Annotated in this window: 53 protein-coding genes, 1 tRNA gene and 2 pseudogenes (2 of these 56 cut by a window edge); 35 read left to right on the forward strand and 21 right to left on the reverse strand. The window is 65.6% G+C overall.

Annotation, left to right across the window (positions count from 1 at the left end; translation table 11 throughout):
* Positions 1–472, forward strand: the 3' end of a protein-coding gene (gene cysG / locus ACOOHP_RS05110; RefSeq protein WP_420465379.1) for a siroheme synthase CysG. Its footprint begins 911 nt before the window's first position; 472 of the gene's 1,383 nt are visible here — the last part of the coding sequence; the start codon falls outside the window, past its left edge; it ends in the stop codon at positions 470–472.
* Positions 473–669: 197 nt separating this feature from the next.
* On the opposite strand, the gene ACOOHP_RS05115 is transcribed toward cysG, so the two are convergent.
* Entirely contained in the window at positions 670–1,026 is a 357-nt protein-coding gene (locus ACOOHP_RS05115) for a hypothetical protein (protein WP_420465380.1), read from the reverse strand.
* A 68-nt stretch (positions 1,027–1,094) separates the two neighbouring features.
* Here ACOOHP_RS05115 and ald point away from each other — a divergent pair, with 68 nt between their 5' ends.
* A complete protein-coding gene (gene ald, locus ACOOHP_RS05120) occupies positions 1,095–2,237 on the forward strand; it encodes an alanine dehydrogenase (protein ID WP_420465381.1) in 1,143 nt (380 codons plus the stop codon).
* Positions 2,238–2,304: 67 nt separating this feature from the next.
* Here the strand turns inward: ald and ACOOHP_RS05125 are convergent, their stop codons facing one another.
* Both ACOOHP_RS05125 and purB read right to left on the reverse strand, forming a co-directional pair.
* Positions 2,305–2,817, reverse strand: a complete 513-nt coding sequence (locus ACOOHP_RS05125; RefSeq protein WP_420465382.1) for a hypothetical protein — start codon at positions 2,815–2,817, stop codon at positions 2,305–2,307.
* A gap of 7 nt (positions 2,818–2,824) precedes the next feature.
* A complete protein-coding gene (purB, locus tag ACOOHP_RS05130) occupies positions 2,825–4,192 on the reverse strand; it encodes an adenylosuccinate lyase (RefSeq protein ID WP_420465383.1) in 1,368 nt (455 codons plus the stop codon).
* A 113-nt stretch (positions 4,193–4,305) separates the two neighbouring features.
* On the opposite strand from purB, the gene ACOOHP_RS05135 reads away from it, so the two are divergent.
* The 5 genes from ACOOHP_RS05135 to ACOOHP_RS05155 all read left to right on the forward strand — a co-directional run bounded on the left by ACOOHP_RS05135 (position 4,306) and on the right by ACOOHP_RS05155 (position 9,320).
* Positions 4,306–5,730 (forward strand): class II fumarate hydratase, encoded by a 1,425-nt coding sequence (locus ACOOHP_RS05135; protein WP_420465384.1) that lies wholly within the window; start codon positions 4,306–4,308, stop codon positions 5,728–5,730.
* Between the two features lie 93 nt (positions 5,731–5,823).
* Positions 5,824–6,639, forward strand: coding sequence for an EthD family reductase (locus tag ACOOHP_RS05140; protein WP_420465385.1), 816 nt, complete (start codon positions 5,824–5,826; stop codon positions 6,637–6,639).
* Between the two features lie 50 nt (positions 6,640–6,689).
* Positions 6,690–8,243, forward strand: a complete 1,554-nt coding sequence (locus ACOOHP_RS05145) for a 4-hydroxyphenylacetate 3-hydroxylase family protein (protein ID WP_420465386.1) — start codon at positions 6,690–6,692, stop codon at positions 8,241–8,243.
* Positions 8,240–9,061, forward strand: a complete 822-nt coding sequence (locus ACOOHP_RS05150; protein ID WP_420465387.1) for an MBL fold metallo-hydrolase — start codon at positions 8,240–8,242, stop codon at positions 9,059–9,061. The genes ACOOHP_RS05145 and ACOOHP_RS05150 overlap by 4 nt, the downstream gene beginning before the upstream one ends.
* A 10-nt stretch (positions 9,062–9,071) precedes the next feature.
* The gene (locus ACOOHP_RS05155) at positions 9,072–9,320 is read left to right on the forward strand and encodes a hypothetical protein (protein ID WP_420465388.1); all 249 of its coding nucleotides are present in this window, start codon (positions 9,072–9,074) and stop codon (positions 9,318–9,320) included.
* 17 nt (positions 9,321–9,337) lie between these two features.
* Here ACOOHP_RS05155 and ACOOHP_RS05160 read toward each other — a convergent pair whose 3' ends face one another.
* From ACOOHP_RS05160 to ACOOHP_RS05180, 5 genes are all read right to left on the reverse strand, one after another.
* Positions 9,338–10,195, reverse strand: a complete 858-nt coding sequence (locus ACOOHP_RS05160; RefSeq protein ID WP_420465389.1) for a DUF4382 domain-containing protein — start codon at positions 10,193–10,195, stop codon at positions 9,338–9,340.
* Positions 10,192–11,523, reverse strand: a complete 1,332-nt coding sequence (locus ACOOHP_RS05165; protein ID WP_420465390.1) for a hypothetical protein — start codon at positions 11,521–11,523, stop codon at positions 10,192–10,194. Before ACOOHP_RS05165 ends, ACOOHP_RS05160 begins: the two co-directional genes overlap by 4 nt.
* A gap of 4 nt (positions 11,524–11,527) precedes the next feature.
* On the reverse strand, positions 11,528–12,604 hold the full coding sequence (locus tag ACOOHP_RS05170; RefSeq protein ID WP_420465391.1) for an NHL repeat-containing protein: 1,077 nt from the start codon (positions 12,602–12,604) through the stop codon (positions 11,528–11,530).
* 278 nt (positions 12,605–12,882) lie between these two features.
* Entirely contained in the window at positions 12,883–14,169 is a 1,287-nt protein-coding gene (locus ACOOHP_RS05175; RefSeq protein WP_420465392.1) for a sensor histidine kinase, read from the reverse strand.
* Positions 14,166–14,906 carry a response regulator gene (locus tag ACOOHP_RS05180; protein WP_420465393.1) on the reverse strand — a complete coding sequence of 247 codons (741 nt, stop codon included), beginning with the start codon at positions 14,904–14,906 and terminating at the stop codon, positions 14,166–14,168. Before ACOOHP_RS05180 ends, ACOOHP_RS05175 begins: the two co-directional genes overlap by 4 nt.
* 164 nt (positions 14,907–15,070) lie before the next feature.
* Between ACOOHP_RS05180 and ACOOHP_RS05185 the strand changes: the two genes are divergently transcribed.
* From ACOOHP_RS05185 to rraA, 5 genes are all read left to right on the forward strand, one after another.
* A complete protein-coding gene (locus ACOOHP_RS05185; protein ID WP_420465394.1) occupies positions 15,071–16,603 on the forward strand; it encodes a fumarate hydratase in 1,533 nt (510 codons plus the stop codon).
* 55 nt (positions 16,604–16,658) lie between these two features.
* Positions 16,659–16,868, forward strand: coding sequence for a hypothetical protein (locus tag ACOOHP_RS05190; protein ID WP_420465395.1), 210 nt, complete (start codon positions 16,659–16,661; stop codon positions 16,866–16,868).
* A 120-nt stretch (positions 16,869–16,988) separates the two neighbouring features.
* Complete coding sequence (locus ACOOHP_RS05195) at positions 16,989–17,309, forward strand: hypothetical protein (protein ID WP_420465396.1); 321 nt, start codon at positions 16,989–16,991, stop codon at positions 17,307–17,309.
* 81 nt (positions 17,310–17,390) lie between these two features.
* On the forward strand, positions 17,391–17,909 hold the full coding sequence (locus tag ACOOHP_RS05200) for a disulfide bond formation protein B (RefSeq protein WP_420465397.1): 519 nt from the start codon (positions 17,391–17,393) through the stop codon (positions 17,907–17,909).
* Between the two features lie 29 nt (positions 17,910–17,938).
* Positions 17,939–18,421, forward strand: coding sequence for a ribonuclease E activity regulator RraA (rraA, locus tag ACOOHP_RS05205; RefSeq protein ID WP_420465398.1), 483 nt, complete (start codon positions 17,939–17,941; stop codon positions 18,419–18,421).
* Positions 18,422–18,433: 12 nt separating this feature from the next.
* Here the strand turns inward: rraA and ACOOHP_RS05210 are convergent, their stop codons facing one another.
* The gene (locus ACOOHP_RS05210) at positions 18,434–19,306 is read right to left on the reverse strand and encodes a bile acid:sodium symporter family protein (RefSeq protein ID WP_420465399.1); all 873 of its coding nucleotides are present in this window, start codon (positions 19,304–19,306) and stop codon (positions 18,434–18,436) included.
* Positions 19,307–19,526: 220 nt separating this feature from the next.
* On the opposite strand from ACOOHP_RS05210, the gene aceB reads away from it, so the two are divergent.
* A complete protein-coding gene (gene aceB, locus ACOOHP_RS05215; protein WP_420465400.1) occupies positions 19,527–21,104 on the forward strand; it encodes a malate synthase A in 1,578 nt (525 codons plus the stop codon).
* 106 nt (positions 21,105–21,210) lie between these two features.
* Positions 21,211–22,524, forward strand: coding sequence for an isocitrate lyase (gene aceA, locus ACOOHP_RS05220; RefSeq protein ID WP_420465401.1), 1,314 nt, complete (start codon positions 21,211–21,213; stop codon positions 22,522–22,524).
* A 323-nt stretch (positions 22,525–22,847) separates the two neighbouring features.
* Here the strand turns inward: aceA and ACOOHP_RS05225 are convergent.
* A tRNA-Leu gene (locus ACOOHP_RS05225) sits at positions 22,848–22,932 on the reverse strand.
* A 64-nt stretch (positions 22,933–22,996) separates the two neighbouring features.
* Here ACOOHP_RS05225 and rnr point away from each other — a divergent pair.
* The 13 genes from rnr (at position 22,997) to ACOOHP_RS05290 (ending at position 38,475) form a co-directional block, all read left to right on the forward strand.
* Complete coding sequence (rnr, locus tag ACOOHP_RS05230) at positions 22,997–25,297, forward strand: ribonuclease R (protein ID WP_420465402.1); 2,301 nt, start codon at positions 22,997–22,999, stop codon at positions 25,295–25,297.
* Positions 25,294–26,028 (forward strand): OmpA family protein, encoded by a 735-nt coding sequence (locus tag ACOOHP_RS05235; RefSeq protein ID WP_420465403.1) that lies wholly within the window; start codon positions 25,294–25,296, stop codon positions 26,026–26,028. The genes rnr and ACOOHP_RS05235 overlap by 4 nt, the downstream gene beginning before the upstream one ends.
* Before the next feature lie 101 nt (positions 26,029–26,129).
* Positions 26,130–26,384 carry a hypothetical protein gene (locus tag ACOOHP_RS05240; RefSeq protein ID WP_420465404.1) on the forward strand — a complete coding sequence of 85 codons (255 nt, stop codon included), beginning with the start codon at positions 26,130–26,132 and terminating at the stop codon, positions 26,382–26,384.
* A complete protein-coding gene (rlmB, locus tag ACOOHP_RS05245; protein ID WP_420465405.1) occupies positions 26,384–27,130 on the forward strand; it encodes a 23S rRNA (guanosine(2251)-2'-O)-methyltransferase RlmB in 747 nt (248 codons plus the stop codon). Before ACOOHP_RS05240 ends, rlmB begins: the two co-directional genes overlap by 1 nt.
* Positions 27,127–28,092, forward strand: coding sequence for a hypothetical protein (locus ACOOHP_RS05250; protein WP_420465406.1), 966 nt, complete (start codon positions 27,127–27,129; stop codon positions 28,090–28,092). Before rlmB ends, ACOOHP_RS05250 begins: the two co-directional genes overlap by 4 nt.
* A gap of 381 nt (positions 28,093–28,473) precedes the next feature.
* Positions 28,474–28,905: a 30S ribosomal protein S6 gene (rpsF, locus tag ACOOHP_RS05255; protein ID WP_420465407.1), complete on the forward strand. Its 432-nt coding sequence runs from the start codon at positions 28,474–28,476 to the stop codon at positions 28,903–28,905.
* Positions 28,906–29,133 carry a 30S ribosomal protein S18 gene (rpsR, locus tag ACOOHP_RS05260; protein ID WP_420465408.1) on the forward strand — a complete coding sequence of 76 codons (228 nt, stop codon included), beginning with the start codon at positions 28,906–28,908 and terminating at the stop codon, positions 29,131–29,133.
* A 12-nt stretch (positions 29,134–29,145) separates the two neighbouring features.
* Positions 29,146–29,607, forward strand: coding sequence for a 50S ribosomal protein L9 (gene rplI / locus ACOOHP_RS05265; RefSeq protein WP_420465409.1), 462 nt, complete (start codon positions 29,146–29,148; stop codon positions 29,605–29,607).
* Between the two features lie 103 nt (positions 29,608–29,710).
* Positions 29,711–30,625 (forward strand): histone deacetylase family protein, encoded by a 915-nt coding sequence (locus ACOOHP_RS05270; RefSeq protein WP_420465410.1) that lies wholly within the window; start codon positions 29,711–29,713, stop codon positions 30,623–30,625.
* Between the two features lie 6 nt (positions 30,626–30,631).
* Complete coding sequence (locus tag ACOOHP_RS05275) at positions 30,632–32,956, forward strand: GNAT family N-acetyltransferase (protein ID WP_420465411.1); 2,325 nt, start codon at positions 30,632–30,634, stop codon at positions 32,954–32,956.
* A 250-nt stretch (positions 32,957–33,206) separates the two neighbouring features.
* Complete coding sequence (locus tag ACOOHP_RS05280; protein ID WP_420465412.1) at positions 33,207–35,651, forward strand: efflux RND transporter permease subunit; 2,445 nt, start codon at positions 33,207–33,209, stop codon at positions 35,649–35,651.
* Between the two features lie 25 nt (positions 35,652–35,676).
* Positions 35,677–37,380: a hypothetical protein gene (locus ACOOHP_RS05285; protein ID WP_420465413.1), complete on the forward strand. Its 1,704-nt coding sequence runs from the start codon at positions 35,677–35,679 to the stop codon at positions 37,378–37,380.
* A gap of 69 nt (positions 37,381–37,449) precedes the next feature.
* Complete coding sequence (locus ACOOHP_RS05290) at positions 37,450–38,475, forward strand: SRPBCC family protein (RefSeq protein WP_420465414.1); 1,026 nt, start codon at positions 37,450–37,452, stop codon at positions 38,473–38,475.
* A 59-nt stretch (positions 38,476–38,534) separates the two neighbouring features.
* On the opposite strand, the pseudogene dinB (ACOOHP_RS05295) reads toward ACOOHP_RS05290, so the two are convergent.
* Positions 38,535–39,593, reverse strand: a pseudogene (gene dinB, locus ACOOHP_RS05295) (DNA polymerase IV); the annotation flags it as partial.
* A 139-nt stretch (positions 39,594–39,732) separates the two neighbouring features.
* Between dinB (ACOOHP_RS05295) and dinB (ACOOHP_RS05300) the strand changes: the two are divergent.
* The gene (gene dinB / locus ACOOHP_RS05300; protein WP_420465415.1) at positions 39,733–40,788 is read left to right on the forward strand and encodes a DNA polymerase IV; all 1,056 of its coding nucleotides are present in this window, start codon (positions 39,733–39,735) and stop codon (positions 40,786–40,788) included.
* A gap of 503 nt (positions 40,789–41,291) precedes the next feature.
* Here dinB (ACOOHP_RS05300) and cadR read toward each other — a convergent pair.
* Entirely contained in the window at positions 41,292–41,753 is a 462-nt protein-coding gene (gene cadR, locus ACOOHP_RS05305) for a Cd(II)/Pb(II)-responsive transcriptional regulator (RefSeq protein ID WP_420465416.1), read from the reverse strand.
* 74 nt (positions 41,754–41,827) lie between these two features.
* On the opposite strand from cadR, the gene ACOOHP_RS05310 reads away from it, so the two are divergent.
* From ACOOHP_RS05310 to ACOOHP_RS05335, 6 genes are read left to right on the forward strand one after another with little or no spacing between them, the layout of a single operon-like run.
* A complete protein-coding gene (locus ACOOHP_RS05310) occupies positions 41,828–42,463 on the forward strand; it encodes a cation transporter (RefSeq protein ID WP_420465417.1) in 636 nt (211 codons plus the stop codon).
* A 60-nt stretch (positions 42,464–42,523) separates the two neighbouring features.
* A complete protein-coding gene (locus tag ACOOHP_RS05315) occupies positions 42,524–42,922 on the forward strand; it encodes a hypothetical protein (RefSeq protein WP_420465418.1) in 399 nt (132 codons plus the stop codon).
* 53 nt (positions 42,923–42,975) lie between these two features.
* Complete coding sequence (locus ACOOHP_RS05320) at positions 42,976–44,232, forward strand: TolC family protein (protein ID WP_420465419.1); 1,257 nt, start codon at positions 42,976–42,978, stop codon at positions 44,230–44,232.
* Positions 44,233–44,241: 9 nt separating this feature from the next.
* A complete protein-coding gene (locus ACOOHP_RS05325) occupies positions 44,242–45,294 on the forward strand; it encodes an efflux RND transporter periplasmic adaptor subunit (RefSeq protein ID WP_420465420.1) in 1,053 nt (350 codons plus the stop codon).
* Positions 45,284–45,916 carry a cation transporter gene (locus ACOOHP_RS05330; RefSeq protein ID WP_420465421.1) on the forward strand — a complete coding sequence of 211 codons (633 nt, stop codon included), beginning with the start codon at positions 45,284–45,286 and terminating at the stop codon, positions 45,914–45,916. The genes ACOOHP_RS05325 and ACOOHP_RS05330 overlap by 11 nt, the downstream gene beginning before the upstream one ends.
* On the forward strand, positions 45,913–49,014 hold the full coding sequence (locus ACOOHP_RS05335) for an efflux RND transporter permease subunit (RefSeq protein WP_420465422.1): 3,102 nt from the start codon (positions 45,913–45,915) through the stop codon (positions 49,012–49,014). Before ACOOHP_RS05330 ends, ACOOHP_RS05335 begins: the two co-directional genes overlap by 4 nt.
* 46 nt (positions 49,015–49,060) lie before the next feature.
* Here ACOOHP_RS05335 and ACOOHP_RS05340 read toward each other — a convergent pair whose 3' ends face one another.
* From ACOOHP_RS05340 to ACOOHP_RS05350, 3 genes and pseudogenes are all read right to left on the reverse strand, one after another.
* On the reverse strand, positions 49,061–49,282 hold the full coding sequence (locus tag ACOOHP_RS05340; RefSeq protein WP_420465423.1) for a GDCCVxC domain-containing (seleno)protein: 222 nt from the start codon (positions 49,280–49,282) through the stop codon (positions 49,061–49,063).
* Positions 49,279–49,560: a mercury resistance system periplasmic binding protein MerP gene (gene merP, locus ACOOHP_RS05345; protein ID WP_420466947.1), complete on the reverse strand. Its 282-nt coding sequence runs from the start codon at positions 49,558–49,560 to the stop codon at positions 49,279–49,281. Before merP ends, ACOOHP_RS05340 begins: the two co-directional genes overlap by 4 nt.
* Positions 49,561–49,570: 10 nt before the next feature.
* Positions 49,571–49,759: pseudogene (locus ACOOHP_RS05350) on the reverse strand (mercuric transporter MerT family protein); the annotation flags it as partial.
* A gap of 90 nt (positions 49,760–49,849) precedes the next feature.
* On the opposite strand from ACOOHP_RS05350, the gene merR reads away from it, so the two are divergent.
* Positions 49,850–50,269: an Hg(II)-responsive transcriptional regulator gene (gene merR, locus ACOOHP_RS05355; protein ID WP_420465424.1), complete on the forward strand. Its 420-nt coding sequence runs from the start codon at positions 49,850–49,852 to the stop codon at positions 50,267–50,269.
* A 1-nt stretch (position 50,270) separates the two neighbouring features.
* Here the strand turns inward: merR and ACOOHP_RS05360 are convergent, their stop codons facing one another.
* The 6 genes from ACOOHP_RS05360 to ACOOHP_RS05385 form a co-directional block, all read right to left on the reverse strand.
* Complete coding sequence (locus tag ACOOHP_RS05360) at positions 50,271–51,137, reverse strand: sterol desaturase family protein (RefSeq protein ID WP_420465425.1); 867 nt, start codon at positions 51,135–51,137, stop codon at positions 50,271–50,273.
* Between the two features lie 64 nt (positions 51,138–51,201).
* A complete protein-coding gene (locus tag ACOOHP_RS05365; protein ID WP_420465426.1) occupies positions 51,202–51,906 on the reverse strand; it encodes a helix-turn-helix transcriptional regulator in 705 nt (234 codons plus the stop codon).
* A 46-nt stretch (positions 51,907–51,952) separates the two neighbouring features.
* Positions 51,953–52,531 (reverse strand): DUF4396 domain-containing protein, encoded by a 579-nt coding sequence (locus tag ACOOHP_RS05370; RefSeq protein WP_420465427.1) that lies wholly within the window; start codon positions 52,529–52,531, stop codon positions 51,953–51,955.
* Between the two features lies 1 nt (position 52,532).
* Positions 52,533–52,955 (reverse strand): heavy metal-responsive transcriptional regulator, encoded by a 423-nt coding sequence (locus tag ACOOHP_RS05375; RefSeq protein WP_420465428.1) that lies wholly within the window; start codon positions 52,953–52,955, stop codon positions 52,533–52,535.
* A gap of 70 nt (positions 52,956–53,025) precedes the next feature.
* Entirely contained in the window at positions 53,026–56,187 is a 3,162-nt protein-coding gene (locus tag ACOOHP_RS05380; RefSeq protein WP_420465429.1) for an efflux RND transporter permease subunit, read from the reverse strand.
* Positions 56,184–56,604, reverse strand: partial view of an efflux RND transporter periplasmic adaptor subunit gene (locus tag ACOOHP_RS05385; protein WP_420465430.1) — the 3' portion only. 1,040 nt of this gene lie beyond the right edge of the window; only the last 421 of its 1,461 coding nucleotides appear in the window; its start codon lies off the right edge, out of view — the gene reads right to left on this strand; it ends in the stop codon at positions 56,184–56,186. The genes ACOOHP_RS05380 and ACOOHP_RS05385 overlap by 4 nt, the downstream gene beginning before the upstream one ends.

The raw sequence follows: 56,604 nt of genomic DNA on the forward strand, positions 1-56,604 counted from the left end.
GTTCGGTCGCGGCGGCGAGGAAATCGAGGAGCTGGCGGCGGCCGGAGTCCCGTTCCAGGTGGTGCCGGGCATCAGTGCGGCCAACGGCTGCGCCGCCTATGCCGGCATCCCGCTGACGCATCGCGATTACGCGCAGTCCTGCGTGTTCGTGACCGGGCACCGGCGCAAGGACGGCCACCTCGATCTGCACTGGAGCAGTCTGGCGCAGCGCGGCCAGACCGTGGTGATCTACATGGGTCGCACCGCGTTGGCCGATCTGTGCGCCGAGCTGGTGCGCCACGGTCTGCCTCCTGACTGGCCGGCGGCGTTGGTCGAGCAGGGCACCACGCAGGCCCAGCAGGTGCTCAGCGGAACGCTGCAGACGCTGCCGGACATCGTCGCCTCACGCGACGACATCGGCGGCGCCAGTCTGGTCATCGTCGGCGAGGTGGTGCGGCTGCGCGAACGGCTGAAGTGGTTTGGCGGGAGTTGAGGGCGACCGAACTTGACGAAAGCTTTTCAGCCACGGATTTCACAGATCGCACGGATTGAATCGACAGAATGCGACCGTCTGTTCGTGAGCCGTTCCGACGCTCAACAAGGCCGCTGGTCGATCTGCGTTTGTCTGTGTCATCCGCGGCCGATTTGCTTTTTGGGTGTCGGCCGTCCCCGTCCCCGTCCCCGTCCCCGTCAGTGCCGCCGCGTCACCCAGATACGCAGCACCATCTGCAGCAGCCCGAAGCCGGTCATCATCAACCCGGCCATGGTGTAGCTGCGCGGCGTCTCCACCTCGAGTTCGATCTGTTCCAGCAACTCCAGACGGATCTCCCGGCGCAGCGCGTTCTGGGCTTCCACGGTTGTGGCGCGGTCGGGATCGCGCGCCAGATCCAGCGCCAGATTCAACTCCACCGAAGCGCGCAGTTCGTCTTCGGTCCAGCGACCCAGCTGGTACCAATCCCAACCGAACCAGCCGGAAACCCCCAGCCCGATGGCCGCCACCAGGGCGCCGGTGGCGCCTGCCGGAGCGAGCTTGCGCGCACCATTCATCGAGAGGATGGTCTGATCGCTGCGATGACGAAGACCATCGTCATCGCGAGCCACCGCACGAGGTCGATATGCGTATCGGAACGCCCAGGGAAATCAAGGTTCATGAGTATCGGGTTGGATTGACCCCGGCAGGCGTACGCGAGCTGGTCGCGCACGGGCACGAGGTATGGGTCGAAGCCGGCGCCGGCGACGGGATCGGCCTGAGTGACGAAGCCTACCGCAAGCAGGGCGCGCGGATGGTCGACACCGCCGAGGCGCTGTTTGCGGGCTGCGAGCTGATCGTCAAGGTCAAGGAGCCGCAGCCGCAGGAATGTGCGCGCCTGCGCGAGCGGCAGACCCTGTTCGCTTATCTGCATCTGGCGCCCGATGCCGCGCAGGCTCGCGCGCTGATCGCGTCGGGATGTACCGCGATCGCTTACGAAACCGTGCGCGACGCCGGTGGCAGCCTGCCGCTGCTGGCACCGATGAGCGAGGTGGCGGGTCGCATGGCGGTGCAGGCGGGTGCCCATGCGCTCGAAAAAGCTCAGGGCGGTTCGGGCATGCTGCTGGGCGGCGTGCCCGGGGTGGCGCCGGCCGAGGTACTGATCCTGGGCGGCGGCGTGGTTGGCTATAACGCGGCGCGGATGGCAGTGGGTCTGGGTGCTCGGGTGACCGTGGTGGACCGCTCGCTACCGCGCCTGCAATGGCTGGACGAGCGCTTCGAGGGCCGCTTGATCACCCTGTATTCCACCCGCGATACGGTCGAAACCCTGCTCGAACGCGCGGACCTCGTGATCGGCGCGGTGCTGATCCCGGGTGCTTCTGCGCCGCGACTGGTGCAGCGCGCGGATCTGGCGCGCATGCGGCGTGGTGCGGTGCTGGTGGACGTTGCGATCGACCAGGGCGGCTGTTTCGAGACCTCGCGCCCCACCACCCACGATGCGCCGAGCTATGTCGAACAGGGCGTGGTGCATTACTGCGTGGCCAACATGCCGGGTGCGGTAGCGCGCACCTCGACGTTTGCCCTGACCAACGCGACCTTGCCGTGCGTGCTGGCGCTGGCCGACCGGGGCGTGGCACGGGCGCTGCTGGACGATGCGCATCTGCGAGAAGGTCTGAACGTGCATCGAGGGCAGGTGACGCACGCAGCGGTGGCAGCTTCCCTGGGCCTGGACCACCAGCCGGCGAATGCCGCGCTCAAGCCTTGGTGGACGCATCCTGACGATGCCTGAGCAAGCCGGGCCGCGCCCGGCAGATCGACGATCCGCGTCGCGGATGCGCCGTTTCGCGCAAATCCGCCTAAAGACCCAACGCCGTCATCTCGCGCGCTACGCTGGCTTCCTCCCAGCAGGCATCGAAACCACGCAGCTGGCTGCGTGCCACCAACGGCGCATCCGCATAGTGCTTGGCGTCGAGCTGGTCCGGGGCGCTGCGGTAGAGCAGCGCTCGCTCGTCTGCAATCAGGAATTCTTCGCGCAGCAATCGGCGCGCGGGCGGCACCGCACGGAACTCCACGCGACTGGACAGCAGGCGGCCGAACTCGACCAGGCGGATGCTGTTGCGCACCGCGGCAGCGGGGTCGTGCACCAGCACGCGCAGCCTGGCGCGACGGTGTTGCAGCACGAAATTGCGGAGCTGATCGACAAAGATTTCGGTGCCGAACAGGCGGCGATCGAGCTCCACCGACATCAGCGCCAACTGATACTGCGCCGCGCTCACCACTTGCAGGGTGGCTGCGGCGAAGGCGTCGCCGCCGCTGACCGCCGCAAATTCCATCGCGGGGTTGGAGCCTGCTTCGCGGGCGCGCTCCATCGGACGGTCAGACCTGGCGTGCCTGCATCGGCGCGTTGCCGACGTAATCCGCCGGTGTCATCGCCAGCAGCCGCTGCTTGTCGGATTCGGGAACCGCCAGGTTCTGGACGAAATCGCGTAGGGCATCGCGACCGATCTTGTGCCCGCGGGTCAGGCGCTTGAGCTGCTCGTATGGCTCCGGCAGCCCGTGGCGACGCATGACGGTCTGGATCGCCTCACCAAGCACTTCCCAGTTGTCCTCCAGATCGCGACCCATGCGCCAGGCATCGGCCTCCAGCTTGCCCACGCCCTTGGCGATGGACTGGAACGCCACGAGCTGATGCGCGATGCCCACGCCCAGATTGCGCAGCACGGTGGAGTCGGTGAGATCGCGCTGCCAGCGCGAGATCGGCAGCTTTTCGGCCAGGAATTGCATCACCGCATTGGCCATGCCCAAGTTGCCTTCGCCGTTTTCGAAGTCGATGGGATTGACCTTGTGCGGCATCGTGGACGAGCCCACCTCGCCTTCCACCGTCTTCTGGCGGAAGTATCCCAGCGAGATATAGCCCCAGATATCGCGGCAGAAGCCGATCAGCACGGTGTTGATGCGGGTCAGTGCATGAAAATATTCCGCCATCCAGTCGTGCGGCTCTATCTGGGTGGTGGCGGGGCTCAGCGCCAGATCCAGGCTGTCGACGAATCCCGCCGCAAAGACCGGCCAGTCCACATCCGGATACGCCGCCAGATGCGCGCTGTAGTTGCCCACCGCGCCATTCACCTTGGCCAGGCAGGGCACCTCGTCGAACTGCTTGCGCAGGCGTTTGAGGCGTTGCGAGAACACCGCCATTTCCTTGCCCAGGGTGGTGGGCGATGCCGGCTGACCGTGCGTGCGCGCCAGCAGCGGCTGCTCGGCGTAGCGGCGCGCCAACGCGCCAATGAGCGCGATCAGCTGGTCGATCTGCGGCAGCAGGATGTCGCGACGGGCGTCGCGCAGCATCAGCGCGTGGCTGACGTTGTTCATGTCCTCCGAGGTGCAGGCAAAGTGGATGAATTCCTTGCTGGCACCCAGCTCGGGATGATTGCCGATCTTTTCCTTGAGGAAGTATTCCACCGCCTTGACGTCATGGTTGGTGGTGGCCTCGATGGTCTTGATGCGTTGGGCATCTTCGATGCCGAAGCCATGCGCAATCTGCTCCAGCCGCTGCCGCGCAGCCTCGGACAGGGGGGGAACTTCCGCGACGCCGGGGTGCTCGGACAGGCTCAGCAGCCAGCGCACCTCTGCGATCACGCGGTAGCGCATCAGGCCGTACTCGCTGAAGATCGAGCGCAGATCGACGGTCTTTTCGGCGTAGCGGCCGTCGATGGGTGAAATGGCGGAAAGCGAGGAAAGATTCATCCGTGGAAATCGGTTCGCGGATCGGGGTATCCGATGGATGCCCAGTGTAATTCATCACCTCCGGGCCCCCGCCCGGTTCCGGCGCGACGCCGCCCCTGTCGAGCACAGCATTCATGGCCAGAAAACCGAAAACGCCGCGCGAGCGGATAGAGCAGGACAGTCTCGGCGAGGTGCACGTCCCGGCCGGCGCCATGTGGGGGGCGCAGACCCAACGCGCGGTGCAGAATTTTCCGGTCTCCGGCCTGCGGCTGCCGCGCGGTTTCATCTCGGCTCTAGGGCTGATCAAGGCGGTTGCGGCGCAGGTCAACGCCGACCTTGGCCTGCTGCCGGAAGCGCTGGCGCAGGCGGTCTTCGACGCGGCCTGGGCGGTGCACCGAGGCCGGCACGACGATCAGTTCCCGGTGGACGTGTTCCAGACCGGCTCCGGCACCTCCAGCAATATGAACGCCAACGAGGTCATTGCGCACCTGGCGACCGTGGCGCTGGGCAAGCCGGTGCACGCCAACGACCACGTCAATCTGGGCCAGTCGTCCAACGACAGTGTGCCCACTGCCATCCACGTGTCGGCGGTATTGGCAGTGCAGGGGGAACTGAAGCCCGCACTGGCGCATCTGGCGCAGGCCATCGAGGCGCGGGGCGGGCAACTGCGCGGCGTGGTCAAGACCGGCCGCACGCACCTGATGGACGCCATGCCGTTGCGGCTGGACCAGGAGCTGTCGGCTTGGGCGCAGCAAGTGCGCAACGGTATCGAGCGCCTCGACGCCAGCTTGCCGCGTCTGCTGCGCCTGGCTCAGGGCGGCACCGCGGTGGGCAGCGGCATCAACGCGCATCCGCGCTTTGCGAAGGCGTTTGCACGCAAGCTGTCGCGGTTGACCGGACAGCGCTTTGTGCCGAGTCCGAACTTCTTCGAGAGCCTGTCCAGCCAGGACGCCGCGGCCGAGTTGTCGGGCCAGCTCAAGGTGATCGCGGTGGCACTGATGAAAATCGCCAACGATCTGCGCTGGATGAATTCCGGCCCGCTCGCCGGGCTGGGCGAAATCGAGCTACCGGCGCTGCAGCCGGGCTCCAGCATCATGCCGGGCAAGGTCAATCCGGTGATTCCAGAGGCCGTGTGCATGGTGGCGGCCAAGGTCATCGGCAACGATGCTGCGATCACACTGGCGGCGCAGAGCGGTAATTTCCAGCTCAACGTGATGCTGCCGCTGGTCGCACACGATCTGCTGCAGTCCATCGGGCTGCTGTCCGCGGCATCGCGTCTGCTGGCAGACCGTGCGATCGCGGGGCTGGTGGTGCGTCAGGACCGGCTGGCCGCCAATCTGGCGCGCAATCCGGTGCTGATCACGGCCGCCAATCCGGTGCTGGGTTACGACAAGGCGGCGGCCATCGCCAAGCGTGCCTATCGCGAAGCGCGGCCGGTGCTGGACGTGGCGCGCGAGGACAGCGCGTTGCCGGAAGCACAGCTGCGGGCCTTGCTGGATCCCTTGCGCCTGACCCGGGGCGGGTTGGTCACCGCATCGAAGCGACGCCAGCGGCGCTGACCGTACGGCAGCCACGTTTGCCGAATCCGGTTCGGATTGCCTAGCCTAGGGCGCCGGGAAAAACCAACACACCCACACAAAGGGGGAGAAATCATGTCTGTTTACAACCACTGGCGTCTGCTGGGCGCCTGTCTTCTGCTATCGCTGGCCGCATGCTCCAAGTCGGGCGACCCGGCCACCGAGGCGGCAGCGACGGCGACTGCGGATGGCGCCAAGGGCACCCACTTCGTCACCGTGCTCTACAACCCGCCGGAAGATCCTGCGGCTTTCGAAAAGTATTACTGGGAAACCCACGTGCCGCTGGTGGGCGAAAAACAGGCCGAGATCGGTTTCGTTGCCGCCGAGCTGACCCATTTTGTGCGCACCCTGGACGACCAGCCATCGCCCTTGTACCGACAGGCGGTGCTGTGGTTCGACAGCGCCGAGGCGCGCGACAAGGGCCTGGCATCGGACGGCTTCAAGGCCGTCGGCGACGACCTGGCCAATTTCGCCAGCGGCGGCCTGATCGGCATGGTGGGTGAGCAGACCAGCGAGCCGACGCCGCTGGCGCAGGGTGATCACACCTACTTCGTGACCGTGCTCTATCAGCAGCCCGAAGATGCCGCCGCCTTCGAGTCCTATTACGCCGATACCCATCTGCCGCTGGTGGGTGAGCACGCCGAGGACATCCAGTTCACCCGCGCCGAGCTGACCAAGCTGGAGAAAAATCTGGACGGCACACCGCCCGCCTACTACCGCCAGGCCAAGCTGTATTTCTCCAACGAGGTCGCCCTCAACGGTGGCCTGGCCACGCCGGGCTTCAAGGCTGTCGGCGATGATCTGGGCAACTTCGCCACCGGCGGCCTGGTGGCCCTGGTGGGGCACCTGACCAGCGCGCCCGCGCCGGCCGCGGCACCGCCAGCGCCCTGAGGTTCGGCTGGCAGTAGCATGGCGGCTTCCCATTTGCGCGGGAGGCCGCCATGAACGAAATCCGCACGCCCAAAATCGCCGTAGACAGGATCACCTGCGGCGCCGACTACATCCAGAGCCTGCGTGGTCGAGGGCTGACCGTCTGGTTGTTCGGCGAAAAAGTGGAAGAGCCGGTGGATCACCCGATCATCCGGCCCTCGATCAATGCCCTGGCCCGCACCTACGATCTGGCCGTCGAGCATCCGGAGCTCGCGTCGGTGGTGTCGCCCTTCACCGGCGAGCGAGTCAGCCGGTTCCTGCATGTCTGCACCTCCGCGCCCGACCTGGTGGCGCAGAACAAAATGCAGCGCCGCCTCGGCCAGCTTACCGGCACCTGCTTCCAGCGCTGTGTGGGCATGGATGCGTTCAACGCGCTGTACTCGGTCACCTTCGAGATCGACGAGCAGCGCCAGACCTCGTATCACACCAGGCTCAAGTCGTTTCTGACCGACATGCACCGCGGCAACTTCGTCGTCGGCGGAGCCATGACCGACGTCAAGGGCGATCGCGGCAAGGCGCCCCACGAACAGACCGATCCGGACCTGTTCGTGCGCATCGTGCGGCGCTCGAAAGATGGCGTGTGGATCCGCGGCGCCAAGGCTCACCAGACCGGCTGCATCAACAGTCACTGGATGCTGGTCATGCCGACCATGCGGCTTGGTCCCAAGGACCGCGACTGGGCGGTGGTGGGCGCGGTGCCGGTCGACGCGCCAGGCATCACCTATATCTACGGCCGCCAGTCCTGCGACACGCGCGCGATGGAGGGCGGCAGCATCGATCCCGGCAACGTCATGTACGGCGGTCAGGAGGCGATGGTGATCTTCGACGACGTGTTCATTCCCAATGAGCTGATCTTCATGGATGGCGAGACCGACTACGCCGCCATGCTGGTGCAGCGTTTCACCGCGTATCACCGGCGCAGTTACGTCTGCAAATCCGGCGTCGGCGATGTGCTGATCGGCGCCGCGGCTGCGATTGCCGAGATGAACGGCGCGGACGCGGCCAGCCACGTCAAGGACAAGCTGGTTGAGATGACGCACTTGAACGAGACCATCTACGGCACCGGCATCGCCGCCAGTCACCAGGGTTTCGCGACCAAATCCGGCGCGTATCTGGCCGATGACATGCTGGCCAACGTGTGCAAGCACCACGTCACCAAGCTGCCCTACGACCTTGGTCGCATCGCTCAGGATCTGGCCGGCGGGCTGGTCGCCACCCTGCCCAGCGAGCAGGATTTCCGCCATCCCGAGATCGGCGAACTGCTGAAGAAATACCTGGCGGGACGCAGCACGTTCTCCACCGAGGAACGCATGCGCATGCTGCGCCTGATCGAGAACATGACCCTGGGTCGCAACGCGGTGGGCTATCTCACCGAGTCCATGCACGGCGCAGGATCTCCGCAGGCGCAGCGCATTGAGATCGGTCGAGCGATGCAGCTCGAATACAAAAAGCGCCTGGCCAAGGCCCTGGCCGGGGTCGCGCCGGAGCTGAGCGCCGAGGAAGTGGTCGAGGAAATGTCCGGCTACTTCGGACGCGTGTTTCCACCGGCGGAGCCGCTGTCGTGAGCGTGAAGATCCATCATCTCAACTGCGGCACGATGTGCCCTCACGGTCGCCGGCTGATGGCGGGCGAGGGCAGCCTGTTCGAAGATGCCGAACTGTGCTGTCACTGCCTGCTGATCGAGACCGATCAAGGGCTGGTGCTGGTGGATACCGGCCTGGGCACTGACGACGTGCGCAATCCGAAGCGGCTCGGTCGCGTGTTTCTGGCCGGCATCCGGCCGCAGCTGCGCCAGGAGGAAACCGCGCTGGCGCAGGTGCTTGGTCTGGGCTTTCAGCCCCGCGACGTGCGGCACATCGTGGTGACCCACCTGGATCTCGATCACGCCGGCGGGTTGCCGGATTTTCCGCAGGCGCAGGTGCATGTCTTCAATACGGAGCTCAAAGCCGCGCTCGCACCCGGTCTGCGCGAAAAGATGCGTTATCTGCAGGCGCAGTGGGCGCACGGACCGCACTGGGTGCGCCACCAGACCGAGGGCGAGAACTGGTTCGGATTCGAAGCCATCCGCGCGATTCCCGGCCTGGATCCTGACGTGCTGCTGGTGCCGCTCACCGGCCACACTCGTGGACACTGCGGCGTCGCGGTGCGGACTTCCGAGCGCTGGATGCTCCACTGCGGCGACGCCTATTTTTTCCGCGGCGAGGTCGAGACGCCACGGCGCTGTCCGATCGGGCTGATGGCATTCCAGAGCCTGGTGCAGATCAACGGCGCCGAACGCCTGCGCAATCAGCGGCGCCTCCGCGAACTGAAAACCGCACATGGCGGCGAGATCGAACTGTTCTGTGCGCACGATCCGCAGGAGCTGGCACGCCAGCAGCCCTGAAGCCCGCGCCGTGCGCGAGGTGAGCAAGGCCGAGTTCCGCGAAATCTATTTCCGCTACGCGCGTGCGCAAGACGGCTGGTCGGAATCGTATTGGTTGCAGTTCTACGAGCAGGATCGCGATCCGCCGATGAAGTACCGGATCGAATTGCCGCAATCGCCGGACCAGACCCGCATGATGATCGTGGACGATTACGGTGCCGGCGAGCACCGGCTGTTTTTTCTCAGCGAGGCTGCAGAAGATGACTTCTTCCGTTGCTGAGTCACCATGACGGTCGGTCAGAACTCCGGCATGTCGAGCACAACGGCGGCGCCGGCCTCCACCGTTACCACCACGGTGCTGCCGGAAACAAAATTCATCGCGTCGTCCTGTTCAGGGTGATCGCGATCGGCGTCACAGGTCCACGCCAGTGCGTAGCTTCCCGGTTCGAGCCAATCGAACGCGTAACCCCAGGCGCCCTCCACGGGACGCGCAGGCGCCGAAGCCAGTGGCCCGCTGCGCCCGCGGCGATAGTCGGCAGGGGCTCCCGCAGCGTCGTCGTACAGATACACCGCCACGCCAACGCCAACATCGCGGCCCTGACGGCACACCGTGTCCGATACCGCGGTCGTGGGTAGTGCGCCGCTGATGCTGGCGCCGCGGACCACGTCGACGGCGCGCAGCACGGGGACCAGGCGATAGGTCCCGCTGTCGTCGTCTGCGACCAGCGAGAAGCGCAGATCCAGGGTGGCGACGACCTCGCTGCTTTCGTCTTCCTCGATGTCGAGGGTCAGGTCTGCATACTCGACGTTACTGTCCCGCAAGAGTTCGAACACGCGGCCGTCGCTCATTTGCAGCGTGTGCGGCCCTTCCCCGAACTGAAGTCGGAGACCGGTGTAGGTCCCATCGTCGATCTCGGCGGCGGCGATCAGCACGGCAACGCTTCCGTCCACACTGTCACGCAGATCCCGAGCGACATCGTCAGCATCGAGGTCGTGCAGTCCGCCATCGGCGTCGATCAGTTGTACCGACTCCACTTTCACTCGTACGGATTCGACCCCATCGGTGTCCGCAACCGCCAGTTCGATCCCGACGGTGGACTCGCAGGCAGACAGGCAAAAGCCGCCGAGCAGCGCCAGCCAGCGCAGCGGCCTCACGGTGTCTGTCCTTGCGGTAATTCGTTGGAGGACGAGTAGATTCGCACCAGGGCGTAGTCGGTCGTCACCTGCTGGGCCTGCTCGGCGAAGACCTCGACTTCCACATCCTGGTCGGTATCGCCAACGGTGATCTCGCCCGCTGCGTCGGCCGCCGTGGAAACCAGCAGCGCCGAGGAGTTCAGCGGTGTCCACAACACGTGGCGCGAGATGTCGCGCTGCATGCCGTTGGCAAAGATGCCGGTCGCGTTGAGTTGCGCAGTGTCCGGATAGCGCACCAGAACTTCTTCGGGACTCACCGAAACGCGGTCCAGGCCGGTATCCAGCAGTTCCCACACACGCGTGCTGGTGCGCCAGCCAGCTCCGGAGTCAATCTCGATCTCGAAGCCAGCCATGCCCGCTTCTTCGAGCGCGGTCACCAACAGCAGGTCATTGCGAATATTGACCGGGTTGAGCAACTCTTCGATCGTTTCGCCGGGGCCGCTTCGCACCACGGTCGCGGCCAGGAAGTCGTCCGGCAGATTTTCGACCTCGATCGAGCGGCTCAGGTTTTGCGGTGTGCTTTCAGGATCGGGGAAGCGCGCGTAGACGCGCAACACCTCGGAGGTGCCCAGGGGCATACGGGCGTCGTCGCCGAACTCGTACTCCAGTTCCAGACGGTCGATGGCGGATACGCGGAACCGGGTCTGCGCGCGACGCCCGCACTCCGGGACCCGTGCGACCAGGGTCAGCGTCTGGTCATCGCGAAACGAGTTGGCTTGCACCTCGCCACCGATGTCCACCGCGGCCCGCGCCGTGGCCGGCTCGAATGACCAGACGGCGATTTCGCTGACATCCTCCTCCGGTCGGGCCTGGCTGAACGCGGCGATCAGATCGAACTTTTGCGGCAGGTCTTCTGCAATGTCGGTCAAGGGTGGTTCTACACGAAGCGAGCCGAGCGGCTCCACCTGCACTGCGAGCGTGCTGGTGAAGTCCAGATAAGTTGCGGTGATGGTGGCCAGCCCCGTCTTGAGCGCGATCAGCGCACCTGGCGGGTAGACGACCCCGTCCGGGCTGGGCGAAACACCGTCCCCGACGTAGACGGTGGTCGGGTCGCTGGAGCGAAAATCTGCGCGTGCGGAGAAGTCGCCGATCGTGGGCGCGTCGCCTTCAAAACGCACGAACGCTCCGATTTGCACGTTGGTGCATTCGTCCATCGCCAGAGACGTGAGACGACTATCCACGCCGAGGAACAGCTCTACCGGCTGGGTGCCTTCGCCAATTTCCAGCGACGCGTCCGAGCAAGCCGCCAGCATCGTCGCCAACCATGCGACCGTGATAATCCTGTGCATGCGCCTAGTCCGGGAAGAACAGGACGCGATGGTTGTTGCGATCACTCACGTAGAGCGCCCCGCCGGCGTAGGTCACACCGGTGGGCGTGCTGAGCGTGCGCTCAGTGGGGGTGTCGTCGGCCACACCGTCTTGATCGTCGTCGTTGGGTGTCCTCGCCTCGAAGGCGTCCTGTCCGTAAACGTCAAGCGCAACCTGGCCGCTGGCGATGGGAAAGGCGTCGAACTTGAGGACGCGATTGTTCCCGGCATCCGCCACGTAGATCCGCGTGCCGTCCGATGCGATGCCGTATGGGGTTCGCATGGAGGAGCTGCCGACCCCCGCGGTATTGCGCGAAAAATCGCTCTGACCGATCACATAAGTTGCATCCGCGCCGCTGGTACGCGGCACCTGCGCCCAATACATCACGCGGTTGTTGCCGCTGTCCCCAACCAGCAGGCGAAAGCCATCGGTCCATATTCCGGCAGGATTGCTCAGTCCGTCTTCCTCGTCCGCAGCGAGGTTGGTGACAAAATCTCGCTGTCCCAGAACCACGTCGGCGGCGGTGCCGGACTCGGTGGGTAGCGTGTTCCAGATCAACACTCGATTGTTGTTCTGATCGACCACGAACAATTGGTTGTTGGCCACCGACGCGGCGGCGGGAAATGCCATTTGCGTGGCCGATACACCCGCCTCGCTGGTGATGAAGTCGGGCTGTCCCAGCACGACATCGGCCGCGACATTGGCTTCGGGCAAGGTATTCCAGATCAAAACCCGGTTGTTACCGGCATCGGCCACCACCAACTTTCCGCCGGAAACGGCGACGCTGGCCGGCAGTGCCAGCTGATTGGCTGCGGTCCCCGGGCTGTTGCCGCTGCTGCTGTCCTGGCCCAGAACGAAGTCCGGCAGCTCGCTGGGACTGTCAGGAATGTTGTTCCAAGCCAGCACTCGGTTGTTGCCGTAGTCGGGGATGTAAAAGCGTGTGCCGTCGGTGGCGATCCCTCCCAGCGGCTGCGCGATGCCGATTTCTGACGTGGCCCCGCCAGCGTTGGAGGCGGCCCCGGTGAAATCTGGTTGGCCTACCAGCCCAAATGCGAGAGGCATTTCGATGTCCTCGCCGTCACTACTGCCGCCTCCGCAAGCGACCAGGAAAAATGACAGAAGGATCAGGGCGGGTAGCAGGAAAGGTGGGCGCACAGCAGTGTTTTTGGAGGTCATGTCGTCAGGTGGGGAATGAGTGCCGCGGAACAGAGCAGGAACATGCGGTCTGCGTTCCATCTGCTGTGTTGCCAAAGGGCAACAACATGTAACGACGCGTGTGATCGAGCTGCACGGACCCGGCGGAGTTCATCGCGCCGCTGCCTGCACGAACTTGTCCGGACTCAGCTCCGCGGAAGTTCCAAGCGGGCTTCGAACCCGCCGCTGTGCGCGTTGGCCAGACATAACCGGCCACCATGGGATTCGGCGATGTCCTTGACGATCGCCAATCCCAGTCCGGTACCGCCGCTTTCGCGGCTGCGGCTGGCGTCCACCCTGAAGAAGGGTTCGGTCAAACGCAACAGTAGGGCGTCCGGAACGCCCGGACCCTGGTCGCGGACCTCTATCGAAACGGTGTCGGACGTATCGAAGATCCGGATCTCTGCAGCGCCGGCATACTTCAGCGCGTTTTCGATCAGGTTGGTGATCGCGCGTTCGATCTGCGCTGGACGGCAGGCCAGTGGACGTGCACTGCCGGAGCATTCGATCCGCGCGCCGCTGTCCTGCAGACGCTCGATCACGGTGGCGACCAGTGCGTCCAGCGCGATCTCCTGCAGGGGTTCATCGCGGTGCACGCCGCACATGAAACTGAGCGCGTGTTCGACCCGGGACTGCAGCAGATCGACATCCTGTTTCAAGCCTGTGCGTTGATCGTCCGGCAACAGCTCCAGACGCAATTGCAGCCGCGTGATCGGAGTCTTGAGGTCGTGCGACATGGCTAGTAGCGCGTCGGTCCGCCCGCGCAGGAAACGCCGCAATCGATCCTGCATCTGGTTGAATGCCCGTGCGGCGCGTTGGACTTCCGGAGGGCCGTCGTCGGAAAGCGGGGCCTGATCGACGTCGCGGCCCAGGCTCTCAGCGGCTTTGGCCAGGCGGGCGAGCGGGCGCGTGATCCACGCCGCAGCCAACCACACCAGCAGCGCGGTGACCGCAAAAATGGCGGCCATAGCTTGCCAGGGAGGCTCCGGCCTTTGCGCCCGAAAGAACAAGGGGCGGTCGCCGGGGCCGGCAACACGAAAGTTGCGCATCATCCTGGCACGTCGACGGTCCATCGCCGCGACTTCGTCCGCTGTCAGGGGACGCAGCGCCAAACCGGTGGGGGCTTGTTGGAATGCGTCGGCGCCGTCGGCACCGCCGGTATCGCGTTCCGGCGTCGGGTCCGGCTCGACCGGGGTCACCAAGGGCGGGATGCCCGGCATCGGGGGTACGAAGCCGGGCGGGCGGCGCAGATCGCCGTTCTGCATGTGGGGCCCTGCGTAGACCTCCAGTATCGGGTAAGCATCACGCATCAGCCTGACCGTGAGGAACTGTGCAGCCAGGATCGCAGGCGCCATCACCAGGGCGACCCGGACCGCAAGCGGGATATGCCGGGGCCACTGCAGCAAGGCGGAGACGAATGACGTGACGGTCATTGGCTGCGGACCTCGGCGGCGAACACGTAGCCTCGGTTGCGCACCGTCTTGATCAAGGCCGGCTCGCGGCCACCGTCACCGATGCGATTGCGCAAGCGCGAGATGGCGATATCGATGCGCCGCTCGAACGGGTCGGCCGGACGCCCGACGACCGCTTCCATGATGCGGTCGCGCGTCAGCACTTGCCCGGCCGTGCTCAGCAGCAGCTCCAGCAGGCGATATTCGAGGCTGGAAAGCGGCACAACCACCGCTTGGGGATTGCGCAATTCGCGGCGGGTCAGATCCAGGGTCCAGCCTTCGAACGCGTACTCGCGCCGCTTGGTCGGCGAGCCGTGCCCGGCCGGTATCCGACGCAGGACCGTGCGAATCCGGGCGATGAGTTCTCGCGGATCGAAGGGTTTGGCGATGTAGTCGTCTGCGCCGACTTCGAGTCCCACGATGCGGTCCACCGGTTCGGCGCGCGCGGTGAGCATGATCACCGGGACCCCGGAACGGCGGCGCAAGCTGCGACACAGGCTCAATCCATCGTCGCCGGGGAGCATCAGGTCCAGCACCACCAGATCCGGGGCGTCGCGTTCGATCATCGGCCATAGACCACTGCCACAGCTGACCGAGGTGGCACGGAACCCGTAGCGTTCCAGCACCCGGCTCAACAACTGACGAATTTCCGGGTCGTCATCGACGACGACGATGTGCGGAGGAGCCTGGGTGTTGGCTGCGAGGGCGCTGGCGTGCATGTGCGCATAGTCACCCTAATGGTGTCCGAGTTCCGCGCCGTACCTTTTCGTTACATGGCGTTACATCGCGATGCACGGGCGGCCACCGGGGGCCGCGCTGCGAAGGGGGAACGGCTTGGTCGATAATGGGCGTCGCCTCCCGCCCCATTTTCCGAGCCCGAGTCATGACGACCATCCGCCAGGACGACCTGATCCAGTCCATCGCCGACGCCTTCCAGTACATCAGCTACTACCACCCGCTGGATTACATCCAGGCGCTGGGCGAAGCCTATGCCCGCGAGGAGTCGCCGGCGGCGAAGGACGCGATCGCGCAGATCCTGACCAATTCCCGGATGAGCGCCGAGGGCAAGCGTCCGATCTGCCAGGACACCGGCATCTGCGTGGTGTTTCTGAAGGTGGGCATGAACCTGCGCTGGGAGGCCACGATGTCGGTGCAGGAGATGGTCGACGAAGGCGTGCGCCGCGCGTATCTCAACCCCGACAATCCGCTGCGCGCCTCGGTGCTGGCCGATCCGGCCGGCGCCCGCAAGAACACCAAGGACAACACGCCAGCGGTGATCCATTACGAGGTCGTGCCGGGCGATCACCTGGAAGTGACCTGCGCGGCCAAGGGCGGTGGCTCCGAGAACAAGTCGAAGATGGTGTGCCTGAATCCGTCGGATTCGATCGTCGACTGGGTGCTCAAGACCGTGCCGACCATGGGCGCTGGCTGGTGCCCGCCCGGCATCCTCGGGATCGGCATTGGCGGCACGCCGGAGAAGGCGACGGTGATGGCCAAGGAGGCGATCATGGCGCCGGTGGATATCCATCGGATCAAGGCCAGGGCGGCGCGCGGCGAGACGCTGACGCGCGTCGAGGAACTGCGCCTGGAGTTGCTTACGAGGGTCAACGCACTCGGCATCGGCGCGCAGGGCCTGGGTGGCCTCACCACCGTGCTGGACGTCAAGATCATCGACTATCCCACCCATGCCGCCAGCCTGCCGGTGGCGATGATTCCCAACTGCGCGGCGACCCGCCATGTGCACTTCGAGCTTGATGGTTCCGGCCCCGCCAGGCTCGCGCCACCGAAGCTGGAAGACTGGCCCCAGGTCACCTGGCAGCCCGACACCCAGACCTCGACGCGGATCGATCTGGCCACGCTCACGCCGGCAGAAGTGGCGAGCTGGAAGCCCGGTCAGACCCTGCTGCTCAACGGCAAGATGCTCACCGGCCGCGATGCCGCCCACAAGCGCATCCAGGACATGCTGGCCAGGGGCGAGAAGCTGCCGGTCGATTTCACCAATCGGGTCATCTACTACGTGGGTCCGGTCGATCCGGTGCGCGACGAGGCAGTGGGTCCGGCGGGTCCGACCACCGCCACGCGCATGGACAAGTTCACCGAGATGATGCTGGCGCAGACCGGCCTGATCGCGATGATCGGCAAGTCCGAGCGCGGCCCGTCGGGCATCGCCGCCATCAAGAAGCATCGGGCCGCTTATCTGATGGCGGTCGGCGGTGCAGCTTATCTGGTGAGCAAGGCGGTCAAGGCGGCCAAAGTCGTCGGCTTCGAAGACCTCGGCATGGAGGCGATCTACGAGTTCGACGTGGTCGACATGCCGGTGACCGTGGCGGTGGACGCCAGCGGCGAGTCCGTGCACGAGACCGGGCCCAAGATCTGGCAGGCAAAGATCGGCAGGATCCCGGTGGTGGCGGCTTAGGGACGCGCGGCGCGCCATGCTAGGGTTGGGCCACTATTCCAAGGGAGTCGACACCATGCGTTTACCTTTCATGCTGCTGTCTGCCGTGCTGCTATTGTCGTTGGGCGCCTGTTCGAAGAAGGAGGAGGCGCCACCGGCACCGTCGGGTGCCTCCGAAAGCAGCGGTTCGACCTCGCTGAGTATCGACACCGACAGCGGCGCGGTGTCTTACGAAGAGCAAGACGGCGGCAACAGCACGTCGATCTCGATCGGCGAAGAAGACTGACCGTAGCGTTGTTGCGGCGAACGGGCTGCGGCCCGGGCGTCGCGCGATTCGGCGCGGACGCCGATCGCAATTTTCGATAGCTGAAACGATCGGGCACCAGACCCGGAGGAGAGACTGACCATGCCTGCCGTGCCGGCACGTGTCGCCCTGCTGTTGCTGTCTTCGTCGCTGCTGCTGGCGGGCTGCAGTGCGCCGCTGTCGGGTCGCTACGAGGACATCAACGATTCCTCGCGCTATTACATCTTCTCCAAGTGGAGCCGTTCCTGGGACAGCTATTACGAGGAGAGCGGCCGCTACACAGTGGACGGCAAGGTCATCACCCTGGACGCCAATGTCGACCTGACTGGCGAAATCGTGTCGGCGGACGAGTTCTGGCTCGACGACGTCCCCGGTTTCAACGAGGCGCGGCCCTACAACACCTACCGGCGTATCGCTCCCTAGAGATGTAGCTTCGGCCGCGGTCGCGGCCACCCCGGCGATGACGGATAATCAGTATCCCGCCTCACCGCCGTCATAGACATCATGCCGAGCTATCGACAACTATCTTTCCTTGGCTTCGTGGCCTGCGTTGGCGGCCTTGCGTTCGCGCTGTACCTGCAGCACTTCAAAGGCTTTGATCCCTGCCCCATGTGCATTTTCCAGCGCGTGGCGATGGCCGGTGCGGGTCTGGCATTTCTGCTCGGCGCACTGTATAACCCGAAAGCCTGGGGACGCTGGGTCTATGCGCTGCTGGCCGACCTGGCGGCGCTGATCGGCGCGCTGATCGCCGGTCGGCACGTGTGGTTGCAAGGCCTGCCCGCGGACCAGGTCCCGGCCTGCGGGCCGACCCTGGATTACCTGCTGGGCATGATGCCAGTGATGGAGGTCGTGCAGATGGTGCTCAAGGGCGACGGCAACTGCGCCAAGATCGACGCCGCCTGGCTGGGCCTGAGCCTGCCGATGTGGACCTTGATCGCGTTCGTTGGCCTGAGTTTATGGGCGGTGTTGAGCGTGCTGCTGCCGCTGATTCTGCAGCGCCGTACAGACGCGGTCGTGCGCTGAAACCCGTTCCTGTATTCCGAGAGCATTCGATGAGCTACGCCACCACCGATCTTTGCGACGCCCACCCCGAAGCGCAGACCTGCGAGCCGATCTTCGGTGACTTTGGTGGTCGCACCGCGTTCTTCGGGCCGATCAAGACGCTCAAGGTGTTCGAAGACAACGCGCTGGTGCGCGCCACCCTGGAGACCGCGGGTGAGGGCCGTGTGCTGGTCGTGGACGGTGGCGGCTCCACCCGCTGTGCGCTGTTCGGCGGCAATCTGGGTCAGCTGGCGGTGAAGAACGCCTGGGCCGGGGTGGTCGTTTACGGGCTGATCCGCGATTCCATCGAGATTTCCCAGCAGGACTTCGGGCTCAAGGCTCTGGGTACGCATCCGCGCAAGAGCGAGAAGGGCTTGCACACCGGCCACGCTGATCGCGTCGTGACCTTTGCGGGCGTTACGTTCAAGCCCGGCGCCTGGCTCTACGCCGACGCCGACGGGGTGCTGGTGTCGGATCAACCGTTACACGACTGAACCCCGCGAGGCTCAGGCCGCGACGGGCTCGCGCGCGTTGCGGCGTTGGATCAGGGCCACGAACAGGCCGGCGGTGATCAACATCTGGATGCCGTAGACCGCGGCCGGAATCATGTAGATCGGCGCGATCATCGCGGACACCGCCATGGCCAGTGTGGTGTTGTGGACGCCCAGTTCGATGGCGATGGCGGTGGACTGACGCGTGTCCAGCTTCGCCTTTCTGGCGATGAACCAACTCAGACTCATCGCCGCCAAGTTCAGGCTCAGGGTAGCGGCGCCCACGGCCAACAGCATGCCCAGTGCCTCATTGCGAGCTTCGAACAGCGCCCCGGCGACCACGATCACGAAGAACACCAGCGCCGCGCGTTTCACCCAGGGCTCCGCGCGCAAGGCAAAGCCGGTCGCGCGGTGACGCACGAGCATGCCCAGGCTCAGCGGCACCAGGGTGATGAGCAGGATTTTGATGACGATGCCGCCCATGTCCAGCGTTGCATCGGGGCGATCACCGAGAAAATGCCAGGTAGCCAGCGCCAGGAACAGCGGCGTCGTGAGCACCGACGCCAGGCTGCTGATTGCGGTCATGGTGACCGACAGCGCGGTATCGCCGAGGGCCAAATGGGTCAGCAAATTGGCAGTGGTGCCGCCCGGCGCGGCGCCCAGCAGCACCATGCCGATCGCCAGTTCCGGACCCAGGTCGAAGATGATCGCGGCGCCGAACGCCAGCAGTGGCGACAGCAGGAGCAGGTTGCCGAGTCCGATGGCCATGCCGCGCGGGTACACCAGCACACGACGGAAGTCGCCCGGGGTCAGGGTCAGGCCCAGGCCGGTCATGATGACGAACAGCGCAACCGGGAGCAGGGAGGTGGCAAAGAAGCTGCTTGCCATGGGCGAGGGACCGGATGGGGAGGTTGGGGACGCCGGAGCCTGCGGGAGACTGCCAGATTGCCGCTCCAAACGGTCGGGCGATTTTTCGCATTGACCTACGGGACATCAGGTTAGCGAATTGTTGCATTGCGATTAACGCCGGCCTTTGGATAAACTTCGCGCCCTTTTCCGGACTGAAAAGGTCCGGATTTCCCATCCAGTAGCGGGCAGGAGTTTGAGGATGAGTGCAGTGAAGGGTGTTCAGATCACGGGCCCAGTGCCCGCCGCATATAAGAAGATTCTGACGCCCGAGGCGCTCTCGTTCCTGGCCAAGCTGGTCCGCAAGCATGCCCCCACCCGCGACAAGCTGCTGGCGTATCGTGTGGAACGACAGGCGGCCATCGATAAGGGCAAGCTGCCGGGATTTTTGAAGGAAACCAAGAAGGTCCGCGACGGCAAGTGGAGGATCGCGGGGATTCCGGCGGCGCTGCAGGACCGCCGCGTGGAGATTACCGGCCCGGTCGACCGCAAGATGGTGATCAACGCCCTCAACTCCGGCGCCAAGTGCTTCATGGCGGATTTCGAGGATTCGGCCAGCCCGACCTGGAACCTGATGATGGAAGGCCAGATCAATCTGGCCGATGCGGTGCGCCGCAGGATCAGCTTCACCAACGAGGCCGGCAAGCAGTACAAGCTCAACGATCAGACCGCCACCTTGCTGGTGCGCCCGCGCGGCTGGCACCTGGACGAAAAACACATCCTGATCGACGGCAAGCCCGCGCCGGGCGGCATCGTCGACTTTGCGCTGTTCTTCTTCCACAACGCCGAGGAGCAGCTCAAGCGCGGTGCCGGTCCGTATTTCTACCTGCCCAAGATGCAGTCGCATCTCGAGGCGCGGCTGTGGAACAACATTTTCAAGGACGCCCAGGATCTGCTGAAGATTCCGCAGAAGTCGATCAAGGTCACGGTGCTGATCGAAACGATCTGGGCCGCGTTCGAGATGGATGAGATCCTCTACGAGCTGCGCAACCACATCGCCGGGCTCAACTGCGGCCGTTGGGACTACATCTTCAGCTGCATCAAGGTGCTCAAGGAGCGCAAGGACTGGGTGGTGCCGGACCGTTTCCAGGTCACCATGGACAAGCACTTCCTGGACTCCTACTCCAAGCTGCTGTGCGAGACCTGCCATAAGCGCGGCGCCTCGGCCATGGGCGGCATGGCCGCTTTCATCCCGACCAAGGATGCGGCCAAGAACGAAGAGATCTTTGCCAAGGTGCGCGCAGACAAGCTGCGTGAGGTCAACAATGGCCACGACGGCACCTGGGTCGCGCACCCCGGTCTGGTGCAGCTGGCGATGGACGTGTTCGACGAACACATGCCCGGACCGAACCAGATCGACAAGCAGTTCAATTACAAGATCAAGGCCGCCGATCTGCTCAAGCGCCCGGACGGGCAGATCACCGAGAACGGCCTGCGCATGAACATCAACGTCGGCATCGGCTATGTCGAGGCCTGGATCAGCGGCAACGGCTGCGTGCCGCTGCACAATCTGATGGAAGACGCCGCCACCGCAGAAATCTCGCGCACGCAGATCTGGCAGTGGCTCAAGCAGGGCGTGTCGCTCGACGACGGCCGCAAGGTCACCCGCGAGCTGGTGCTGCAGGTGATCGACGAGGAACTGGCCGCGTATCGCAAGCAGCTTGGCAATCGCTACTACCAGGGCCGCTTCGCCGAGGCCGCCGGGATCATGGCGCGCATGTCTACCGCCAACGCCTGCGCGGACTTCCTCACGCTTCCCAGTTACGAGTATCTCGACTGACCGTGAGGCGTGAGGGGTGAGGCGTGAGGCGACGACTGCCCGCGCTTGCTTCGCCTCACGCCTGACGCCTCACCTCTCACGTTTTCACCCCCCGAGGTCATTCCCCATGAGCAGCACCCGCGACGAGCAGATCAAGGCCCTAGAAAAAGACTGGGCAACCAACCCCCGCTGGAAGGGCGTCAAGCGCGGCTATTCCGCGGCCGATGTCGTGCGTCTGCGCGGCAACGTCCAGATCGAGTACACGCTCGCCAAGCAGGGTGCCGAGAAGCTCTGGGCGAAGGTCAACGGCGGCGCCAAGAAAGGCTACGTGAACGCCTTCGGCGCGATCACGGCCGGCCAGGCCATGCAGCAGGCCAAGGCTGGCCTGGAGGCCGTGTACCTGTCCGGCTGGCAGGTCGCCGCCGACGGCAACACGTCCGAAACCATGTACCCGGATCAGTCGCTGTACGCGTACGACTCCGTGCCGACCATGGTTCGCCGCATCAACAACACCTTCAAGCGCGCCGACGAGATCCAGTGGTCGCGCGGCATCGAAGCCGGTCACAAGGACTACGTCGACTACTTCCTGCCGATCGTGGCGGACGCGGAAGCCGGTTTCGGCGGCGTGCTCAACGCCTTCGAGCTGATGAAGAACATGATTGCCGCCGGCGCCGCCGGTGTGCACTTCGAAGACCAGCTCGCTGCGGTCAAGAAGTGCGGCCACATGGGTGGCAAGGTGCTGGTGCCGACCCAGGAAGCCTGCGAGAAGCTGATCGCCGCGCGCTTCGCCGCCGACGTCATGGGCGTGCCGACCATTGTGCTGGCCCGTACCGACGCCGAAGCCGCCAACCTGATCACGTCCGATCATGATGCGAACGACAAGCCGTTCCTGACCGGCGAGCGCACGCAGGAAGGGTTCTACCGTGTCAAGAACGGCCTTGAGCAGTCCATCAGCCGTGGCGTCGCCTACGCGCCGTACGCGGATCTGGTCTGGTGCGAAACCGGCGTTCCGGACATCGGCTTCGCGCGCGAGTTTGCGCAGGCGGTGCTCAAGGCCTGCCCGGGCAAGCTGCTGAGCTACAACTGCTCGCCGTCCTTCAACTGGAAGAAGAACCTCAACGACAGCCAGATCGCGTCCTTCCAGGAAGAGCTGAGCGCGCTGGGTTACAAGTACCAGTTCATCACCCTGGCCGGCATCCACATCAACTGGTTCAACACTTTCCAGTTCGCCCACGCCTATGCGCGTGGCGAAGGCATGAAGCACTACACCCAGATGGTGCAGGAGCCGGAATTCGCGGCGCGCGAGCAGGGCTACACCTTCGTGTCGCACCAGCAGGAAGTCGGCGCCGGTTACTTCGACGACGTCACCACCGTGATCCAGGGCGGCAGCTCCAGCGTCAAGGCACTGAGCGGTTCGACCGAAGAAGAGCAGTTCCACTGAGCTTCAAGTCGGATCAGACCAGGGCCGCCGCGTGCGGCCCTGGTCGTTTCTGTGGCAGGGCGGCGCGGTGTGTGCCTGGTCGTCACCAGCCAATCAGATTGCTCAGGGCACCCCGCACGTGCACGTCCTGGCGCTCGCGGGCTTGCTTCCATGGCAGCGGCGAAATCGTGATCCGGCCTAGGAGCTCCACGACCCACAGCAAACACCTGTTTGGATGCTGACGCCACATGGGTAGGCGCGGGCTCCGGTGCACAAGACGTAACAAAAAACCCCGCATTTCTGCGGGGTTCCTGGGCGTCTTCAGATACACTGTGTCGCCAAACTGGTGCCGAGAAGAGGACTCGAACCTCCACGATTTTACTCGCCAGTACCTGAAACTGGTGCGTCTACCAATTCCGCCATCTCGGCATTGCGTCACGGGTTTCCCGGTGAGCAAGGGCGCGAATTCTGGAGAGGCGCCACACGGATGTCAATGAAACCAAAGCAACGCGGTAAATCGAGCGATTGGCGCGGACAGGACCCGGCGTTTGCCCGGGAGTCCGAGCGCTACGCAGACCCCATTCCCTCACGCGAGCTGATCCTCGAAAGGCTGGCCTCTTCCGCCGGCCCCTTGACCCTGGACGATCTCATCGGTGCCTTCGCGCTGGCCCGGCTGGATCAGCAGACCGCGCTCGACAAGCGCCTGCGTGCGATGGTCCGGGAAGGCCAGTTGGTGCAGAACCGCATCGGTGCGTTCGGGCCGGTGGAAAAGATGAATGCAGTGGCCGGTACGGTGCAGGCGCACCGCGACGGCTTCGGATTTCTGATCCCCGACGCCGGCCCGCCCGATATCTTCCTGCCGCCGCGGCAGATGCGCGAGCTCATGAACGGCGATCGCGCGCTGGTGCGCGTGGTGGGGCGCGACTTCAAGAACCGGCCGGAGGGCTCGGTGGTCGAGGTGCTGGAGCGGGTGTCGCGCCAGGTGGTGGGGCGCCTGCATGTGGAGCAGGGCGTGGCCTATGTCATCCCCGACAACCCACGGGTGCAGCAGGATCTGTTGATCCCGTCCGACCTGCGCGGCGATGCACGCCATGGGCAGATGGTGGTGGCGGAGATCACGGCGCCGCCGGGGCATCGCACCTTGCCGGTCGGGCGCGTGATCGAAGTGCTGGGCGAGCACCTCGCGCCGGGCATGGAGATCGAGGCGGCAATACGCACGCACGCCTTGCCCTACATTTTCCCTGAAGACGTAGAGCGCGAGTGCGCGGCCATCCCCGACACCGTGCAGCCGTCGCAGATCGAGGGGCGTGTCGATCTGCGCGATCTGGGCCTGGTGACCATCGACGGGGCCGACGCGCGCGACTTCGACGACGCAGTGCATGCCCGACGCATGCGCGGTGCCAGCGGCTGGACCCTGACGGTGGCGATCGCCGACGTCTCGGCTTACGTGCAGCCGAACGCGCCGCTGGATCGCGAGGCGGCCAATCGCGGCAACTCGGTGTACTTTCCCAAGCAGGTCATTCCGATGCTGCCGGAAAAGCTTTCCAACGGGCTGTGCTCGCTCAACCCGGACGTGGATCGCCTTTGCATGGTGTGCGAGATGCGGGTGGACGCCGATGGCGAGGTCACCAAGTCGCGCTTCTTCGAAGGCGTGATGCGCAGCCGGGCACGGCTGATCTACGAGCACGTGGCGGCCGCGCTGGAGGGCCAGGCCGCCAAGGTCGATGCCACGCTGCTGCCCAATCTGCAGACGTTGCGCGAATGCTTCGAGGCACTGTTCAAGGCGCGCGCTCGGCGCGGGGCCATCGACTTCGAATCCAGCGAAACGCGGATCGAGTTCGGGGCCGACCGCAAGATCGAACGCATCGTGCCGGTGCAGCGCAACATCGCCCATCGCATGATCGAGGAGTGCATGATCGCGGCCAACGTCGAGTCCGCTCGCTTGGTGGCCAAGCACAAGTTGCCGGCGCCGTATCGCGTGCATGAAAAGCCCGACGCGGTGAAGGTACAGGCGCTGCGCGAATTCCTGTCCGCGCAGGGTTTGCGCTTGGGAGGCGGCGACCAGCCGGAGGCGATGGAGTACGCCAAGCTGATGGCGCGGGTGAAGGACAAACCCAATCGCAGCCTGATTCAGACGGTGATGCTGCGATCGCTGATGCAGGCCCGCTACAGCGCCGACAACAACGGTCACTTCGGGCTGGCGCTGACCCATTACGCGCATTTCACCTCGCCGATCCGGCGGTATCCCGACCTGCTGCTGCATCGCGGGCTCAAGCACCTGATCCGCCGCCGCACCTTCAAGCAGGTGATGCAGCGCCACAAGCTGTCCGAGTTCGCGTATTCCACCGCGGATATCGAACGGCACAGCGCCCATTGTTCGATGACCGAACGCCGCGCCGACGAGGCCACCCGCGATGCCGTGCTTTGGCTCAAGTGCGAGTACATGAGCGACCGCGTCGGCGACGAGTTCGATGGCGTGGTGTCTGGCGTGGCGCCATTCGGGCTGTTCGTGGAACTGGGCGGCCTGTACGTCGACGGTCTGGTTCACGTCAGCGGCCTGTCCAGCGACTACTACCAGTTCGACGCCCGCAACCATCGCCTGGTCGGCGACCGCACCGGCCGCGCCTTCAACCTCGCCGACACGGTGCGGGTGAAGGTGGTCAGGGTTAATCTGGACGAACGCAAGATCGACCTGGAACTGGTCGACACGCGCAAGGGAAAGAGTTCATCCGCGATTCATGGCGTCAAACCAGAATCGCGACCAGCCAAGAAACCGCGAGGGAGACGTCGATGAATCTGCATAAGTCTGTGTCCAACAAACCTGCTTCCAGGCTGGCCGTGCTCGGGCCGTTGACCGTCGCCGTGGTGGCGCTCGGCCTGGCCGGATGCGCCAACGACCCCAACAAGCGCGCCAAGATCGGCGGCGGCGTGGGGGCCGTGGTCGGCGCGGTGATCGGCAATTCGGTGAGCGACGCACGCGGCGCCCCCATCGTCGGCGCGGTGGTTGGCGCCATTGCCGGCGGCGCGGTCGGCAATTACATGGACAAGCAGCAGCGCGAGCTGGAGCAGCAGCTCGCCGAGGAGGCGCGCAACAACGAGCTGCAGATCGTGCGACTGTCGGACGATGCCCTGAAGATCGGAATCGCCAGCGACGTCAGCTTCGACCTCGGCAGCGCCACCCTGCGTCCCGACGCGCTGTCCACCTACGGCAAGATCGCCAATATTCTGGCCACCTACGACAAGACCATCGTCCACGTCGTCGGCCATACCGATACCAGCGGCAGCGCGGAGTTCAACCAGACCCTGTCGGTCAATCGCGCCGCTTCGGTCGGCAGCTACCTGGCGCAGAGCGGCCTCAACGCGGCGCGGGTCCGCGAAGAGGGCCGCGGCGAGCGCGAGCTGCTGGTGCGCACTGCAGACAACGTCAAGGAAGCGCGCAACCGCCGCGTTGACATCGTGCTCAAGCCGGTGGTCGAGGGCAACGAGCAGGCCGCCTGGACTCCGCCGCCCTATCTGGGGGGCTGAGCCCGGCCGCGGTAGATCGTCGGGGCGCCCAGGCGCCCCGATTTTTTTTTGGGCAACGCGCGCTGCGCGATAATCGCGATTCGCCCGGCTGGACACCCCTTATGAAACTCGCCCGTCTGTTCGTGTGCATGGTCCTGCCAGCCTCGTTGCTGGCCTGCAATCCGGCAAAGGACGAATCCGGCGATCGTGCCACCCGGGCCGGGGACGGACGCGCCGAAACCCAGGGCCTACGCAACACCGAGAACATCGGCTACTCGGGCAACGCCATCGGCGATCGTGTCGACGCGGCATTGGACGCCAACGACCGACGCACCGAGGACCTGGACCGCCAGCTCGAAGAGGCGACCGGCAACTGATGCCTTCCGAGCACTACATCGGCGGTTTCCACGCAGTGCTGGCGGCGCTGGAGGACGGTCGCCACAAGCCCTTCGAGGTCCTGCTGTCGGACAGCCGCAACGACGAGCGCTCGCGCCGCGTGCGCGCGCTGGCGCAGAGCCTGAGCGTTGCCGTGCGCACCGTCGCCCGCAGCGACCTGGACCTCAAGGCGCCGGGCCTTCGCCACCAGGGCGTGCTCGCGCTGATGCCCCAGGTGGAACTGGCGGGCGAGGATGTGCTGCTGGCGCCGGCCGACGAGGGCCGCCTGTTCCTGGCACTGGATGGCGTGCAGGATCCGCACAATCTCGGCGCCTGCCTGCGCACCGCCGAAGCCGCGGGCGTATCGGCGGTGATCGTGCCCAGGGATCGAGCCGCCGGCCTGACCGCGGTGGCGCGCAAGGTCGCGGCCGGTTCGGCCGAGCGCGTGCCGGTGGCGTCGGTGACCAATCTGTCGCGCACCCTGGCCAAGCTCAAGGACGCCGGCTACTGGTTGACCGGCCTGGACGGCGACGGCGTGGAGACGATCTACGATGTCGATCTGCGCGGTCCCGTGGTGCTGGTCATGGGCGCCGAAGGTGAGGGCATGCGCAGGCTCACCCGCGAAAACTGCGATCGCGTCGTGCGCATTCCCATGTTGGGCAAGGTCGAAAGCCTGAACGTTTCCGCCGCCGCGGCGGTGTGCCTGTTCGAGGCGTTACGCCAACGCCTGGGTGCAACGCGCGGATGAAGGGGCGAGTCGGCTGGATCGTCCTGGCGCTTGCACTGCTGATGTTCCTGGTGTCGGTGCGGCTGCTGGATCCGGACCTGGACGACGAGATCGGCACGGTCGATGCCAGCCGTTCGATGGAACCGGAAGTGAACGGAGAACCTTTATCGGACGACAAGCCGGCTGGCCCCGGCGATGACGACGACGGGCCGGCCGTGCTCGAAACCCGGTCCGAGTCCGGGGTGCCGATCCGCATCGTGCGCCGACCGCGGCTGGATCCGCCGGCGCCGCCCTACGCGACGGTCTATCCGCTGCTTCACGCCGCCGCCGAAAACGGCGAACCCACCGCGCAATACCGGCTGGGCCAGCTGCTATATCGCTGCCGCAGCGTGCCGGTGGAAGAAGACGAACTGGCGGCACAGATTGATCGCGTCTACCAGACCCGCCGACACGGCGGCTGGGATGTCGACGACCCGGCGCAGACCGAGCACAGCCTGCGTCAGGACTTCGAGCACTGTGCCGGCGTGCCAGCGGAGCAGCGCGGCCGCTACCGAGACTGGATGCGCCGCGCCGCGGACCAAGACCTGATGGAAGCCCAGCTCAATCTCATGTTCCATCTGCCGCAGGCGGAGTATTGCCAGTTCATCGAAAACTGCACGCCGGAACAGGCACGGCTCATGGCGGAGTTGCGCGAGCAAGCCCGGCAGGATGTGACGCGGGCGTTGGAGGCCGGATCGGTGGAGGCGCTGCGTACCATGGGCGGCTGGGCGCTCAACGAGGAGATGGGTACTCCCGACCCCGTGCAGGCCTTGGCCTATTTCAGTGCCTACGACCAGATCCAGCGCGCGGCCGGCCGCGAATCCGAGCTTGAAGCGATGCTGGCCGGATTGCGTGCACGCCTGCGTCCGGTCGATCTGGACGAAGCGGACAACCGTGCGAGCGACCTGCTGCGCAACCCGCGTTGCTGCCAGGTCACGCGCTGAGGGACGTCGCCGGCGGGCAGCGCCGGAGCGAAACGACTGGCCCGAGGGGCGGGGTTCGCGTCGACCGACCCGGCCGCGCGTGAGCGGGTCGTTCGTGCGGGTCGGTGACTGCCGGTTTCGCGTGCGGCTTGCACGGGTCCAGGGTCGGATCGGAGCTGCGGAAGCGCAAGGGCGTGCTCGAGCGCCAGGCCGACGGCCGATGCATCGAACGAACGCGTCGGCCCCCGACTCTCGCTGCCGAACACGGCCATTGCCAGATCTTGTGCCGCTCCCCTAGAATTCGCGCCCCTTTGCGAGCCGCATGGCGGCAAAGGTCCTGTCCCACCGGTTGCGCTACGGGGGACTGCCCGGGCGATTCGCCCGACATCCACAGGAGTTTGCATGCGTCACTACGAAGTTGTGGTCATGGTCCATCCGGACCAGAGCGACCAGGTGCCGGCGATGACCGAGCGCTACAAGGCCATGGTCGAGGCCGATGGCGGCAAGGTTCATCGCCTGGAAGACTGGGGCCGTCGCCAGCTCGCCTATGCCATCGCCAAGCTGCACAAGGCGCACTACGTGCTCATGAACATCGAGTGCACCGACGCCGCCCTGGCCGAACTTGAGAATGCCTTTCGCTTCAACGATGCGGTCATCCGCAAGCTGGTGATCCGCAAGGACGCCGCCGAGAGCGAGCAGTCGCCGCTGTTCAAGGTGCCGGAAGAAGACAAGAAGCCCGAATACAAGCAGCGCCAGCAGGCCGAGCTGGCCGCGCAGGACGACGAGTCTGCCGACGAAGACAGTCGCGAAGAAAAGACCGAGGAGGGCGCATAAATGTCCCGCATGTTCCGTCGCAAGAAGTCCTGCAAGTTCACGTCCGAAGGCGCCACCGGCGTCGATTACAAGGACCTGGCCACCCTCAAGCAGTTCGTTTCGGAGAACGGCAAGATCGTCCCGGCGCGCGTCACCGGCACCCGCACGCGCTTCCAGCGCCAGCTGTCGGTGGCCATCAAGCAGGCCCGCTTCCTGGCCCTGCTGCCTTACACCGACAAGCACGAGTAAAGGAGCCCAGACATGCAAGTGATCCTGCTCGAAAAGATCAAGAGCCTTGGCGACCTCGGCGACACCGTGAAGGTGCGTCCGGGCTACGGCCGCAACTTCCTGCTGCCGCAGGGCAAGGCGCTGCCGGCCACCGAGCCCAACCGCAAGGTGTTCGAAGCACGCAAGGCAGAGCTGGTCAAAAAGGCGCAAGACTCGGTCAACGCCGCCAAGATCCGCGCTGAGAAGCTCGCCGGCAAGACGCTGACCATCAAGGCGCTGGCGTCCGAAGAGGGCAAGTTGTATGGCTCGGTCGGTCCGGCGGAAATCGTCGACGCTGCCAAGGCGCTGGGACTGGACGTGGACAAGCACGAGATCGACATGGTCGACGGGCCGATCCGCACCACCGGTACTTCCACCGTGGCCGTGGTGCTGCACTCCGAAGTACAGACCAGCCTGACCATCGTGGTTCAGGAGCAGAAGTCGGCTGCGGCCTGATATCCGGCTTTCGCGTGGTCCAGAATGCCCCCGCCGTTGCGGGGGTATTTTTTTTGCGGAGTTCGCGCCGACAATGACCTCACGACTTCCGGAGTCTGTCGACGTGAACAGCGCCACGCCCGTGTGGATCACCCATCCGACCTGTCACCTGCACGACATGGGGCCCGGTCACCCCGAATCGCCGGCACGGCTGGCCGCGATCGAAGACCGCCTGCGCGCCAGTGGCCTGATGGATTTTCTGCAGCGCGAGCTGGCACCCGCCGCCACCCGCGAACAGTTGCTGCGCGTTCACAGCGCCGAGCACCTGGCCCTGATGCAGCGCGGCCCGCGCATCGTCGACGGCGACACCGAACAGACCGAGCACACCCTCGATGCCGCCTTGCACGCTGCTGGCGCGGTGGTGCACGGGGTGGAGTGCGTGTTGCGCGATCGGGCGCATTTTGCGTTCTGCGCAGTTCGCCCGCCCGGGCATCATGCCGAGCGTGACCGCGCGATGGGGTTCTGCTTTTTCAACAATGCCGCGGTGGGCGCCGCGCATGCGCTGTCGCTGGGCCTGGAACGCGTGGCGCTGATCGATTTCGATGTTCATTACGGCAACGGCAGCGCCGACATCTTTCGCGACGATCCGCGCGTGTGGATGTATTCGACCTATCAGCAGCGGCTGTACCCGCATTGGCGCGGGGCGCCGGACGTTGCGCACCTGATCGACGCCTCGCTGCCGGGCGGCGCCGGCAGCGAGGCCTTGCGGACGGCGGTGACCCAGACCTGGCTGCCCGCGCTGCAGCGCCAGCAGCCGCAGTTGATTCTGGTCTCCGCCGGATTCGATGCGCATGCCGCCGATCCGCTGGCTGACCTGCACCTCAGCTTCGACGATTTTCGCTGGCTGGGTCAGGTGCTGCGCGAGGTTGCCGCGGACTGCTGTGAAGGCCGCGTGGTGGCGACCCTGGAAGGCGGCTACGACCTGCACGCCCTGGCCCGCAGCGTGGAGTCCTTCGTGCAGCCGTTCGCGGGTCTTTAGCCCGCCGTGACCATCCGCTACCTCGACGCCTTGCTGCGACCCTCGCGGGTTCGCTGGTTGGGATGTGCGGCCACGCCCGCACAATTCGCGCTGCTGGAAAAGTTGCGCGGCCAGACTGAGGCGATCGAGTTCCAGGACTGGCCCGAGGGCATTCCCGCCGACGCTGCTGCGATCGACTCGCCCTGGCTGGCGGTGCTCAGCGACACGCAGCTCGCCACCGCCGCGGTCGTCGCGCGCCTCGGCGAGCTGGGTTGCCGCGGCCTGATCTGGTCGCTGCACGAGCCGCCGGCGCGGGCGGTGATCGCGGCTGCCGGTGCACACACGCTGCGCATCCTGGGGCCGCGCAGCGTCGGGCTGAGCCGCGGCGGCGGCTTCGACCTTTCGACCCTGGCACAGACGCCGGCGCCAGGGTCGCTGGCGCTGATCGTGCAGTCGCAGTCGGTGGCCGCGGCGGCCGCCGACTGGGCAGCAGGACGGCGAATCGGCTTTTCCTGGATCGCCGTCACCGGCGGCGAGGCCGATGTCGATGTATCCGATCTGCTCGACTATGCCGCCCTCGATCCCGACACCCGGGCCGTGGCGCTGGAAGTGGGCAGTATCGGCGGCGCCCGCAAGTTCATGTCGGCGGCGCGCGCCTGTGCGCGTGCCAAGCCCACGGTGGTGCTGCAGACGCGGCTGGTCGATCGCGGCGCCGCCGGTGCCGACCCGGTGCGTTCGGCCGCGTTCGCCCGCGCGGGCATGGTGGAAGTGCCCAACCTGCCGGGGCTGTTCGACGCCCTGGCCGCACTGCAGCAACTGCCGCCCATGCCGCAACCACGCGTGCTGGTGGTCGCCAACGGCGCCGCACTGTGTGCGCTGAGCGTGGATGCCCTGCTGCGCCAGGGCCTGAGCCTGGCCGAGCTTCCGGAGTCGACCCAACAGGCACTGTGGCGGCGCTTGCCGACGGTGCGCTTTCGCCGCGGTGCAGTGGATATCGGCGATCCCGAGATGGCCCAGACCTTGGCGATCCTGCGCGAGTTGATCGCCCTGGAGGGTGTGGATGCCTTGATGTTTGTGCGCAGTCCGGTCGCGGGCTATCCCCACGAACCGGTCGCGCGGGCGGTGTCGACGGCAGCCTTGGGCGCGCGCGTGCTCACGGTGTGGTTGGGTCTGGAGTCGGCGCTGGGTGCGCGACGTCTCAGCGCAGAGGCCGGCCAGCCCACCTTCACCTCGCCGGATGCCGCCGCACGGGCACTGCGCTATCGCTGGGAGTACGCCAGCAATCGCGAGCTGCTGACCCAGACGCCGCCACGCCTGCCGCCGCCCAGCCTGGATCGCGAGCGGGTGCAGCGGCGACTGCAGGAGCATCTGGGTGCAGGCAGCGACACCGAGCCCGCTGCGGCCCTGGAACTGCTGCATGCCTATGGGCTTGCGTCGCAGCCGCGCCTGCACCGCGATGCCCTGGAACTGGAGGTGCGGGTAGAGCGCCACCCCGAGCTGGGCCTGCACATCGCCGCGCGCATCCATGGGTTCAAGGTGTTGCCGCTGGCCTACGGTTTCGTGCCGCTGGACAGCCTGCTGGCCGGGCGTCTGCTGGCGGCCATCGGGCTCGATGCCGCGTCCGGCGTCGGCGAGCGCGACCTGCGCGCCGCCAATACCGCACTGGTGCGCCTGGCGCAGATCCCGATGGATCAGGCCGCGGTTGAACGTCTCGAACTGCGCCTGGCCATTCGCGGTGGCCGCGCGCGCGTGGTCCGCGATGCGCGGCTGTGGCTGACCCCGGGGCCGGCGCCGGAGCGCGAACGCCTGGCACTGGCGCCGTATCCGGAAGCCTTGCGTCATACGCTGGAACGGCCCGGTCATCGACCGCAGGTGGTTCGTCCGGTGCTGCCTGAGGACGAGCCCGCGGTGATCGCCCTGTTGCAGAGTCTGGACGCCGAGACCGTGCGCTTGCGTTTCTTCGCCCACATCCGCCATTTCACCCACGGCATGGCGGCGCGCATGACGCAGATCGACTACGACCGCGAACTGGCCCTGGTGGTGCATCTGCGCGATCAGCCGGAACACCTGCACGCCATGGCCACACTGATCGCCGATCCCGATGGCGCGGAGGCCGAGTTCGCGGTGCTGGTGCATCAGGATCATGCGCGTCTGGGGCTGGGCCGGCACCTGTTGCGCGCGTTGCTGGATCATGCCGCACAGCGCGGCATCGGCCGCGTATGGGGGCAGGTGCTCGCCGACAACAGCGCCATGCTCGGGTTGGCGCGCGCGCTGGGGTTCCGGCGGCTGACCGACCCGCACGAACCGACCTGCCGCCGGGTGGAGATCGATGTGGTGCCGCTGCATTCATGAGCCCTGAAAAGCATTTCAGCCGCGGATTCCACGGATCGAATCACGGCCCAGGTGCCGGGCAAGCTGACCGGAGCTTCAGTTGGCGCCCGAGGGCGTGCCTGAGCGGGATTTCCCTGCGCTCGACGGGACCGAGGGCAGGGTCGTGCTGGCATACTCGGCGGCCTAACGGCTGCGAAAAGCCGACCGCAACCCGCACTGGGTCCGCCTGACGCTGCCGCGTCGCGGACGGTGCGCAGAACTGACCGACAACATGTACACACTGCGCTTTCGCCTCGCGCGCTGGGTCCTGGCCCATCGCAAGCTATCCTGGATGTTCTTTGCACTGGTAACTGCCTTCTTCATGGCAGGCCTGCCCAAAGTGAAGCTCGAGACGATTTTCTCGGACCTGCTGCCGTCCGACGACCCGTTCGTGCAGACCTTCAAGGATCATCCGAACTTCGGCAATCCGCTGACTGTCGCGGTGATGATCAAGCGCACCGACGGCGACATCTACAACGCCGAAACCATCGACAAGGTGTGGAAGTTCACCCGCGACATCGACCTGACGCCGGGGGTGGATCACGATCTGATCCTGTCGGTCACCACCGAGAAAGCGCGCTACACCGAGGCCACCCCGTTCGGCATCGACATGCGTCCGCTGATGGGCGACATCGCGCCAAAGACGCCGGACGAGATCGCCCTGTTCAAGGAGCGCGTCGACAAATCCCCGAACACGCGCGTGTTTCTGATCTCGCCCGACGACACCGCCACCATCGTCATGGCGACCTTCATCGAACACCAGGTCGATTACGGCGTGGTGTTCGACTTCGTGCAGAACCTGGCGGCCGAGGCGCGTGACGAGCATCACGAAATCTACGTCACCGGTCATCCGATCCTGATCGGTTGGGTGTACCAGTACACCATCCAGATGCTGCTGATCTTTGCGGTGACCATCGGTGCGCTGATCCTGGCGCTGGTGCTCTACATGCGCAACGCGGTGGGCGTGATCACGCCGGTGTTCTGCGCCAGCGTGGCGGCGATCTGGGCGTTCGGCTTCGTCGGCTGGCTGGGCATTTCCATCGAGCCGTTGCTGATGGTGGTGCCGCTGCTGCTGACGGCGCGATCATTCTCGCACTCGGTGCAATTCACCGAGCGCTATTACGAGGTCTATTCCAAGGTGCGCGACCGCCACAAGGCGGCGGAACTGACAATGGGCGTGATGATGGCGCCCAGCGTGCTCGGTATCGTCACCGACATCATCGGCATCTCGGTGGTGGCGGCCGCGCCGATTCCCGCCATGTGGCGTCACGCGGTGTTCTGCGGCATGTGGGCGGTGTGGCTGATCCCCACCGGCGTGGTGTTGATCTCGCTGCTGCTGTACACGCTGCCGCCGCCGAAGAACGTGGACGACCTGGTCGGCGACGGCAAGGTCACCGGCGTACACAAACGCATCCAGGGCCTGCTCGGAGGCATTGCGGTGCTGACCACGGGACGGCGTGCGCGGTGGACCACCCTCGTGATGGTCGTGCTGTCCTGCGCCGCGATCTACACCGCGGCGCAGATCAAGATCGGCAACCCGGTGGAAGGCACCGGCCTGCTGTGGGAAGACTCCGATTTCAATACCGCGGTGCGCGCCATCAACGATCACTTCCCGGGCGTGAATACCCTGGAGATCGTGCTGGAAGCCAAGAACGCCGAGACCGAGGAATGGAACGTGTCGCGCGCGTCGACCGTGATGACGATGCTGGCGCTGCAACGCGAACTGGAAGCCACTGTTCCGCCGCCTCGCGCGACCCTGTCGTTCAACGACTACCTGCGCGAATCCAATCGGCTGTTCCAGGGCGGCAGTCCCAAGTGGTTGCCGCTGGACGACCGCGATCGGGCGGTCAACGCCGCCACCATCGGCGTGATGATGGGCTCCAGCGCGAAGAACTACGCGCACGTGGTCGACGACACCATGCAGCACGCCACGGTGTCGCTGTGGTATCCCGACAACAAGCAGGAGACGGTGGATCACGCACTGGCGTCGGCGCGCGACGCGATCTCCAAGGTGGACGTGGACGAGGCGCACACCCGCATCCGGTTGGGCACCGGCACCATCGCCTTGCAGGAAGCGGTCAACATCGTGGTGGATCGTTTCCACTGGGTGATGATGGGCATGCTCAATCTGGCCATCTTTCTGTTGTGCAGCTTTGCCTATCGCTCGATGCTTGCCGGACTGATTCTGCTGGTGCCGGTCAATCTTTCGCACCAGGCGATGGTCGCCACCATGCACCTGCTCGGCGTGGGCCTGGACGTCAACTCGCTGATCGTCGCTGCCATCGGCGTGGGCGTCGGTATCGACTACGGCATCTATCTGCTGTCGCGCATCTGCGAGGAATTTCAGGCGCGCGAGGAGGACTGGCAGGGCGCCATCGCCGAGGCGTTGCGCACCACCGGCAAAGCCATCATGTTCACCGCCACTATCATGGCGGCCGGCATCCTGCCCTGGTATTTCATGTCCGGACTCAAATTCCTGGCCGACATGGGCCTGCTACTGGTGGTGATCATGTCGATCAACATGGTGATGGCGCTGCTGGTGCTGCCGTTGCTGGTGTGGTGGATCAAGCCGGGCTTCGTACGCCGTACCGACCTGCTGGTGGGCGAGAACCTGGACCTGTCGAAGCTGGTGCCCGCGCTGGCGGCGGATGATCCCGCGCTGTCGCAACGCCTCTGAGCGCGCGGCCGGGCGGAAATAGTCCATGCGGCGAAGCTGGGTAGAGCAGCAGGGGCCGGGTCGTCTGATTGCCTGGGTGGCGGCAGGGTTCTTCCTGCTGGGCGTGGTGGCTTACCTAGCACTGCGCGGTCCGGCGCCGCCGTCGGAGGTGCCGGCCTTAACCCTCGACCCGGGAGCGGAATCGCCGCTGGCCGACCTTGGCAGTTATTCGGCCGACTTCACGGTTACCGACGCCCAGGCCCGTCGCTGGTTCGACCAGGCGCTGGTGCTGGCCTACGGGTTCAACCACGATGCCGCCGGCCGGGCGTTTCTGAAGGCGGCCGAACTCGATGCCACCTGCGCGATGTGCTGGTGGGGTGCGGCCTTGGTGCTGGGGCCGCATCTGAACGCCGGCATGGACCCCGCCGACTATCCGCAGGCCTGGGCTCGCATCCAGCGCGCACGGCAGTTGGCCGGCGCCGTCAGCGACCGCGAACGGGCGTACATCGCCGCTCTGACCACCCGCTATGCGCCCACCGCCCCACCCGATCGGACCGAGCTGGATCAGGCCTACGCCGATGCCATGCGAAGCCTGATTGCGCGTTATCCGCGCGATCTGGACGCGCGCACCCTGTTCGCCGAGTCGCTGATGAACCTGCACCCCTGGGACCTCTACGACCGCCAGGGACGGCCCCGCGAATGGACCCACGAGATCGTGGCGGTGCTCGAACGGGTGTTGCAGGATCATCCCGAGCACCCCGGCGCCAATCACCTCTACATCCACGCGGTGGAGGCCTCCACCCAGCCGGAACGGGCCCTGGACGCCGCACGGCGCCTGGAGAGTCTGGCGCCGGACGCCGGCCACCTGGTGCACATGGCGTCGCATATCTATCTGCGTACCGGTCATTACCACGAGGCCACGCTGGCCAATCTGCGCGCGATCGATGCGGACCTGCGCTACCTGGAGCGCTGCCGGCCGGAGCCTGGCCTGTACACCCGCGGATATATTCCGCACAACCACCACTTCCTGTTCGCCAGCAGCCTGATGGAAGGACATGCGCAACGGGCCTTGGCGGCGGCCGACGAGGTGGCGGCACGGACGGACCTGGAACGCTCGCGCCAGCCGGGGTATCTGGGCCTGCAGCACTATTGGGCGGCGCGCTACTTCGCGCGGGTGCGCTTTGGCCGCTGGGGCGACATCATGGCCGAGCCGATGCCGGACCTGCCGTATCCCGCCGCCCTGCTGCGCTACGCGCGCGGCATGGCGCAGCTGCGCCAGGGTCGGCTGGAGGCCGCCCGGGGGGAGCTGCAGGCGCTGCGCGAGCTTGCCGCGCTGCCGGAGATGAGCGAGGCCTCGATTTGGGGACTGCATTCGGTGCCCAGCCTGTTGCAGATCGCCGAGCGCATCCTCAGCGGCGAAGTCGCCGCGGCTGCCGGGCAGTGGGCGGCGGCGATCGACGCGCTCGAAGCGGCGGTCGCCACCGAGTCCGGGCTGGCGTACGACGAGCCTCCGGCGTGGCCGATTCCGGCGCGGCACAACCTGGGTGCGGTGTTGCTGGAGTCCGGCAAGTTTGCCGCCGCTGAAGCGGTGTACGAGGCCGACCTGCGCCAGCACCCGGAAAACGGCTGGGCGCTGTTCGGTCTGATGCAGGCGCAGAGATCGCAGCGCAAGCCCGCAACCGAGATCGAGGAGCGCCTGCAGTACGCCTGGCGGCACGCCGACGTCGATCTGACTGCTTCGCGTTTCTGAGCGGCCCGCCGCCGTGTAGGATCACCGGCTGACAACCGCCGCAACCGGCAGGAAGACCAAGGAAGTCGAGTGAGGTTCTTGCAGATCGCGCTGGCGGTGATGGTGGCCCTGGTGGTGGGCATCGTAGCGGTGGGCTTCTATCTGCCGGACCGGCTGCGGCTGCAACGCAGCATCGTCATCGAGCGGCCGCCGGCCACGGTGTTCACGGTCTTGCATGGGTTCCGGCACTTTTCTGCGTGGTCGCCCTGGGCCGAACTGGATCCGGCGATGCAGGTCGAGCTGAGCGGGCCGGTGCTGGGCCCCGGCGCTCGCTACGCCTGGCGCAGCGAGTCGGCGTCGGTGGGCAGCGGCAGCCAGGAAATTCTGGCGTCCGAGTCCTACCGCAGCGTCACGGTGGGCCTGCGATTCGGCGGCCGCGACACCCAGACTCTGGCGCGCTACCGGCTTGAACCCCAGGCGGATGGCACCCGCGTGACCTGGTTTTACGAGGCCGATTTCGGATACGACCTGGCCAGCCGTTATGTCGGTGCGATGATCGGCGGCAAACTCGGCGCCGACTATGAACGCGGGCTGCAGCGCCTCAAGTCGCATGTCGAAACCATGCCCGCGACCGATTTTGCGGGCGCCCGCATCGAGTATCTGGAAGTGCCTGCGCAGACCATTGCCTACTGGTCCGGTCGCAGCAGCACCGATGCCGGCGAAATCGCGGCGGCTTATACGCAGGCGTACCAGCGCGTAGCCGATGCTCTGTCGCGCGACCAGCTCAAGCCCGCCGGCCCGGTGCTTGCCATCGGGCGCCGCTGGGACGCCGAAGCCGATGTGTACGAATTCGACGCCGCGGTGCCGGTACTGCCGGGTACGCAACTGTCGGCCGCCGCCGGCGTCAAGATCGGACAGACCTACGCGGGTCCGGTGCTCAAGGCGGCGCACCAGGGTCCCAACGGCACCCTGCAGGACCACCTGGGCAAGCTCATGGCCTACAAGCGCGCTGCGGGCTACGCGGACAATGGCGCGCCCTGGGACGTGTACGTTTCCGATCCGGCCACCACGCCGGAAGCCGAGCGGGTGGTCGAAACCTACGTGCCGGTGCGCTGAGATTCAGCGGCGCCGAAGCGCGCGTACGTCGCAAACGGCAGGCCGCGCCCCAGCCCAGCTCATCCGATATCTCGCCGTCCATCGAACAGATCGTCTTGATGCGGCGGCACGGGGTCGTCGCGAAACCCGCTCAGTCCCACGCCCACCAGCCGGTAGCGCATGGTGTCGGGCAGGTTGACGCGCTGGCATAGCGATACCGCCACGTCGCCCAGCGCCTGCTCGTCGGTCGGCGGCAGATCCGTGGTCAGACTGCGGGTGAGGATGCGGAACTCGGCGGTCTTGAGTTTGAGTACGACCGTGTGTGCCCGTCGTTCCATGCGACTTGCCGCCGCCCACGTGCGTGCTGCCATGCGGCGGATGTGGGGTGCCAGTTCGTGTAACGGCAGATCGCTCTCGAAGGTGTCCTCGGTCGATACCGATACGCGCGCCCGTTCGCTGGAGACCGGCCGGTCATCCTCGCCGCGCGACAACGCCTGCAGGTAGCTGCCGAAGCGGCCGAAACCGCGTTCGAGCAACAACGGATCGGCATTGCGGATGTCTTCGACGCGGTTCAGGCCCAGGGCCGCCAGCCGCTTTTCCATCACCGGGCCGACGCCAGGTAGACGCGCCACCGGCAGCGGCGCGATCAGTGCCCGCGCCTGCGTCGGTCGGATCACGAACAAACCGTCGGGCTTGTTCCAGTCCGAGGCCAGTTTGGCGAGGAACTTGTTGGGTGCGATGCCGGCCGACGCGGTCAGCGCCAGTTCTTCGCGAATCTGCTCGCGGATGCGCTGTGCCACCGCGGTAGCGGACGGGAGCTGGCCCAGATTGCGGGTGACGTCGAGGTAGGCTTCGTCCAGCGACAGCGGCTCGATCAGCAAGGTGTGACGGCGGAAAATGGCCTGCACGGCCTGTGAAGCAGCGCGATAGCGGCCAAAGTCAGGCGCCACGAACACCGCTTCCGGGCACAGACGTTCCGCGTGGAGCGCCGGCATCGCCGAGCGCACCCCAAACCGGCGCGCCTCGTAGGACGCCGCGCACACCACCGAGCGTTTGCCGCGCCACGCGACCACCACTGGGCGGCCGCGCAGGCTGGGGTCGTCGCGCTGCTCCACAGAAGCGTAGAACGCATCGTTGTCGTAAGTCGGTAGGGCAACTGTTGCGTTCGCCTACGGGCTTGATTCGACGCAAAATTCAGGCGGCAACACTTTTCGTGTGGTCGCTGCCGGTTGGGCGACAACACTAAGCTGAGCAAAATCCGATAGTTAGGGCTAAAGCGTGCGCAAAATCGTTCACGTCGACCTCGACGCGTTTTACGCCTCAGTCGAGCAACGGGACGATCCTGCGCTGCGTGGTCGGCCGGTCGTGGTGGCTTGGCGCGGCGCGCGGTCCGTCGTATGTGCTGCGTCCTACGAGGCGCGAAAGTTTGGGATCCGGTCAGCGATGCCGGCCTTGCGAGCTGAACGCCTGTGCCCAGAAGCGGTTTTCGTGCCCCCCGACTTCAGCAGGTACAGAGAGGCATCTCGAGCGGTGCGCGAGATATTCGAGCGGCATACTCGCGTGATCGAACCTCTGTCTTTGGACGAGGCGTACCTCGATGTCAGCGAGAATCTCACCGGCCTTCCAACCGCGACCGCGGTAGCGGAAAAGATTCGTGCTCAGATCCATGCTGAGTTGCGTCTGACCGCTTCCGCTGGGGTCGCCCCAAACAAGTTCTTAGCCAAGCTTGCATCTGACTGGAACAAGCCCGATGGCCTGTTCGTAATTCGACCCAAGAGAGCGCAAGCGCTGATCGCGCCACTGCCAGTGGGGAGAATTCCTGGTGTGGGCCCAGTCCTGGAAAAGAAGCTTGCGACTCTGGGCATTTTCCTAATTGCCGATCTTCGCGCAGCGGACCTTGCTCTGCTTCAAGATCGATTTGGAAAGTACGGCCAGCGTCTCCACGAGCTTTCGCTCGGCATCGATGAACGACCTGTAAGTGCCGAACGTGAACGCGTATCAGTGTCGGCGGAGGATACTTTTCCCGCTGACCTGTCGCTTGACGAACTACCGCCGCACGTTAGACGAATGGCTGATCGAACGTGGGCAGCTGCGGCTAAGCTCGGAAAGCCGGCGTACACCGTCGTACTCAAGCTGAAGACCTCGGAGTTCCGGACGCTCACGAGAAGCTGGACCGGAGAGGCGGCTCTTTCATCGTCTGGCATGCTGGCTGATCGAGCAGTCGACCTCCTCGCGCGGGTCAATCTGCCGCCAGCGACGCGCTTTAGGCTTGTCGGGGTCGGTGCATCGAATTTCCGCGATCCGGAGGCCGATGCTCAGAGGAGCTTGATCTAGTTACCGGTGGCGGCCATCCAACCTGCGCCAATATTGGCTGGGTCAAATGCCCCATCCGATTGCTTGCTGCTCGATGCAGTAACGGCAGGAAAGCTGCCCTCGACTGTCTGCTTACTTGATCCTCAGGTATTGGTTCGTCCGGGCGAACAGCCGAAGCGAGTGTCCGAGTGTGCCATGAGCCGTCACTCACCTCGCTACTCTGCAACTCGACCCGAACGGCCATAGCGGACGTTGATACGACTTCTCGACGGTTGAGCGCGAACTCGCGGCGACGGGTGCTGTCCGGAGCATCAATCTACGCGCGCCGCTCATAGGCACAGCGAAAAGACTAATGCCTCATCGCGGTGTGACGTGCGGCGGTAGGCCAGCGAATCCAGGTAGCACGGTACCCGCAAGCACCCAAGGCTGCACGGCGCGCGCGGCCCGCAGCAGCACTAGGCAGCAACCGACGGTTTCCGCGACCGCCGCCAGCGGGAACAGTCCCTCCGTGATGATCCAGCTCATCAATGGCCCCGTTGCGGGCCATGCACGCCGGCACGGCGAGATGCTGTTCGGGATTTCGCGGGCGCGGCCAGGCCTTGCAAGATGCCGCATTCCTTCGACGTGCCCGGCGCCTCGCAGCGTGCGCGCAGGTCCTTGAGCTGGCCCTGCAGGCTGCGCAGCACGCGGATGCGTTCGGCGACGTGGCCGATGTGTTCGTCGAGCACGGCGTTGACCTCGGCGCAGCCTTGCTCGGGCGCATCGCGCAGTCGCAGCAGGTTGCGGATTTCCTCGTGGGTCATGTCCAGCGCGCGGCAGTGCAGGATGAATTCCAGTCGCTGGCGCTCGGCGTCCGAGTAGAGACGGTAGTTGCCCTCGCTACGGGCAGGCTGCGGTAGCAGTCCCTCCTTCTCGTAGTAGCGGATGGTCTCGATGGCGACCGACAGATGACTCGCCAGCTCGCCGATGCGGTAGGTCTTGGGCATGTGCTGCTCCGGGGCTTGACCCTGAAGTTACTACAGGCTGTCCAATACGCTCCACTGTCCACGCAGGGATTCCGATGGCCACCGATTGCTGTGCTTCCAGTTGCGCTTCGAATGCGCCGGTTCCGCCGCGCTACCGCCGAGTGCTGTGGATCGCGTTGTGCGTGAACCTGGCCATGTTTGGGGTGGAGCTGGCGGCCGGCTGGGGGGCGGACTCGGTCTCGCTGCTGGCCGACGCCGTGGATTTCCTCGGCGATGCCGCGAACTACGCGGTGTCGCTGTTCGTGCTGTCGATGGGCCTGGCCGCCCGCGCGCGCACCGCGCTGCTCAAGGGGCTGAGCATGGGTGCTTACGGCCTGTACGTGTTCGGCCACGCGGGCTGGAATGCGCTGCACGGGGTGGTGCCGGAGCCGCTGACGATGGGCCTGGTCGGTGGCCTGGCCCTGATCGCGAACCTGAGCGTAGCCTGGATGCTGTACGCCTACCGCGAGGGTGACGCCAACATGCGCTCGGTGTGGCTGTGCTCACGCAACGACGCCATCGGCAATGTCGCGGTGATGCTGGCGGCGTTGGGCGTCGTCGGAACTGGTACTGCCTGGCCGGATCTCATCGTGGCGGTCGGCATGGGCCTGCTGGGCCTCAGCGCCGCCCGTTCCGTGATTGGCCAGGCGACCAACGAACTCAGGCAGTCTGCCCATGTCACCACCATCTGAATCGAGCGGTGCGTCACTCGGAACGAAGGCCGCTCTGTGCCCGCTGATAGACTTCCGTCCATGATTCAGCGCCCACGACTCTATCCACCTTGGCTGCTAGTGCTGCTCTGCGCCCTGCTGCTTGTGATGCGTGTTGGCGGTGCTCACCTGCATCTTTGCTTTGATGGCAGCGAACCACCGGTGGCGGTGCATCTGCTCGACGCGGGCCTGCATCACGGCGAGCCCTGCGTGGATGGAGGGACGCGGGACAAGGATGTCCCTGTTGGGGAGAATGTCCTGATCAAGCTCCCGAAGCTCGGGCTTGAAGATGTGCCAGCGCTGCTGCTGGCCGTGTTGGTGCTTTGGTGCCTCCTGAAAGCGCCCGAAGCACCTGCTGCGCGTAGCGCGCGTTCAGTTGCGTGGAGCGACGTCCACTCAATTAGACCGCCGCCGCGCGGTCCTCCGATTTCCCTGGCCTGACTTTTCGCTCTGCCTCTCCACGAGGCAGCGGTCATGCTGTTTGGGAGATTGCCATGTTTCGACTTTTGGCCACCGGGCGCGCAGCGCTCGTGGTTTTGCTGGTGCTTGCTGCCAGCCCTATCCGCGCCGAGGGCGGGCATTCGCTAACACTACGTGAGGCCTTATCGCGCGCGCTGCAAACCAATCCTGACCTGGCCGTCTTGCCGTTCAGGGAACAGGCACAACGCGCAAAGGAAGATGCTGCCGCCTTACGCCCCGCGCCGGAGCTACAGGTGCAGTTGGAGAACGTTCTAGGGACGGGGCGTACGCGGGGCTTGGATGCCGCCGAGGCCACATTCGCGTTGTCACAAGTCTTCGAGATGGGCGACCAGCGCACGCGCCGCGTGGAGGTGGGGCGGGAAGCCGGCAGCGCGCTTCAGGTCGAGCGCGAGATTGCGCAACTGGAGGTAGCCGCCGAAGTCAGTCGCCGCTTCATCCACGTCGCTGCCGACCAGAAGCAGCTCGAACTGACGGTGCTGGCCACCTCGCTGGCGCGGACAACATTGGAGGAGGTCGAGCGGCGAGTGAAGGTTGCTCGCTCGCCGGAGGCCGAGCTGCATCGCGCCCGTATCACCCTGGCCAGGGCCGAGGTCGAGCAGGAGCACGCCGAACACGAACTGCTGACCTCCCGGCGCAAGCTCGCCGCGATGTGGGGCGAGCGCGAGGCAGACTTCGAGGGCGTCCGGGCCGAGCTATTCACGCTACCTGCGGTTGCGGATCTTGAGGCTTCGACCGCCCGGATCAGCATGGCGCCGGACTTCCTGCGCTTTCTCAGCACAGCGCGACAACGCGATGCGGAGATCCGACTCTCTCAGGCCAAGGCCCGGTCCCCGCTGACGGTATCGGCTGGGATTCGCCGCCTCGAAGACAGCGGCGACACGGCATTCGTGGCGGGGCTGTCGATGCCGCTCTTCGGCAGCCGGCAGGCGCTCCCGGCCATTGCCGAGATGAGGGCGCTGCGAGCCGAGGTAGACGCTCAGCGCGTAGCAGCGCAGGTCAAGGCGGAGGCGGCGTTGTATGAACTGGTGCAGGAACTACGTCATTCCATCACCGAGGCCGAGATGATGCGTGACCGGGTGCTGCCGGAAATGGAGGCTGCGCTCAAGGCAACGGAATACGCCTGGCAGCGCGGACGCTACAGCTATCTCGAATGGACCGAAGCGCAGCGCGAGCGTATCGCCGTGCAGCGCGCCCTGATCGAAGCCGCAGCCAACGCTCATCTTTTTCACACTGAAATCGAGCGGCTTACAGGCGCCAGCCTGAGCCCCTGAGAACACATCATGAATACTTCCACATTGACCATCGCCGCCGCCGTTCTAACCTCACTGGTCTTGACCGCTTGTGGCCGCAACGATACGCCCGCAGTTGCCGCCGAGTCCGCCGAAGCGGATGAACACGGACATTCCGGCCATGCGCATCAAGAGTCGAATGAATCTGATGGGCACGAAGAAGCTGGCCACAGCGAAGGGGATCGCCACGAGGACGGCGAACACGGCCACGCCGAGGAAGGTGGCCACGCCGACGCGCTGAAACTCAGCCCCGAGGCGCGCAAGGCCGCCGGCCTGGTGATTGCGCCGGCCGGACCCGCGACGCTGACCGAGGCGCTGCCGCTGTACGGCGTGGTCAAGCCCAATGCCGAGCGCGTGCGCAGCGTCACTGCGCGCTTTCCCGGCGTGGTGCGCAGCGTGAGCGTGAAGATCGGCGATTCCGTGCGTCAGGGACAGCCGCTGGCCACCGTCGAGAGCAACGAAAGTTTGCAGGTCTACACCGTCAGTAGTCCGCAGCTGGGCGTGGTGACCGAGCGATTCACCAATCCCGGCGAACAGGCGGAGAGCCAGCCGCTGTTCACCGTGGCCGACCTGTCCACGGTGTGGGTGGAGCTGTCGCTGTTTCCGCGTGATCGCGGCCGAGTGAAGCCGGGCCAGAGCGTGCGCGTGCAGACCGCGGACGCAGGACCGATGGGCGAAGGCCGCATCGTGTTCGTATCGCCGCTATCGAGCAGCGCCACGCAGAGCCTCACCGCGCGTGTGCAGCTCGACAACGCCGACGGTCGCTGGTCGCCCGGTCTGTACGTGCAGGCCGAGGTGGCCATCGGCGAATCGCAGCTCGCGTTGGCGGTGCCGGCTGCGGCGGTGCAGGAACTGGAAGACGGCACGTCGGTGTTCGTGAACGACGCCGACGGCCTGGAGGCGCGAGTGGTGAAGACCGGTCGCAGCGATGGTCGCGTGGTGGAGATCCTGGAAGGGCTGAAGGCCGGTGAACCGGTGGTGGGCGAAGGCAGCTTCGTGCTGAAAGCCGAGCTGGGCAAGGGCGAGGCCGAAGATGAGCACTGACCATGACGACGTCACGCTGGACGCGCGCGATGCAGAAGAGCGGCGAACGCTCGTGAAGGTGCTGGCGCTCAACGCCGGCCTGTCCGCTGCCCTCTTCGTTGCAGGTCTGACGGCCAATTCGAGCGGGCTGATGGCCAACGCGCTCGACAACGCCTCGGATGCGGCGGTCTACGGCATCGGTCTGTATGCAGTCGGCCGCGATCCGAAATGGAAGCGTCGCGCCGCAACCGTCTCCGGCGTGCTGCTCCTGGTCTTCGCGCTCGGCGTGCTGGTGGACGCCGCACGCCGGTTCATCACCGGCACCGATCCACTGGGGCCGATGATGATCGTGATGGCCTTGATCGCGGCCAGCGTCAACGCGCTGTGTATCAAGTTGCTGCGCAAGAACCGCGGCGACGACGTCAACATGCGTGCCGCCTGGACCTTCAGCCTCAATGACTTCTATTCCAATTTCGGAATCGTCATCGCGGGCGGACTGGTCCTGGCGCTGGATCGCAACTGGCCCGATCTGGTGGTGGGCGTCGTGATCGCCTTCATCGCCCTCAAGGGCGGCATCGAAATCCTGCGCGACGCGCGCCAAAGCGGCGATCAAGCCGCTTCCAACCACGAGAACACACCGTGATCGAATTCATCGTTCGCTTCGCCATCGCCCGACGCGGCGTGGTGATGACGCTGATGCTGGCGCTGACCGCGCTCGGCATCTACAACTACCAGCGCCTGCCGATCGACGCGGTGCCGGACATCACCAATGTCCAGGTGCAGATCAACACGCAGGCGGCCGGCTACACGCCGCTGGAAGTCGAGCAGCGCATCACCGTGCCGATCGAGACCGCGATCACCGGCCTGCCGGATCTGGAATACCGGCGCTCGCTGTCGCGCTACGGCCTGTCGCAGGTGACGGTGGTGTTCAAGGAAGGCACCGATCTGTACTTCGCGCGCCAGCTCGTCAACGAACGCCTGCAACAGGCGCGCAGCCGGCTGCCGGACGACGTGGAACCGGCGATGGGTCCCATCGCGACCGGTCTGGGCGAAATCTTTCTCTACACCGTGGAGGCCGATGCCAAGGCGCGCCAGCCGGACGGCAGCCCCTATGACGCCACCGCCCTGCGCAGCCTGCAGGACTGGGTGATCCGGCCGCAGCTCCTGCAAGTGCCCGGCGTGACCGAGGTGAATTCCATCGGCGGTTTCGCCAAGCAGTTCCATGTGCAGCCGGACCCGGCGCGCCTGCTCGCCTATGGCCTGACGTTCGAGGATGTGGCGCAGGCGGTGGAGCGCAACAACGCCAATCAGGGCGCGGGCTATCTGGAACGCAACAAGGAGCAACTGTTGGTCCGCATTCCCGGGCAGGTCAGTGGCATCGAGGATCTGCGTCGCCTGGTCGTCGCCAGCCGCGAGGGTCTGCCGATCACCATTGCCGATGTGGCCGAGGTCGCGCTGGGCAAGGAGCTGCGCACCGGCGCGGCGACGCGCGACGGCCACGAGACCGTGCTCGGCACCGCCGTGATGCTGGTCGGCGAGAACAGCCGCACGGTGGCGCGCGCGGTGGCCGAGCGGCTGGTCAAGGTCAACGACTCGCTGCCCGAGGGCGTCACCGCCGTCACCGCCTACGACCGCACGCTGCTGGTCGACAAGGCCATCGCCACGGTGCAGAAGAATCTGCTCGAAGGCGCGCTGCTGGTGGTGGTGATCCTATTCCTGCTGCTGGGCAATCTGCGCGCGGCGCTGCTCACGGCGCTGGTGATTCCGCTGGCCATGCTGATGACCATCACCGGCATGGTGGAAACCAAGGTCTCCGCCAACCTGATGAGCCTGGGTGCGCTGGACTTCGGCCTGATCGTGGACGGCGCGGTCATCATCGTCGAGAACTGTCTGCGGCGACTCTCCGAGCAGAGTCAGGAGCGTGCGACCCTGAACCTCAAGGAGCGAATGGAAACGGTGTACGACGCCACCGCCGAAGTCATCCGGCCGAGTCTGTTCGGCGTGTTCATCATCACCGCGGTGTACCTGCCGATCTTTGCGCTTGAAGGCGTGGAAGGAAAGATGTTCCACCCGATGGCGCAGACGGTGGTGATGGCGCTGATCGCCGCGCTGTTTCTCTCCGTCACCTTCGTTCCTGCCGGCGTGGCGCTGCTGTTCCGCGGCCCGGTGAAGGAGAAGCACAACGTGATCCTGCACGCCGCGCGCCGTGGCTACGAGCCGCTGCTGCGGTTTGCGCTCAAGGCGCGCGTGGCATTCCTGGTCGGCGCGGTCGTGCTGGTGCTGGCCTGCGGCTGGCTCGCCACGCGGCTTGGCAGCGAGTTCGTGCCCAGCCTCAACGAGGGCGACATCGCGGTGCAGGCGCTGCGCATCCCGGCAACCGGGCTGACGCAGTCGGTGGAATTCCAGAAGCAGATCGAAACCCGCCTGCTGCAATTCCCCGAAGTGCTCACCGCCTTCGCGCGCACCGGCACGGCGGAGGTGGCTACCGACCCGATGCCGCAGAACATCTCCGACGGCTACGTGATGTTGAAGCCGCAGGAGCAGTGGCCGGACCCGGACAAATTGAAGTCCGATCTGGCAGCAGAAATGCAGGAGGCGCTCGAACAGCTTCCCGGCAATGCCTACGAGATGAGCCAGCCGATCCAGTTGCGCTTCAACGAGCTGATCTCCGGCGTGCGCTCCGACTTCGCGGTCAAGCTCTACGGCGACGATCTGGACCTGATGCTGCGCACCGGCAACCAGCTTGCGCAGGCCGTGCGCGGCGTCAGCGGCGCGGCCGACGTGAAGGTCGAGCAGGTCACCGGCCTGCCGGTGCTGTCGGTGCTGCCGCGACGCGAGGCGCTGGCGCGTTACGGCCTGACGCTGTCTGAAGTGCAGTCGGTGGTCGCCACCGCGCTGGGTGGGCGCGAGGTCGGCTCGGTGTTCGAGGGCGACGCGCGTTACGACATCGTGGTGCGCCTGCCGGAGACGCGGCGCGACGATCTGCGCGCGCTGGAACGTCTGCCGATTCCGCTGCCCGCCGGCGGCCAGGTGCCGCTGCTGGAAGTGGCGAGCCTGGACATGGCCCCCGGGCCGAATCAGGTCAGCCGCGAAGACGGCAAGCGGCGCATCGTCGTCACCGCCAACGTGCGCGGGCGCGATCTCGGCACCTTCGTTGCCGATGCGCAGGCTGCCATCGCGCAGGTGAACGTGCCGCCGGGATACTGGCTGGACTACGGCGGCACCTTCGAGCAGTTGCAGTCCGCATCCAAGCGCCTGTCGATCGTGGTTCCGGTAACGCTTGCGCTGATTCTCGGCCTGCTGGTGCTGGCCTTCGGCTCGGTCCGCGACGCGCTGGTGATCTTCAGCGGCGTGCCGCTGGCGCTCACCGGCGGCGTGCTCGCGCTGTGGCTGCGCGACATTCCGCTGTCGATCTCGGCCGGCGTCGGCTTCATCGCCCTGTCCGGTGTCGCCGTGCTCAACGGCCTGGTGATGGTCAGCTTCATCCGCAGCCTGATGGAAGACGGCAAGGGGCTGGACGAGGCGATCATCGAAGGTGCGCTGACCCGTCTGCGCCCGGTGCTGATGACCGCGCTCGTCGCCAGCCTGGGCTTCGTGCCGATGGCGCTCAACGTCGGCACCGGTGCGGAGGTGCAGCGTCCGCTGGCCACGGTGGTGATTGGCGGGATCATTTCTTCAACTTTGCTGACCCTGCTGGTGCTGCCGGGGCTGTTCCGGATGGCGCATCGGCGCGAGGCATGAAGGCCCCTGACCGCGATCAAGACGAGTGAGACTCGGCAAGCCCCTATCAGCAGCAGCCAGATGACTGCGAAGCTCCCTGCTGAATCGGTGGGCAGGGCACGCTGCCGTAGGAGCAATAAACGCAGCAATCGCCTGGCTTCGGTTTGAGCATCTGGCCACAGCCCTTGCACGGGTAAAACCACTGGCAGGCGTCGGTCGGCATGGTTTCCGGCTCCGCTCTTTGGCAATGGGGGCAAGTCAGCACGGAGTCCAGCGTGATGGTCTTCATCGAGCGGCTTCCACGACGGTGCTTGGAAACCCGACGTTTGCCGTGGCCGCCGTCAGCGCCTGCACATGGGTCTTGGTGTCGTCATAGGTCACAAGCGCCTGGCGCGTCTCGGCACTCACCTCGATCTGGATCACGCCATCGATTTTCGACAGCACCTTCTTGATCGTGATGGGGCAGGCGGCGCAGCTCATGTCCGGCACTGACAGCGCGACGTTCTGGGTGGCAGCGAAGGTAGGCAGGGAGGCCAGCAGCAAGACGGCGGAAGCAAATCTTTTCATTGGCAGACCCTCAATAAAGCAGTGGAAGGACATAGGGAAAACCCAAGGCCACGACGGTGAGTGCGGCGACGAGCCAGAACAGCCAGCGGTAAGTAAGCCGTGCAACGGGCAGCGCACACACCTCGCCCGGCTGGCAATCCTGCACAGGGCGGAAGATGTGCCGGTAGGCGAAGAACAAGGCGATCAGGGCGGCGCGGCTTCGGCCAGGGGCGGATGGGGTCATGGACTCTCAGTCGAAGGTGCAGGAGTGGCGTAAGCTTAACTCCGTAGTCAACTACGGACTCAAGCCATGCCCGACACCACGCAGCCATTCACCATCGGCACACTCGCCAAAGCGACGGGCGTGCACGTCGAGACCATCCGCTTCTATCAGCTCAAGGGTCTGTTGGTGACACCCGCCAAGCCGTATGGCGGCATTCGGCGCTACCAGGAATCTGACGCCGCGCGTCTGCGCTTCATCAAGTCTGCACAGGGCATTGGCTTCAATCTCGACGAGATCGTTGAACTACTGCATCTCGAAGATGGCACGCACTGCCGCGAGGCGGCGACGCTTGCGGCGCGGCGGCTCGTGGATGTCCGGGCGCGCCTGAAGCAGCTTCGCCGGATGGAGAAGGCGCTATCGCAACTGGTGACGGCCTGCCAGGCCACACGGGGTCGCGTGTCGTGTCCGCTGATCGGGGCACTGCAACTAGGCGCGACGGCGGGCTGATTCAGTGGTTTGATGTTTTGGCAAAGGGCCAAGCCAGTTGCGCCCCATAGTTATTCGGAATGGTGTTCCCGTGCAGCCCCACTTCACCTTTTCCGGGGCTGCGCGGTGCGTCATGGAAGGTTCCGAACAGTCGATCCCAGATCAGGAATACCTCGCCAAAATTGACCTGCGCATCCTCGAAGTCACGCTTGTGATGAAAGCGGTGCATCTCTGCGACGCCGAGCAGGTGACGCAGGGGGCCAAGACGGTAGTCGAGGTTGGCGTGCTGGAATGCCAGTTGCACACTCATGAAACTCAGCCAGGCCCCGACGGCGATGGGTGTTGCGCCCAGCAGAAAGAGCACCGTCAGTCCTGGCCCGGCCAGCACCAGCGCCGACAGCGGGTGCCGCCGCCCGCCGTTGAGCCAGTAGAGCCGCTCCGGGCTGTGGTGGATGGCATGGAGCCGCCACAGAAAGCCGCTGGCGTGGCTGGCGCGATGCATGGTGTAGAGCCCCAGATCAAGGATCAGTCCCGCCAGTAGTACCTGCATCCACATGGGCGTCTGCTGCGGCCAGAGCGCCCAATCGGCCGGGAGCCAATCGCGCAGGCCGAAGGCGATGGCGACGCTCGACTGGATCAGCAGGTAGCTCACGAACAGGTGCAGCGCATCGGCCACCGTGTCACCGTCGTGGTCACGATTCCAGTCCGGTTCGTAAGGCGCTACGCGCTCCATCAGCGCCACCAGCGTGATGCCCACCGCAACCACCAGTGGAAACAGCGGCCAGTAAGCAACGTCGATGCTGGCGAGATAGGTCAGCAGCAGCGCAGCGCCTCCCGCGATCAAGGGATAGGACGTGGTGCGAATCAGGGGCTTGAGCAGGGTTCGCATACAGTTTCTCCAGAAGTGCGGAGAGCATGCGGAACGACGCCAGCGCCAGGCTTGAACGAAATGGCTACTTCGGCGACGCCATCGTGGTCAGGGCGCTGGGGGCCATCCCGAAATGCCGCCGAAATGTGCGGGTGAAATGCGCGGCATCCGAGAAACCCGCCGCGTGGGCGGCGTCGGTCAGACTGGCACCCTGCATGGCCGCGCGCAGCGCCACGAGCAGCCTTCGCCAGCGCAGATAGGGTCGTAGCGGCAAGCCGGTATGGGCGCGGAAGCGGTGCAGGAAGCGGCTGCTCGACAGCCCGAGCTGCCTCGCGCAGTCGGCAGCCGTCAGACGATCCGGCAGGGTCGTTGGCAGTGCAGTAATCCAGGTCTCGATGTCGCTGTCTCCGTTCTCCCGGCTCGATTCCTCCGAGGCTGGCGACATCAACTCGGCAAGCGCCCGGTCGGGCGCATCGGTGGTCTCCAAGGCGCGTTGCGCCGCCTTGGATTCGTCCGTAGTCAAGACGCGCAGGCCCTCGTCGAGTGCAGTCATCAATCGGCGGCCTGCATCGGAATGCGGTTCGACGTAGATCAACCGCACCGGCTCGCCATTCGAGTCGAGCTGATGACTCAGCTCCGGCCCGATCAGCACGCCGCGCACGTCCTGCCAACCCGATGCGGCCGTCCATAGCGGCTGCGGATGCTCCGACAGCAGCACCTGCACCGCATGGTGGCTGTGCGGCGCGTTGTCGCCCGTGACGCCCACAAACTCCCCCCAACCCAGACCCATGCGGGCCTTACCCTTCCAGACGCTGGCACTGGGGCGAGCCGTCATGTCAGTGACAGGGCTGTTTGATGCTGCGCTTGAGCAGCCACCAGTTCACCGGCCAGGCCGCGACGAAGCCTGCGGGCAAGGCGAGCGCGTAACCGATCCAGAATTGCGGCGCGAAAATCGAACCTGCGGTGACGCCGCCGACGTGGTAGTCGGTGAAGTTCATCGCGAACTCCATCACCGCGATGGAGATGGTTTCACCCAGCCACAGGGTCTTGAACGCAGCACCCCAGCTCATGCCCTGCTTCACCAGCGGCCACAGGCCCAGCGTGTAGCCGCTGGCGAAGCCGAGCGCGGTCGCCAGCGCCATCGTGGTCCAGGGATTCAAGCCGAGCGTGACGCCGATGGCCAGACCGATGAACTCGCCGATGGCGCAGCCGGTGAGGCAGTGGACGGTCGCCGAAGTGGTCAGCCCGAACATCGAGCCGCTGCCATGACTTGCATGGCCGTGATGCGCATGTGGCGCAAGTGCCGGGTTGATCGGCGCTTTGGTGGCGCAGTGCGGATCGACGGGCGCTTCTGTTTTCGCGTTACCGTGACAGCAGGCCGCGCCGTCGTGCGCGTGGGGGTTCGCAGCGGTCATATCAGGGCTCCTTGGGGGATGACAGAGAGACCGCCTGCACGCCCTCGATGATCGGGCAGCCGGCGACGGTTCCGCGTCCGTGACACTGCCGCTCCAGGGCCGCGAGGGCGTCGCGGATGGCGGTCAGCTCACGGATCTTGCGGTCGAGGTCTTGGATCCGTGCCCGTGCCCGATCCCGCACCTGGGCGCGGGCGCCACCACCGTCCTGCAAACGCAGCAGTTCGGTGATGTCCTCCAAGGTGAAGCCGAGCGCCTTGGCCTGTCGGATGAAGCGCAGACGTTCGACATCCGCCTTACCGAAAAGCCGGTAGCCGCTCGCGCTGCGTTGCGCGCGCGACAGCAGTCCTTCGCGCTCGTAGTAGCGCACCGTGTCGATGGCCACACCCGCGGCTTTCGCGGCGGCGCCGATGGTGATCTGGGGCATGAGTACTTTCTCCAAGCTCGCGGCCATCCTGCGGTCTGGACCTTACTCCAGGGTCAAGACCGCTGGTCGGTCAACCCGATGAGCCTTCGTTCGATAAGGGATTCCTGCTCAAACGCCGCCGCTGCATCAGCAGATACGCCGCCGGGATCACGAACATCGATAGCAGCGGCGCCGTCACCATGCCGCCGACCATCGGCGCGGCGATGCGCTGCATCACTTCGCTTCCGGTGCCCGCGCCCCAGAACAGCGGCAGCAGGCCGGCGATGATGACGGCGACGGTCATGGCCTTGGGCCGCACGCGCAGCACCGCGCCCTCGACCAGCGCCTCTTCCAGATCGGCGACAGATCGCATCGCGCCGCGCTGCTCGCGCTGCGTGATCGCCTGTTGCAGGTAGAGCAGCATGATGACGCCGAACTCCGCCGATACACCCGCGAGCGCGATGAAGCCCACGCCGCTCGCCACCGACAGGTTGTGGCCCAGCCCGTAGATCAACCACAGGCCGCCGACCAGGGCGAAGGGAAGCGTGGCCATGATGAGCAGCGCCTCGCTGAACTTGCGGAACGTCAGATATAGCAGGAGCAGAATGATGGCGAGCGTGAACGGCACCACCAGTTGCAGACGCTTGGCCGCACGCTCCAGATACTCGAACTGTCCCGACCAGGCGATGGAGTAGCCGGCGGGCAGTTGCACCTGCTCGCCGACGATGCGCTTGGCCTCGGCCACGTAGCCGCCGAGGTCGCGCCCGCGAATGTCCACGTAGACCCATCCGTTCGGGCGCGCGTTCTCGGACTTGATCATTGGCGGGCCGTCGGCGATCTCCACGCTGGCGATCTGGCCCAGGGTCACGGTCGCGCCCTGCATGGTGACGATGGGCAGCTCGCGCAGGTCATCGAGCGAATCACGCAGATCGCGCGGATAGCGCAGGTTGATCGGGAAGCGTTGCAGGCCCTCGACCGTCTCGCCGATGTTCTCGCCGCCGATGGCGAGCGCAACGATGCGCTGCACGTCGGCAATCGACAGACCCAGCCGCGCAGCCGCAATCCGGTCTGGGTGAACTTCGATGTAGCGTCCGCCGGAAACGCGCTCCGAGAACGCAGACGAGGTGCCGGGTATCTGCTTGACCACGCGCTCCACGTCCGCACCCAGACGCTCGATCACGTTCAGATCCGGTCCGGCGATCTTGATGCCGACCGGCGACTTGATGCCGGTGGCGAGCATGTCGATGCGATTGCGGATGGGGTTGACCCAGACATTGCCCATGCCGGGAATCTTCAGCGCCGCGTCCATCTCCTCGATCAGCGCTTCGGTGGTGAGGCCCTCGCGCCATTCGGCCTTCGGTTTGAGCATCACCGTGGTTTCGACCATCTCCAGCGGCGCCGGATCGGTCGCGGTCTCGGCGCGGCCGATCTTGCCGAACACGCGCTTGACCTCTGGAAACGTCTTCAGGATGCGGTCGGTCTGCTGAAGTATCTCCGCGCCCTTGCCGACGGCCAGGCCCGGCAAGGCGGTCGGCATGTAGAGCAGATCGCCTTCATCCAGGGGCGGCATGAACTCGCTGCCGAGTTTCAGCGCGGGCCAGATCGACGCCGCCATCAGCAGCACCGCGATGACCAGCGTCGCACGCGGGTGGCGCAGCACCGCATGAATGCCCGGCCGGTAGATCGCAATGAGAAAGCGGTTGAGCGGATTGCTCTGCTCGTCGCGGATGCGTCCGCGGATGAACCAGACCATCAACACCGGGATCAGGGTCACGGACAAGCCCGCCGCCGCCGCCATCGCATAGGTCTTGGTATACGCCAGCGGCGCAAACAGCCGCCCTTCCTGTGCCTGCAAGGTGAACACCGGCACGAAGCTCAGGGTGATGATGAGCAGGGAGAAGAACAATGCCGGCCCGACCTCGGCAGCGGCCTCGGCCATCAGCTTCAGTCGCTCCTCGCCTTCGGGGTCGCGCTCGCCGTTCGCGTGCTTCGAGTGCTCCAGCTTCTTGTGCGCGTTCTCGATCATCACCACCGCGGCATCCACCATCGCGCCGATGGCAATCGCAATGCCGCCCAGCGACATGATGTTGGCGTTGATGCCCTGCATCTTCATCACCGTGAACGCCATCAGGATGCCCAGCGGCAAAGTGAGAATGGCGACGAAGGCCGAGCGCAGGTGGAACAGGAACACCGCGCAGATCAGCGCGACGACGAGAAACTCCTCGATCAGCTTCGTCGTGAGGTTCGCGACCGCGCGTTCGATCAAGGTGGAGCGGTCATAGGTCTCCACGATCTCCACGCCCTTGGGCAGGCTGCCCTTGAGAACTTCCAACTTGGCCTTGACCGCCGCGATGGTGCTGGCCGCATTGGTGCCGGAACGCAGCACGATCACGCCGCCCACCACTTCGCCCTCGCCATCGAGTTCGGCGATGCCGCGCCGGGTCTCGGGGCCGAGCTGCACGGTGGCAACGTCGCGCAACAGGATCGGCGTTCCGTTTTCGCCCAGGCCCACGGGGATGGAGTGAAAATCATCGAGGGTCTTCAGATAGCCGCGGGCGCGCACCATGTATTCAGCTTCGGCCAGTTCCAGCACCGAGCCCCCGGTTTCCGCGTTGGCGTCCTGCACCGCCTTGACCACGGTCTCAACCGGCAGCTTGTAGGCGCGCAGGCGATCCGGGTCGAGCACGATCTGGTACTGCTTGTTGAAGCCGCCGAGCGTGGCGACCTCGGCCACGTTGGGCACGGACTTCAGCTCGTACTTGAGGAACCAGTCCTGCAAGGCACGGAGCTGGCTGATGTCCTGCCCACCGGTTCGATCCACCAACGCGTATTCGTAGATCCAGCCGACGCCGGTAGCGTCCGGCCCCAGCGCCGCACGGGCGTTCGCCGGCAGGCGACCCTGCACCTGGCTCAGGTACTCCAGCACGCGCGAGCGCGCCCAATACAGATCGGTGCCGTCCTCGAACAGGATGTAGACGAAGCTCTCGCCGAACAGCGAGTAGCCGCGCACGGTCTTGGCAAAGGGCACCGACAGCATGGTGGTGGTCAGCGGATACGTGACCTGATCCTCCACCACCTGGGGTGCCTGGCCCGGATACGTCGTGCGGATGATGACCTGCGTGTCCGACAGATCCGGCAGCGCGTCCAGCGGCGTGGTCAGGGTGGAATACGCACCCCAGGCCGCCAGCATCAGCGCGGCCATCAGCACCAGGAAGCGGTTGTAGATACTCCAGTGGATGAGGCGCGCGATCACGGGGCGTTCTCCATGCGCGTGCCGGACATCTCGCCCATGCCGGTCTCGGGCTTCATATCGGACATGCCTTCCATCGCCGGCATGGAGTCGCCTTTCATTCCCTCCATTTCGGACATGCCCTCCGGCATGCCCATGCCCGCGCCCATGCGCTGATACGCACCGAGCAGACTGGCCTCGGAGTCGATGAGGAACTGGCCGGATACGACCACGTTCTGCCCGGCCTCCAGGCCCGACAGGATCACGGTCTCACCCTCGCGCTCAGGTCCGGTTTCGACCTGCGCGGGCCGATAGCGGCCCGCATCTTCCGCAATCATCACCACCGTGCGCGTGCCGGTACGGATCACCGCCTCGGTCGGCACCAGCAAGACCTCGCGCTGTGCGCCGCCGAACAGGGTCACGTCGGCGAACATGCCGGGG

The sequence above is a fragment of the Panacagrimonas sp. genome, from assembly GCF_965216805.1.
Taxonomy (GTDB): domain Bacteria; phylum Pseudomonadota; class Gammaproteobacteria; order Nevskiales; family Nevskiaceae; genus Panacagrimonas.

Excerpts from the sequence above, each read along its gene's own strand:
- aceB (WP_420465400.1), top strand. The coding sequence starts at position 19,527 with ATGAGTGCAGTGAAGGGTGTTCAGATCACGGGCCCAGTGCCCGCCGCA.
- ACOOHP_RS05325 (WP_420465420.1), top strand. The coding sequence starts at position 44,242 with ATGAATACTTCCACATTGACCATCGCCGCCGCCGTTCTAACCTCACTG.
- ACOOHP_RS05145 (WP_420465386.1), top strand. The coding sequence starts at position 6,690 with ATGAACGAAATCCGCACGCCCAAAATCGCCGTAGACAGGATCACCTGC.
- merP (WP_420466947.1), bottom strand. The coding sequence starts at position 49,560 with ATGAAAAGATTTGCTTCCGCCGTCTTGCTGCTGGCCTCCCTGCCTACC.
- rlmB (WP_420465405.1), top strand. The coding sequence starts at position 26,384 with ATGCCTTCCGAGCACTACATCGGCGGTTTCCACGCAGTGCTGGCGGCG.
- ACOOHP_RS05340 (WP_420465423.1), bottom strand. The coding sequence starts at position 49,282 with ATGAAGACCATCACGCTGGACTCCGTGCTGACTTGCCCCCATTGCCAA.
- ACOOHP_RS05115 (WP_420465380.1), bottom strand. The coding sequence starts at position 1,026 with ATGAATGGTGCGCGCAAGCTCGCTCCGGCAGGCGCCACCGGCGCCCTG.
- ACOOHP_RS05280 (WP_420465412.1), top strand. The coding sequence starts at position 33,207 with ATGTACACACTGCGCTTTCGCCTCGCGCGCTGGGTCCTGGCCCATCGC.
- ACOOHP_RS05195 (WP_420465396.1), top strand. The coding sequence starts at position 16,989 with ATGCCTGCCGTGCCGGCACGTGTCGCCCTGCTGTTGCTGTCTTCGTCG.
- ACOOHP_RS05370 (WP_420465427.1), bottom strand. The coding sequence starts at position 52,531 with ATGACCGCTGCGAACCCCCACGCGCACGACGGCGCGGCCTGCTGTCAC.
- rpsR (WP_420465408.1), top strand. The coding sequence starts at position 28,906 with ATGTCCCGCATGTTCCGTCGCAAGAAGTCCTGCAAGTTCACGTCCGAA.
- ACOOHP_RS05185 (WP_420465394.1), top strand. The coding sequence starts at position 15,071 with ATGACGACCATCCGCCAGGACGACCTGATCCAGTCCATCGCCGACGCC.
- ACOOHP_RS05240 (WP_420465404.1), top strand. The coding sequence starts at position 26,130 with ATGAAACTCGCCCGTCTGTTCGTGTGCATGGTCCTGCCAGCCTCGTTG.
- ACOOHP_RS05235 (WP_420465403.1), top strand. The coding sequence starts at position 25,294 with ATGAATCTGCATAAGTCTGTGTCCAACAAACCTGCTTCCAGGCTGGCC.
- ACOOHP_RS05140 (WP_420465385.1), top strand. The coding sequence starts at position 5,824 with ATGTCTGTTTACAACCACTGGCGTCTGCTGGGCGCCTGTCTTCTGCTA.
- ACOOHP_RS05165 (WP_420465390.1), bottom strand. The coding sequence starts at position 11,523 with ATGCACAGGATTATCACGGTCGCATGGTTGGCGACGATGCTGGCGGCT.
- cadR (WP_420465416.1), bottom strand. The coding sequence starts at position 41,753 with ATGCCCAAGACCTACCGCATCGGCGAGCTGGCGAGTCATCTGTCGGTC.
- ACOOHP_RS05310 (WP_420465417.1), top strand. The coding sequence starts at position 41,828 with ATGGCCACCGATTGCTGTGCTTCCAGTTGCGCTTCGAATGCGCCGGTT.
- ACOOHP_RS05375 (WP_420465428.1), bottom strand. The coding sequence starts at position 52,955 with ATGCCCCAGATCACCATCGGCGCCGCCGCGAAAGCCGCGGGTGTGGCC.
- ACOOHP_RS05190 (WP_420465395.1), top strand. The coding sequence starts at position 16,659 with ATGCGTTTACCTTTCATGCTGCTGTCTGCCGTGCTGCTATTGTCGTTG.
- ACOOHP_RS05170 (WP_420465391.1), bottom strand. The coding sequence starts at position 12,604 with ATGCCTCTCGCATTTGGGCTGGTAGGCCAACCAGATTTCACCGGGGCC.
- rpsF (WP_420465407.1), top strand. The coding sequence starts at position 28,474 with ATGCGTCACTACGAAGTTGTGGTCATGGTCCATCCGGACCAGAGCGAC.
- ACOOHP_RS05330 (WP_420465421.1), top strand. The coding sequence starts at position 45,284 with ATGAGCACTGACCATGACGACGTCACGCTGGACGCGCGCGATGCAGAA.
- ald (WP_420465381.1), top strand. The coding sequence starts at position 1,095 with ATGCGTATCGGAACGCCCAGGGAAATCAAGGTTCATGAGTATCGGGTT.
- ACOOHP_RS05210 (WP_420465399.1), bottom strand. The coding sequence starts at position 19,306 with ATGGCAAGCAGCTTCTTTGCCACCTCCCTGCTCCCGGTTGCGCTGTTC.
- ACOOHP_RS05180 (WP_420465393.1), bottom strand. The coding sequence starts at position 14,906 with ATGCACGCCAGCGCCCTCGCAGCCAACACCCAGGCTCCTCCGCACATC.
- rraA (WP_420465398.1), top strand. The coding sequence starts at position 17,939 with ATGAGCTACGCCACCACCGATCTTTGCGACGCCCACCCCGAAGCGCAG.
- ACOOHP_RS05125 (WP_420465382.1), bottom strand. The coding sequence starts at position 2,817 with ATGGAGCGCGCCCGCGAAGCAGGCTCCAACCCCGCGATGGAATTTGCG.
- ACOOHP_RS05360 (WP_420465425.1), bottom strand. The coding sequence starts at position 51,137 with ATGCGAACCCTGCTCAAGCCCCTGATTCGCACCACGTCCTATCCCTTG.
- aceA (WP_420465401.1), top strand. The coding sequence starts at position 21,211 with ATGAGCAGCACCCGCGACGAGCAGATCAAGGCCCTAGAAAAAGACTGG.
- ACOOHP_RS05200 (WP_420465397.1), top strand. The coding sequence starts at position 17,391 with ATGCCGAGCTATCGACAACTATCTTTCCTTGGCTTCGTGGCCTGCGTT.
- rplI (WP_420465409.1), top strand. The coding sequence starts at position 29,146 with ATGCAAGTGATCCTGCTCGAAAAGATCAAGAGCCTTGGCGACCTCGGC.
- ACOOHP_RS05135 (WP_420465384.1), top strand. The coding sequence starts at position 4,306 with ATGGCCAGAAAACCGAAAACGCCGCGCGAGCGGATAGAGCAGGACAGT.
- merR (WP_420465424.1), top strand. The coding sequence starts at position 49,850 with ATGCCCGACACCACGCAGCCATTCACCATCGGCACACTCGCCAAAGCG.
- ACOOHP_RS05320 (WP_420465419.1), top strand. The coding sequence starts at position 42,976 with ATGTTTCGACTTTTGGCCACCGGGCGCGCAGCGCTCGTGGTTTTGCTG.
- ACOOHP_RS05175 (WP_420465392.1), bottom strand. The coding sequence starts at position 14,169 with ATGACCGTCACGTCATTCGTCTCCGCCTTGCTGCAGTGGCCCCGGCAT.
- ACOOHP_RS05285 (WP_420465413.1), top strand. The coding sequence starts at position 35,677 with ATGCGGCGAAGCTGGGTAGAGCAGCAGGGGCCGGGTCGTCTGATTGCC.
- ACOOHP_RS05365 (WP_420465426.1), bottom strand. The coding sequence starts at position 51,906 with ATGGGTCTGGGTTGGGGGGAGTTTGTGGGCGTCACGGGCGACAACGCG.
- ACOOHP_RS05315 (WP_420465418.1), top strand. The coding sequence starts at position 42,524 with ATGATTCAGCGCCCACGACTCTATCCACCTTGGCTGCTAGTGCTGCTC.
- purB (WP_420465383.1), bottom strand. The coding sequence starts at position 4,192 with ATGAATCTTTCCTCGCTTTCCGCCATTTCACCCATCGACGGCCGCTAC.
- rnr (WP_420465402.1), top strand. The coding sequence starts at position 22,997 with ATGAAACCAAAGCAACGCGGTAAATCGAGCGATTGGCGCGGACAGGAC.
- ACOOHP_RS05250 (WP_420465406.1), top strand. The coding sequence starts at position 27,127 with ATGAAGGGGCGAGTCGGCTGGATCGTCCTGGCGCTTGCACTGCTGATG.